Raw genomic sequence first — 51,822 nt, 5'->3', positions numbered from 1 at the left:
TTTTTTTTTTTTTTAAGTTGTCCGTCACCACCAGGGTCTACACTCTCTCCGTCGGCGGCAGCGTCAGATTTGTATAAGAGACAGGCGGTGGCGGCCGACGCGGCGTTCGCGGGGTGCTGCGACGGATGCTGCGGATGCTCGTCCACTGTGACCAGGCCGCGCTCGACAAGGTCCGCGAGGGCGTAGCCGGCCGCGGAACGGCCGCAGTCGAGGTCGGCGGTCAGCTCGGCGCGCGTGGCCGCCCCGCCGCGCCGGTGCAGCGCGGTGAGCAGCCGGGTGGCGTTGTTCGCCGAATCGTTGCCCGGCGGACCAGGCGCCGCGGTGGACAGAACCGGGGTCATTCCATGATTATGTATTTGTACAGCGTCTGCACAAAATCCGGCCCCGATGGCCGGCGAGCCGGGCGGACGCGGAAGGGGGAGGGGACTGATGACCACCGCGACGGTGATCGGCCTGGTCGCCGGGACGCTGACCACGCTGGCCTGGCTGCCGCAGGTGGTGAAGGCGTTCCGCACCCGCTCGACCAAGGACTTCGCGTGGGAGTGGTTCGCGATGTTCGGCACCGGGGTCGGCACCTGGCTGGTCTACGGCTTCCTGGCCGCGGCTCCCGCGGTGATCGCGGCGAACGCGCTGACGCTGCTCCTGCTGGTCGCGCTCGGCGCGCTCAAGGCGAGCCACTCACAGCGCTCCCGCTGAGCGGATCGGCTGCGCCGCCGGGCGAATTCCGGGGTTTGCATAGGTTCGCCCCATGCCATTAGGCGCATCCCGGAACACCTTGACCGAATCGCAACCGCCGGGACCGTTCGACCGGCCCGACATGGCAATAACCTCCCTGCGGCGTCAATGCCGACGCCTTCGCCAGGAGGTTGAGATGAGTACATCAGATCAGCCGAGTCCCCCCGCCGGGGGCCGGTCGATCCTCTCCCCGCTGCGTGCACTCGCAGCGGTCTGCCTCATCGCGCCGTTCGTCGCGATGCTCTGGATCCCTTCGTTCAACAAGACGAATCCGAAGCTCCTCGGGTTCCCGTTCTTCTACTGGTACCAACTGCTGTGGGTGATCATCACCGCCGTGCTGATGATCGTCGCGTTCGTCGCGATGAACCGCGACCGGACGCAGCGGCGTGGGGCGCAGACCTCGTCCGGAACGGTTGACAGCGACGGACCGGAGGCCGGGCAGTGACACACGCGACCACCCTCGTACACGCGGCCACGACGCCGTTGGCCGCCGCCGGAAAAGCCGTGAACGGCACCGAACTCGGCGTGCTGGTCTTCTTCTTCGTCGCGGTCGCCGCCCTCGGCTTCTTCGCCGCGCGCTGGCGCCGCGCCGCGGACCACCGGCACCTGCACGAGTGGGGCCTGGGCGGCCGGTCCTTCGGCGGCTGGGTCACCTGGTTCCTGCTCGGCGGTGACCTGTACACCGCGTACACCTTCATCGCCGTGCCGGCCGCGATCTTCGCCGGTGGCGCGCTGGGCTTCTTCGCGGTGCCCTACACGATCCTGGTCTGGCCGATGGTGTTCATCTTCCTGCCACGGCTCTGGTCGGTTTCGCGCAAGCACGGCTACGTGACGCCCGCGGACTTCGTCAAGGGACGGCACGACTCGCGCGCGCTGTCCTTGGCGGTCGCGGTGACCGGCATCGTCGCCACAATGCCCTACATCGCCTTGCAACTGGTGGGCATCCAGGCATGCCTTGACGTGATCGGCATCGGCGGTAACGGCTCGACGTGGCAGAAGGACCTGCCGCTGTTCATCGCGTTCGCCGTGCTCGCGGCGTACACGTACACGTCTGGTCTGCGTGCTCCCGCGCTGATCGCGTTCGTGAAGGACACGCTGATCTACCTCACGGTGATCGTCGCGGTCATTTACATCCCGACGCGGATTCCCGGCGGCTGGTCGCACATCTTCGACGCCGCGCAAAGCCACTTGACCACGCCGAACCCGAAGACAGGCAAGCCGGCCGGGTCGATCCTGCTGGCGAAGGGCACCACGATCCCGTACGCCACACTGGCCGTCGGCTCGGCGATGGCGCTGTTCATGTACCCGCACGCGCAGATCGGCGTGCTGGCGACGAAGAGCCGCAACACGGTGCGCCGCAACCTCGCCGCGCTGACCGCGTACTCGCTGATGCTGGGCGTTATCGCGCTGCTCGGCTACATGGCGATCGCCGCGCACTTCACCGCGGCCTCGCTCAACGGCAACGCGCAGCACGCGGTGCCGGCGCTGTTCGACTGGGCGTTCCCGTCCTGGTTCGCCGGCGTGGCGTTCGCCGCGGTCGCCATCGGCGCGCTGGTCCCGGCGGCGATCATGTCGATCGCGGCGGCGAACCTGTTCACCCGCAACGTGTGGGTGGACTTCGTGCGGCCCGGCGCCTCGCCGCAGGAACAGACGCAGGTCTCGCAGCTGGCCTCGCTGGTGGTCAAGTTCGGCGCGCTGATCTTCGTGCTGAGCCTGGACAAGACCACCGCGATCAACTTCCAGCTGCTGGGCGGAGTGCTGATCCTGCAGACCTTCCCGGCGATCGTGTTCGGGCTGTACACCCGGTACTTCCACCGCTGGGCGCTGCTGCTGGGCTGGGCGGCGGGAATCGTGTACGGCACGCTCGTGGCCTGGTGGCAGAGCTCCCCGACCCAGAAGCACTTCGGTTCGCAGGTGGCCACGATCCCGTGGACGCATCAGAAGGCGTACATCGCGGTCACCGCGCTGGTGGTCAACCTGGTGGTGCTGGTCGTGGCGAACTTCGTGCTCAAGGCGGTCAGGGCGCCGGCCGGAACCGACGCGACGGCCGCCGAGGACTACGAGTTCGAGGAGGCCGCGGAGGGCACCACCCCGCAGGTGGCCTCGGCCGTGCTGTAGCACGCCGGCGGCCGGCTCCCGCGCGTACGAGGACTCCATGGCTCCCCGTCCTTCGCTGATGCGAAGATGGGGGGCCATGGACGTCTTGGTGCGGGAAGCCCGCGACAACGAGCTCGGCGAGGTGGGCGCGGTGACCGCCGCCGCCTACGACGGCATCGTCAGCCCCGAGTACCTGGTGGTGCTGCGGGACGCGCGCCCGCGCCGGGATGCTCCGCACACGACGCTGCTGGTGGCGTTGGACGACGGTACCGAGGGACTGCTCGGCACGGTGGTGTACGCGGCCGCCGGTTCGCCGTACCGCAATCTCGGCCGCGACGCGGAAAGCGAGATCCGGATGCTGGGTGTGCTGGCGGCGGCTCGCGGCCGAGGCGTCGGCGAGGCGCTGGTGCAGGCCTGTGTCGCGCGCGCCAAAGCGCAGGGCTGCCCGCGCCTGGTGCTTTCGACCGAGCCCGAAATGCTGGCGGCGCAGCGGCTTTACACGAGGCTCGGCTTCGCGCGCACGCCGCAGCGCGACTGGACGTTCAAGCCGGGTCTCAGCCTACTGACGTACGCTCTGGAGCTCGGGTGATGAGCGGGCCGGGCGCGATGGACACCGCGGCCGGGTACTGCGGTCAGTGCGGCACGCCGGCGGTCGAGGCCGACCACGTCGCCTGCGCGGCGCGGCTGGAACTGGAGCCGCCGCGTTACTGCGGCCGATGCGCGCGCCGGATGGTCGTGCAGGTCCTGCCAACCGGATGGACCGCCCGATGCTCGGTGCACGGGAGCATCGGCACGCGGGCGGGCTGAGACAGCGTCGATTGGTTCTCAGAGCGCTGAACCGCCGACGGCGCGCAGCGCTGAAACCCCGCTACTGGAGGACCGCGATGACGTCGCCCTCCTGAATGACGTCACCCGGCGCCACGTGGATCTCCGTCACGCTGCCGCCGACCTCGCACAGCACGGGGATCTCCATCTTCATCGACTCCAGCAGCACCAGCGCTCCGCCGGCCTCGACCGTGTCGCCGATCTTGACGTTGACCTCGGCGACATTGGCCACCATCTCGGCGCGGACCACCTCTGGCATGCCGGTCCCTTCCCGTCTGTCTTGCGCGAGGGCACCGGAAGACGGTCCGGCTCGCGGCGCGGCTGTCCTGATGGTCGCACAGCGGAGGCGTGCCGCACGGCTTCGTGCGCGCCAATCTTTCGCGGCGCGCTTTGTAGCGGGCAGGTTCGCCGGGCGCCGTCGCTCAGCCGGGATACGGCTGCGTACTCTCCACGATCCGGGTGAGTGACTCGACGACGCGCGGATCGTATTCGGTGGCCATGCCGAGCCTGATCCGGCGCAGCGCGGCCAGCCTGCGGTCGGGGTCGAGCGCCCCGCCGACCAGGTCGTCGTAGGCGTTCGCGGCCCGGATGATCGCCGCGGCGAGCAGGACCGGCTCGTCGGCGCGCTGCGGGCTGAAGGGCCGCCACTGGCACTCCAGGATGTCCGCGACCCGGTCCAGCACTCCGGTCTGGCGCACCACGTCCGCGCCCAGCGAGGCCACCGAGGCGGCCCGTTCCCGGGCGATCAGGACCGTGGCGCCGCCGGGGATCGGGTCGGTCAGCGAGAGCTGGCCGATGTCGTGCAACAGGGCCGCGTATTCCAGGTCCAGCAGCTGCGTGTCGGGCAGCGAGATGTCGCGGCCGATCGCCAGCGCCAGATGGCACACCCGGCGGGCGTGGCCGGGCTCGGTGTAGTCGGCCAGTTCGGTCACCCGCGACAGAGCGCGGATGGTCTGCTGGTAGGTGGCGCTGATCTGCGCGTAGCGGCGCAACGAGCGCTGCACCACCAGGATCGGCGCGGCGGCGATCGGGAGCACCCACAGGCCGAGTGAGCGGGCGGTCAGCGCGATGGCCACGGCGAACAGGATGACCGTCGGACACACCCATGCGGTCGCCATGCAGTCTTCCCGGAACGCGAGCAGCATTCGGCGTGCCGTGGGGCGCGGGCGCGCGGTCAGGCCGACCGGATCCCGCCGCGAAGGACCGGTGTCGACCAGCGGCGCGCGCCCGGGCTCAAGCCGCGCCAGCACCGAGACCAGCAGGTTGTCGACGAACAGCGCCGCGAGCGCCACCGCGGCGAGCAGCGCGCCGGACGCGGGCATGGTGTGGCGGTCCAGCAGACCGCTGGCCGGACCCGGCAGGATCCAGTCGCGGAAGACCACGGCCGCGAATCCGGTGGCCAGGACCCGCCGGGCGAGATATCCGGGCCGCGGGTGGCGTCCCGCGTACGCCTGGACGGCCATGCCGCACAAGACGGCCAGCCCGGTCACCGCGATCACCTCGGCGGCACCGTAGGTCGTGCGCTGGCCGTTCACGGCGACACTCAGCGCGAACGCGAGCGCGGCGGTCGACGACAGCGGCGCGGAGTCCCGGCCGAGCGGCAACGCGATCCGAATCGCCTCACCGAGCGCGATGGTCACGCCGAACGCCGCGGCCACGCCGGGCTGCGCCACCCCGCGCAGGAGCGTTTCCAGCAGTGCCGCGCCGGTCACGACCAGGGCGATCGAGGTCAGCAGCGTCGGGGCGCTCAGTGGCAGGTGCAACCGGGCGTGCTCGCTCGAACCAGTCATGCTCACCGCCCCGGTAACGCCCACCGCGCGGCGTCACCGGGCGCGCAACGCGGCTGTGACGTCCTTCGGCCGGCCGGCTGTCGCGTTATGCCCCGGAAGCGGTCCTGGAGCCCTCCCAGCGGCGTCACCGGCGCCCTCGCAGCGGCGCGTGGGGCGGCGGTTCCTGCCGCTCGCGCTCGGACAGGCTCCGTTCTGACAGGCTCCGTTCTGACAGCGGCGAAGGCACCATGAACGCGGGGTCGTCGTGGTCGAAGCCGTCCGCGGCGCATTTATCGCCGTGAGGGCACGGCAAGGCCGTGTCGGCACACACGGCGCCCGATCGTGCTCTCACCCGGAGGGGACAAGCGCCGCTCGATGCTGCGCCGTCCGTAGGGCCGCCGGCGCTGACACCACTGACACCGGCCGCCCGCACGGCTTCGAGGGCCCCGGCGTCCGCGAGGGCCGCCCGCCGCGGCGCGCTGCGCGCGAAAACCGGCAGCGTACCGTCGCCCAGCCACGGCTTGCCCTCCCGTTCGGCGTGAGCCAGCGCTTGGTGCATCGCCTCCACTATCACCGGGTCGAACTGGCTGCCCGCGCAGCCGCGCAACTCGGCGAGCGCGTCCGGGACCGAGCGCGCCGGACGGTAGGAGCGGGTCGAGGTCATCGAGTCGAATGCGTCGGCGACCGCGATGATCCGTGCGAAGCGCGGGATGCGCTCCCCGGCCAGGCCGGTGGGGTAGCCGCGACCGTCCATCCGCTCGTGGTGATGCAGGATCGCCGTGTACGCCTCGTTCAGGAAAGCGATGTCGCGCACCACATCGACCCCGCGGACGGGGTGGACCCGTATGGTTTCCAGTTCGGCCTCGTCGAACTTTCCGTCCTTCTGCAGCAGCCGCGTCGGTACGCCGAGCTTGCCGACGTCGTGCAGGATCGCCGCGTACCGCAGGATGGAGATGCGTTCCTCCTCCATGCCGAGCCATCGCGCGATCATCTCGCTGCCTTTGGCGACCCGCTCGCTGTGCCCCCGCGTGTAGAGATCCTTGATCTCAACCGCCTGCACCAGGGCTCGCACCGTGGCGTCGTGCGCGGCGCGCTGTTCGGCGTACTGCTCGTACGCCCAGCGCGTCACCAGCAGCGGACCGATCATCACCAGGGTCGCCAGGACGGGCGCCTGGTGCCGCCACAGCACCGCGGCGAGCAGTCCGGCGAAGCTGTAGGCGACGTTGCGCGGCATGATGCGCCGCATCGCCTCGCGCAGCGCGGCCTTCGCCCGGACCCGGCCGCCGACCACGGTCATCGTGCCGACCAGCAGCGCGGGCACGGCGGTCAGAGCCAGTGCGGCGAACACCATCGGCATCAGAGCCGCCGGCATCTCGGGCCGCATCAGCGTCCGCGATCCATGCAGGGCACCGTAGACGACCTCGCCGGCGACGGGCGTGAGGAAGACGCCCGAGACCACGAAGACCATCCGGTCGATCGGGGTGCCGGGGCGAAGCGCGATGCACAGTCCGCCGACGGCCATGCTGGCCGAGGCGACGCCCTGGGGCAGCAGCACGACTGCGGCGAGTTGTACCGCGACCGAGGCGGGCACGCCCGGGCTCTCCGCGAACTTCGGGAACGTGGAGGTGACCAGGATCACGCCCTGCAGCGCCGCGAGGACGAAGAAGAGCACCAGATCGACCCGGCCCCAGCGGGCCCCGGGCAGGATGACGGCCGCGGCCAGCACGGCGGCGCTCGCCACGCCCGCGACGTACACCCTCGCGGTCCTCGGCATCGGCCCGTCGTCGACCCGCTCGTCCGCTTGAACCGGACGGGAGTCGCGGGCGGCGGCCGTGCCGGCGGATGATCCGCCCACGCCCGACTGCGGCCCGCGAGTCATATCACGAAGTCGCTGCGCCCAACGCGCAGCCGTCCCTGAGTGAGCTTTTTGAAACTCGAACACCGTCATCGTTGCCACCCCTCCGCACCGGGGTACTCGCCACCCCGAGCCGGCTCCGCACTGCCGACCCGATTTAGTCCAACGACACGATGGTGCCACCTGTCACGCCATACCGGGCACAATTCCACCGAGAGAGAGCAAGTCCACGGCCACATTGTGTCAAGTATCGATCCAGTTCAGACAGCCCGTGACGGCCGCACTACGGACAGTCAGCGAAATGCATCCGCTTTCGGTGCATTACATCCTCATTGAACATCCGGACCACACCGGAAAACGGCGACCCGCAGCGACAGCGCGAATGCGCTCGGTGAAACGCGCGTTTCAGTGTTCTGTGAGGCCGTTGTCTCAGGCCGATTCCGCGCTGGCCGCGGCCGCCTGCCGGTCAGCCCGACTGGACCGCCTCGGCGGCGTCGGACGCGAGGCCCTGCTGAACCTGACGGATCTTGGAGAGTACCTTCACGCGCAGTTGTTCCGGCGCGGTGTCGCAGCCGCAACTGCGGTGGACCAGAGCCTTGACCGCCTGTTCCAGGCCGAACTCGGCCAGACAGGGAGCGCACTCGTCCAGGTGCCGCTGGACCGTCGCGCAGTCGTCCTCGGCCATCTCCTGGTCGATGTACTCGTAGACCCGGTCGAGCACGGACGCGCAGTCGATCTCGTGCGGGTGCCCGCAGCTCATGCCGTCGCCGCCTTTCCAGCGTCCCCGCGGTGACCGTTGGTCCCGTTCTGGCCGTCCGCACCGGCCGCCGCCCCGGCGAACCCGCGCTGCTCGGCGTAGTCGGCCAGCAGTTCCCGCAACTGCCGGCGTCCGCGGTGCAATCGGGACATCACGGTGCCGATGGGCGTGCCCATGATGTCCGCGATCTCCTTGTAGGGGAAGCCCTCGACGTCCGCGAGGTACACCGCCATGCGGAAATCCTCGCCGATCGCCTGCAGGGCCGCCTTCACATCGGAGTCCGGCAGGTGGTCGAGCGCCTCGACCTCGGCCGACCGCAGCCCCGTGGAGCTGTGCGACTCGGCCCGGTGCAACTGCCAGTCCTCGATCTCGTCGCTTCCGGACGCGAGAGGTTCCCGCTGCTTCTTGCGGTAACCGTTGATGAACGTGTTGGTGAGGATGCGATACATCCACGCCTTGAGGTTCGTCCCCGGCTTGAACTGGTGGAACGACGCGTACGCCTTGGCGTAGGTCTCCTGGACCAGGTCCTCCGCGTCGGCCGGGTTGCGGGTCATCCGCAACGCGGCGGAGTAGAGCGCGTCCAGGAAGGGCATGGCGTCGCGCTCGAACCGCGCGTCACGCTGCTCTGTCGTCTCCTGCGCGCTCGAGTCCTGGCCGGCCACGGCCCCTGCTTCGGCCAGTTGTCGCGCAGCCTGCGCAGCCGCCGAGTCGGTCGTCTCCGCCTCGTGCGCGGGCTGCGCTCCGGCGGCAGTGCCCACCGTGATACCCACCTCCGTGATCGGATCCGGTTCGAGAACCAACCGGACTTCCCCCGAGAATAGCCGCCGGGGGACCTGATCAACGATTCGGGATGCGCGGCGGTCCGCCGCGGTCTCGGGCAGCGTGAAGCCGAGGTCGGCGAACTCGCGACCGGAAGTTACAGGGATTGTGGCCATCACAATGCGTCAGAACAGCGACGGCGCCTGCGGCATTCCCGGCTTGGGCGCATCAACCGCCGCGACTCATCCACGCACGACACCGCCGAGACCACGAGGTCACCCATCAAGATCAACCACGAGGGCCGCTGCGGTACCGGGCCTGCCGCGCAGACTCTCTTGCGGGGCGGTGCCCGCCGCCGGGGCACTACGCTTGAGTCATGACGACTTCGGAGCTCTGGACCGCGCCCACCAGCACCGGGCCGGTCACCGCCCGGGTCACGGTGCCCGGCTCGAAGTCCGCGACCAACCGGGCGCTGCTGCTCGCCACGCTGGCCGACGGCCCGTCCGCGCTGCGCCGCCCGCTGCGCAGCCGCGACAGCCTGCTGATGGCCGCGGCGCTGCGCTCGCTCGGAGTCGGCATCGGGGACCTGGCCGACGGTTCGTGGCAGGTCGACCCGCCGTCGGCGCTGCGCGGCGACGTGAGTGTGGACGTCGGCAACGCGGGCACCGTGATGCGCTTCGCGCTTCCCATCGCGGCGCTCGCCGACGGCCCCGTGCATTTCGACGGCGATCCGCGCTCGCACGAGCGCCCGGTCGGCGCGCTGATCGAGGCGCTGCGATCGCTGGGCGCCGACATCGACGACTCGGCGCGCCCCGGTCATTTCCCGCTCACGGTGCGCGGAACCGGCGCCGTGCCCGGCGGCCTGGTGGAGATCGACTCCTCGGCCTCCTCGCAGTTCGTCTCGGCGCTGCTGCTGGCCGGCGCGCGGTTCGAGCGCGGGGTCGAGGTGCGGCACGTCGGCGAGCGGCTGCCGAGCCTGCCGCACATCCGGATGACGGTCGACATGCTGCGTCAGGCCGGGGTCGCGGTGGACGACACCGAGCCGGAGCGCTGGGCGGTGGCACCGGGCCGGATCCGGGGCCGGGAGACGACGATCGAACCGGACCTGTCGAACGCGGCCCCGTTCCTGGCCGCCGCCCTGGTCACCGGCGGGCGGGTGACGGTCGCCGACTGGCCGGAGCACACCGCGCAACCCGGCGACCGGCTGCGCGAGATCCTCACGCTGATGGGCGCGCGCTGCGAACTCGGGCCGGACGGGCTCACGGTGACCGGGGACGGCGGGGTGCACGGGGTGGACCTCGACCTGTCCGGAGAGTCGGAGCTGACTCCGACGATCGCGGCGGTCGCCGCGCTGGCCGACGAGCCCTCGCGGCTGCACGGCATCGGCCACATCCGGCTGCACGAGACGGACCGGGTGGCAGCGCTGGCCAAGGAACTCAACAACCTCGGCGGCGAGGTGATCGAGGGCGAGGACGAGCTGGTGATCAAGCCGCGGCCGCTGCACGGCGGCGAGTTCGCCACCTACGACGACCACCGCCTGGCCACCGCCGCCGCGGTGATCGGGCTGCGCGTGCCCGGGATCCACGTGGAGAACGTGGGCACTACGGGCAAGACGCTGCCCGACTTCACCGGCCGCTGGACCGCGCTGCTCGCCGGAACGGAGTACCAGGGGTGACAGCGGCGGCGCAACGGTCGTCGGCGGTGTGTGCCGTTCCCGCTCGTGCTGAAACGTCAGCCGGTCGGGCCTTCACGCCCCGGCCCGCGCCGGTGCGGCGCGGGCCGCTGAAGGTGGTCGCCGCATGGTGAGGCAAGGGCGCGACTTCGACGAGGACGACGTCAGGATCCGGGCGAACCCCCGCGGATCGCGTCCTCGCTCCCGGCTGCGGCCCGGCCACCTGGACGCCGCGGAGGCCATGGTCCTCGCGGTCGACCGCGGCCGCTACACCTGCCTGATCGACCTCGACACGGTGCACGAAACCGATTCCGAAGGCGCGAACCCGGACGGCTCGCCGCGCGGCCACCGCGAGCGGACGCGCCGGTCCCGCCGGGATCCCGGCCGCGTTTCGCAGGCGGGAACGCGCGAAGTGGTCGCGATGAAAGCCCGGGAGCTGGGCCGCAAGGGCGTCGTGGTCGGCGATCGCGTCTCGCTCGTCGGCGAGCTGCGCGGCGGCCCGGACGCGCTGGCCCGGGTGGTCCGAGTGCACCCGCGCGAACACGTGCTGCGGCGCACCGCCGACGACACCGACCCGGTCGAGCGGATCATCGTCGCCAACGCGGACCAACTCGTCATCGTCACCGCGCTCGCCGATCCCGAACCGCGGCCGCGCATGATCGACCGCTGTCTCGTCGCGGCCTACGACGCCGGCTTGTCGCCGCTGCTGTGCCTTACCAAGGCCGACCTCGCGGACCCCGCGCCGCTGCTGGCGGCGTATTCGGCGCTCGGCGTGCCGGCCATAGTGACCCAGCACGGCGGGAGCCTGCGGCCGCTGCACGAGGCGCTGGCGGGTCGGGTCAGTGTCCTGGTCGGACACTCGGGTGTCGGCAAATCGACGCTCGTCAACGCGCTCGTGCCGGATGCCGACCGGGCCATCGGGCACGTCAACGACGTCACCGGACGCGGTCGGCACACCTCCACCTCGGCGGTGGCGCTGCGGCTGCCCGAGTACTCGCCGACGCGAACCGAGCCGGCGCCGCGGGACGACGCCGGGTCCGACGGCCCGTCGCGCCGCGCCCGCAGTGCGTCAGCGGGCGAGCACGGACCGTGGACGCAACCCATACTGTTCGACGACGAGGAGCTGGAAGAGCTTCGCGAACACCGGCCGCACGCGCCGTACGGCGGCTGGGTGGTCGACACGCCCGGGGTGCGCTCGTTCGGCCTGGCGCACGTGAGCCCGGACCGGGTCATGCAGGCTTTCCCGGATCTGGCCGCGGTGATCGCGCAGTGCCCGCGCGGCTGCACCCATGCCGCGGACGCTCCGGACTGCGCGCTGGACGAGTGGCTTTCCGGGCTGCCGCAGGGCTCGACGGAACACACCGGGGCGACGGCGCGGGTGGATTCGGTCCGCCGGCTGCTGATCGCGCTGACCGACCGTTCCGACGGCGCTTACTGACCAGCCGCGCCGACACGCGGCGCTGGACGTGCCCCCTGGCGCCACGTCATCCGATCGGGCGACGGACTTCCACCGGACATCCACCTTAGGTGACTTTTCCGTGGCATAGCGTGAGGTTCCCGCCGGTCGATCGCGACCGCGGTCCCGATTGCGAGCCGAGGAGCCAGTGGGCATGAACCTCGATGCGCGGCTTATCCAGCAGTCCTTCGCCCTGGTCGACGGTCAGGCGCAGGAGGTCACCGGCCACTTCTACGCACTGCTGTTCCTGGAGAACCCGGCGCTGCGGGACATGTTCCCGCCGATGATGGACGGCCATCGCGACCGGTTGTTCGCGGCGCTGGCCCAGGCCGTGCGCGAGGCCGACCGGCCGCAGGAACTCGTGGAACACCTGCGACTGCTCGGCCGGGACCACCGCAGGTTCGGGGTTCGGCCGGAGCACTACGAACTGCTCACCCGGTGCCTGCTGGCCGCGATGAAGCGCTTCGCCGGCCCGGCCTGGACCCCGCGGATGGATGCCGCGTGGCTGGCCGCCTTCGAGTTCGCCGTGCGGACGATGATCGGCGCGGCTCAGGAGGCCGCCAAGAGTACCCCCGCCTTCTGGACCGGCCGCGTGGTGGCGCACCGCAGGGTCGGCGCCTCGCTGGCGCTGGTGACGCTGGAGACCGACCATCCCTATCCGTTCCGTCCCGGCCAGGCGGCCACGATCGAGACGCTGCGCTGGCCGCGCGTGTGGCGCCCGTATTCGATCGCGAACGCGCCGCGCCCCGACGGTCGGCTGATTTTTCACGTGCGCGCGGTGGACGGCGGCTGGGTCTCGTCCGCGCTGGTGAACCACACGCGCGTCGGCGACACGATGCGGCTGGGCGCAGCGGTCGGCGCGATGGTCTGCGACCCGGTCTCGTATCGGGACATAGTGCTGGCCGGCGGCGGTACCGGGATCGCGCCGATCCTGGCTATGGCGGAGGATCTGACGCGCTGGAACACGAAGCGGCGGGTCACCGTCTACTACGGCGTGCGCAAGGCCGACGAACTGTACGCGCTGGAGATGCTGGAGGCGCTGCGATCGAATGCTCCGTGGTTGACTATCGTGCCCTGCGTTTCGCACGATCCCGGTTTTCCGGGCGAGCACGGGCTGTTGCCGGACGTGCTCGCGAGACACGGCACGCAGCGGTTCGACTGGGCTGAGCACGATGTCTACGTGTCGGGCCCGGCGATGATGGTGCGCGCCACTCTCGCGCGACTGGCCTGCCTGAACGTACCGGAAGAGCGCATCCTCTTCGATGCCTGTGATGGCGCCGACCGGACCGGGGAGATCCGGAGCTGTCGCACTCAGCGCCGCACGACGAATCAGGGTTCACTGCTTCAAGGCACGGCCGCTCAGGGTTCGACGCTTCAAAGCACGGCCGCTCAGGGTTCGACGCTCCAGAGCACGGCCGATCAGGGCTCGACGGCCCAGAGCGCTGCGGCCCGGAGCCTCGGGCCCGGGCCGAAGATCCGCAAGGTGCCGTCGTCCGCGCAGGCGCCGGTACTCCCCGCGCTTCCCATCCTCCCGGACGGCGAGCCCCCGCCGCAGCCCCAGCCGCTGCCGCAGCGCCAGCCGAACCCGCAGCGTGCGGCCCAGAACCGGCGTCAGGCGTCGAAGTCGAGCTCGACCTGCGCCGAGGTGGGCAGCGACTGGCAGGTCAGCACGAAGCCGCCGCTCTTCTCCTCCGGTTCCAGGGCGTAGTCGCGGGCCGTCTCGACGCTGCCGGAGCGCAGTTTCGCGCGGCAGGTCCCGCACACGCCGTCAGTGCACGCATACGGCACGTCCGGCCGCTCGCGCATGATCGCGGCGAGCAGGCTTTCGTCGCCGACGCGCAGTTCACAGCGTGTCGTGCGGCCACCCAGCGTCACCGTGATCCCGGTGACCGCCGGCCCCTCGCCGCGATCGGCCGCCACAGTCAGCGCCGTGTGTTTGTGGGCCGTGCCGCTGTCGAAAAGCTCGAATCTGACATGGGCGGCGCCGCGTTCGGACAACACCGCGCGGCAGTCGTCGACCATGCCGATCGGCCCGCACAGGTAGTACGCGTCCCCGGGCTCGGCGTCGATCGCGTCGAGCAGCAGCGGCAGCTTCTCGCGGTCTATCCGGCCGGTCAGCAGCGGCGAGCCGTGGTCCTCGCGGGAGAGCACGTGCAGCACCTCGAAGCGCGGCCCGTAACGGTCTTTCAGGTCCGCCAGCTCGTCGAGGAACATCACGTCCGCGCCGGTGCGGTTGCCGTAGAGCAAGGCGGCGCTGCTGTCCGGGTTCGTACGCAACGCCTCCTGCAGGATCGCGAGCACCGGGGTGATTCCGCTGCCGGCGGCGATCGCGATGACGCGCACGCGACCGGACTGCAACTCGCCGGGCTGGGCGTGGAAACCGCCGACCGGCGTCAGCACGTCGAGCTGCTCCCCCGGCCCCAGCTTGCGCACGGCATAGTCGGCGAATCCGCCGGGCCCGTGCCGCTTGACCGCGATGGCGAGCCGGGAGGGCGGTCCGTCCGGCGGCGGAGGCGCGCAGATCGAGTAAGACCGGCGCAGCTGTTCGCCGCCGCCGTCGGTGCGATAGCGGATGGTCAGGTGCTGGCCCGCGGTGTACCGGTAATCCTCGCGCAACGGCTCGGGGATCGCGAGCACGATGCACACGGCGTCCGCGGTCAGCTGTTCGACGGCCTCGACGGGGAGCCGGTGGAACTGCACGGTCATCGGCGCGCCCTCATCCGCTTGCTCTCGTCATCAGCGCAGCCTCACCGGAGAGGACTTGATCGCGGGGAACGGCTCCAGGCACGCGGTGCAGCGGCGCAGTTCCTGGCAGGGCGCGGGGCCGAAGGCGCTGAGTCGTTCGGTCTGCGCCGCGCCGCAGCGCGGACACGGCACCTCGGCGCGCACGCCTCCCAACTCGACGAAGACCGGAACCGGCGTGTGGCCGGCCGGTCGCATCCGCGGCGGCGGCGCGACGCCCTCCGCGGCGAGCTTGGCCCGGCCGGTGGCCGAGATCCGCTCCGGTGTCCACGGCGGGTCGAAGCGCAGCACGACGGCGACCGAGCGCCAGCCGGCGTCCAGGAGCGCGTTCTCGACGTCCCGCTGGATCACCTCGGTCGCCGGGCAGCCGAGGTAGGTCGGTGTCAGCTCGACGCGAACCGACCGGGTGTATCCGTCCTCGTGTACCGCGGCGACGACGCCGAGGTCGCCGAGCGTGACGTACGGCAGCTCGGGATCGGGGACGGCGCAGACGACGGCGCGCGCGTCGAGCTGTTGCGCGCTGCGCGCGTCTCCGCCTCGGCCTTCGAGTCCGTGTTCGTCTTCGTGCATGGCGATCACCAGGCGGCGCCCGGATGCGCGCGGTGAACCGACTGCATCTCGGCGAGCAGGTAGCCGAGAGCCTCGGTGTGCAGACCGCGGCGGCCTCCCCCCGGCCGCCAGGTGGTCGTGGGCGCTACGCCGAGTGTCGCGCGGGCCAGGACCGATTCGACCTGCTCGCTCCATTCGGCGTGCAGCACGGCCGGATCGGCTGCCACGCCTTCCGCCGCCAGAGCACCGACCAGTTCGTCGGACGAGAAGAGCTCGGCGGTGTAGGGCCAAAGCTGCGCGACGGCCGCCGCGGCGCGGTCGTGGCTCTCCTCGGTGCCGTCGCCGAGCCGGACGGCCCAGCCGGCCGCGTACTCGACGTGGTATTCGACCTCGGTCAGCGCCTTGCCGGCGAACGCGGCCAGAGCCGTGTCGGCGCTGCCGGCCAGTGCCCGGTAGAGCGCCCGCTGGTACACCGAGAAGAACAGCAGCCTGATGACGGTGTGCCCGAAATCGCCGTTGGGAAGCTCGGTGATCAGGGCATTGCGGTAGTCGCGCTCGCCACGGCGGAACGCGAGCAGGTTCTCGTCCTGCGCGGTGGACTGCCCGGCGAAGCCGAGCAGGAAGCGCGCCTGGCCCAGCAGGTCCAGCGCGATGTTGGCGAGCGCGACCTCCTCCTCCAGGTCGGGGGCGCGGGTCAGCCACTCGGTGAGCCGGTGCGAGAGCACCAGCGCGTCGTCGCCGAGCCGCAGCGCGTACTCCTCCACCGGTTTCTCCACCGGGCGGAAACCCTGTGTGTGCGTGTCCTGGGCCAGGCCGCGGTTCACAGGTTCTTCACCCCTTCGGGCAGCTGGTAGAAGGTGGGGTGCCGGTATGTCTTGTCCGCGGCCGGGGCGAAGTAAGGGTCCTTCTCATCGGGGCTGGTGGCGCTGATCGCGCCGCCGGGAACGACCCAGATGGAGACGCCCTCGCCGCGCCGGGTGTAAAGATCGCGGGCGCGGCGCAGCGCGAGCTGCGCGTCCGCGGCGTGCACCGAGCCGACGTGCTGGTGCGAAAGACCGCGGCGGGGGCGCACGAAGACCTCCCACACGGTGCCGGCCGGCGCAGCGCTTGTCCGCGCGGCGCCGCTCGCCGCCGGAGTCGGGTCGGCCGCACTCATTCGATCTCCCTGCCGTCCTCACCGCGGTGCCCGTGCTTTTCCGCGTACGCGGCGGCCGCGGCGCGTACCCATGCCCCGTCCTCGTGGGCGGATACCCGCCGGGCGATGCGCTGCCGGTTGCACGGGCCGTTTCCGGCGAGCACAGCCTCGAATTCGGACCAGTCGATCGGCCCGCAGTCGTAATGCCCGGTTTCAGCATTCCACGCCAGCCGCGGGTCCGGAAGCGTGAGACCGAGCACTTCGGCCTGCGGCACGGTGAGATCCACGAAACGCTGGCGTAGTTCGTCGTTGCCGTGCCGCTTGATCTTCCAGTGCGTCGAGCGGGCGGTGTGCGCGGAGGCGCTGTCGGGCGGCCCGAACATCATCAGCGAGGGCCACCACCAGCGGTCGACCGCGTCCTGGGCCATCGCGTGTTGCTCCGGGGTGCCGTGCGCCAGGGTGTACAGCGACTCGTAGCCCTGACGCTGGTGGAACGACTCCTCCTTGCAGATGCGCACCATGGCGCGGGCGTAGGGCCCGTACGAGCAGCGGGTCAGCGGGATCTGGTTCACGATGGCGGCGCCGTCCACGAGCCATCCGATCGCGCCGACGTCGGCCCAGGTCAGCGTCGGGTAGTTGAAGATCGACGAGTACCGTTGCCGGCCGTTGTGCAGCGCGTCGAGCAGTTCCTCGCGCGTGACACCGAGGGTCTCGGCAGCGGAGTAGAGGTAGAGCCCATGGCCGGCCTCGTCCTGCACCTTCGCCAGCAGGATCGCCTTGCGCCGCAGCGAGGGCGCGCGCGTCAGCCAGTTGCCCTCCGGCTGCATGCCGATGATCTCGGAGTGCGCGTGCTGCGCGATCTGCCGGATCAGCGTCGCGCGGTACGCCTCCGGCATCCAGTCGCGCGGCTCGATCCGCTCGTCGGCGGCCAGCAGCGCCTCGAAGCCTGCCTCCAGGTCGAGCGGGACGTCCGTCCGTCCCTGAGCAACGCGCTCCTGCATCACGGCCACTATGGCGCACCTCCCGACCGAACGTTCGGTTTCAGTCTTGCCGCTGCGCCCATGCCCGTCAACAGCGCCCGCGTTCGAGTAGCCGCGCGCCGGCGGGCCGTCCGGCTCCGGCGCGTCCATCGACGGCGCGCCCGGCGACAACCCACGGCCCGCCCGGCGGCAGCGCGTCCGGCAACCGCCGCGGGGCGGACCCGGCGCCCGCGACAGCCGCTCGGGCCACCGAACCGGTAGGTTGGGTGCGTGACGGGCTACGACGACGACCTGAGGCTGGCGCACGTCCTCGCGGACCAAGCCGACTCGCTGACCATGCAGCGGTTCAAGGCGCTGGACCTCAAGGTCGAGACCAAGCCGGACCTCACCCCGGTCAGCGACGCGGACAAGGCGACCGAGGAGTTGCTGCGCACGACGCTGAGCCGGTCTCGCCCGCGCGACGCGGTGCTCGGGGAAGAATACGGCGACACCCCCGGCAACAGCGGCAGCAGCCGGCGGCGGTGGGTGATCGACCCGATCGACGGAACGAAGAACTACGTGCGCGGCGTGCCGGTGTGGGCCACCCTGATCGCGCTCATGGAGGGGCCGGCGCCCGTGGTCGGCGTCGTGTCCGCGCCCGCGCTGGGCCGGCGCTGGTGGGCGTCGCAGTCCGGGGGCGCCTACAGCGGCCGCTCGCTGTCCTCGGCCACACGCCTGGCCGTGTCGAAGGTCAAGGCCCTTGAGGACGCCTCGTTCGCCTACTCCTCGGTGATCTCGTGGGAGGAGGACGGCAAGCTCGACGACTTCCTGACGCTGTCGCGTGCCTGCTGGCGCACCCGCGCCTACGGGGACTTCTGGTCGCACATGATGGTCGCCGAGGGCTGCGTGGACCTGGCCGCCGAACCCGAGGTCTCGCTGTGGGACATGGCGGCCGTCGCGATCATCGTCACCGAGGCCGGGGGCCGCTTCACCTCCACCGACGGCGACCCCTCGCCCGCCGCCGGCTCCGCCTGCACCTCCAACGGCCTGCTGCACGACGCGCTGCTGGCGCACCTGGGGGACTGACGGATGGTCAGCTGGCTGGTCGATCAGCTTCTCAAGCTCAACCCGTGGATAGCGCTCAGCCTGGTGTTCCTGCTGCCGGCGCTGGAGGCTTCGGTCTTCCTCGGCTTCGTGCTGCCCGGCGAGACCGCGGTGGTCGTCGGGGGGTTCCTCGCCTACGAGGGCAAGGTCCCGCTGTGGGCGGTGTTCGTGGCCGCGATCGCCGGGGCGATCATCGGCGACTCGGTCGGGTACGAGGTCGGCCGGAAGTGGGGAGACGCGCTGCTGAACAAAGCGCCGAAGCGCTTCGTCAAGCCGGCGCACATCCAGCAGAGCAAAGACCTGATCAACCGGCTCGGCGGACGCGCCGTGTTCACCGGCCGCTGGACCGCGGTGCTGCGCGCGCTGGTGCCGAGCCTGTGCGGCACGGCGCGCATGCGTTACCGCACCTTCCTGCACTGGAACGCGCTCGGCGGTATGACGTGGGCAACCGCGTTCATCCTTATCGGCTATCTTGCGGGCACGGCCTGGCAACGCATCGAGCACTACACCAACGTGGTCAGCTACGCGTTGTTCGGCGTGGTGATCGTCGCAGTCGCAGGGTTCGTCTTCTGGAGCAAGCGCCGGCAGAAGCAGCGGGACGCCGAGACCGAGGCCAAGATCGCTGCCGGGAGCGGCGGCGCCGCGTCCGCCGCGACGAACGGACCTGACGGCCCTTCGACGCGCGGCGGGAACGGCGCCGCCCGGCGCGAGGGCGAGGACGGCGAAGGCCGCGAATCAACCGCCGACCAGCAGCAGGACCGCTCGGTCACCGGTTCGAGCGATCGGCGTTAGGCCGGCATTCGGCCGGCGTTCGGCCCTGTTTGAGATGTATCGCCGGGGCCGCGGAGCCTGACCCCCGGCTACGCCCCGGGACGTTCGGCCGCTTCGTTGGACGTCTGCGGGAACACGTGCGTCGCGTGGTCCGCGGACTTGGCCTCGACCAGTTCGCCGTACTTGGACAGCGCGAGCGCGCCGCCGACGGCCAGCACGAAGCCGGCCACCCCGAGCGGCGCGAAGCCGCGGCGGGCGGTGTCGCCGAGCGCGATCAGGCCCACCAGCGCGGGAATCGTCGTCTCGCCGACCACCAGCGCCGCGGTGGTGGCGGTCACCGAGCCGCGTTGCAGCGCCCCGGCGAAGAACATGAACCCGGTCACCGAGGCGATCACGGCCGCGTAGGCCGCCGGGTCGGTCACCAGCCGGTGCAGGGCGAGCGACGGAATCACCCGCACCGCGATCCCGAAGCAGCCGAACAGAAAACCGGCCAGCGCGCCGAGGACCGCGGGATGCACCTGCTTGAACACGTTCGCCACCACGATCGCCGACGCGGCCAGCGCCGCCGCCGCGATCAGCAGGCCGTAGCGCGCGCCGAGGTCGAACCCGCGCCTGCCCTCCGGCCCCGAGGCCAGGCACAGCAGCACCAACCCGAAGATCACGGCGGTCACCGCGAGCTTGTCCCGGCGCTCCATCCGGGCGTGCAACAGCAGGACCGCGGCCACGGCGGTCACCGCGAGGTTCGTGTTGACCAGGGCCTGCACGGTGAACAGGGTCAGATTCCGCAGCGCGATCAGGTTGAAGCACAGACCGATGCCGTCCAGTCCGGTGCCGACGAGGAAGGGCAGCGAACCGAGGACGCGCACCAGCAGCCGCGGGTCGATCTGCTCGCTGCGTTCGACCCGCCGGGCCCCGACGGCCTGGAGCACGGAGGCGATGCCGTAACACAGCGATGCCGCCAGCGCAGCCGCCAGGTCCCACCCCACCGGAACCCTCCTTAACTCACGCCTGTATCCGGGCCTTGCCGTCGCGGCGGGCAGCCGCGTCGGCGAACATGAAGATCACCTGAACCGTCTATCCACCCTAGGGGAGAGCGGGCCGCGAACATACCGCCCACGCAGGGCCTCTTGGGCCGCCACGTCGTTCCCCACGATGCCCCGGTGAACGACGAGACGGAAGTCACGTGGCGTTCAGCGCCTGTTGGCCTCAAGCTTTAAGGAATACCGGTTGGAAGGCATGCTCGGCGCCCGCCGGGGGGACAACCAGCCTTACCACCCTTTCGCGCCGAAACCCGGCCCAGTGCGGGGCCACAGTAAGCAGAACCGTCGACGATGCCGTGCGAGGGCGTCGCCGTACCCGCGTCACCCAGCACGAATGATCCAAAGGAGCCTCCGGTGCCCACCCTCGCCCCGTCGCCCCGCCGTCGGACCATCCGCAACGAGACCGCGATCGAACTGCTGGACGGCGAGATCCGGCGCATCGCAGAGCTGATCGCCGACACCTCACCCGCCGCCCCCATCCCGGGCTGCGACCGGGACCTGGCCGACCTCACCGAGCACGTGGCGCTCGTCCACAAGTGGGCGGCCACGATCGTCGAGAGCCTCACCCCGCGGCGCATCGAACAGCGCAGCATCGAGGTCCAAGTGCCGGCCGACTGGTCCGCCGTGCCGGCGTGGTTCTCCCGCAACGGCGCCGAACTGGTCGCCGTGCTGCGCGCCGCCGACCCCGACGCGCCCGTGTACTCGTGGGGCGCGGACCAGCACGTGGGCTTCTGGATTCGCCGGATGCTGCACGAGACGACGATCCACCGCACGGACGTTGAGGCGTGCACCGGTGTCGCCGGCCGGATCGAACCCGCGGTGGCCGTGGACGCGGTCGACGAACTGCTCGACATCCTGCCGTTCGCCGATTTCTTCCGCCCCAACGTACGCGACCTGCACGGCGACGGTGAGACGATCCACCTGCACGCCACCGACCTCGACGGCACCGACCTGCGCGGCGAGTGGCTGATCACGCTGGAGCCGGAGGGCTTCCGCTACTCGCACGCGCATGTCAAGGGCGCGGCGGCCGTACGCGGCACGGCGCAGGACCTGGCCCTGTTCGCCTACGGGCGGCGCAAGGTCGGCGATCCGCAACTCGACGTGATCGGCGACCTGTCGCTGCTCGCGCACTGGTCCTCCAAGTCCGCGATCTAGGCGAAGGTCTCTGGTGTCCCGCGCGGTTTGAGAAGCAGCGCCGGACAGGGCCGCGGCGTCTGGCGCTCCAGTGACCCCCTCCGGCGCTCCAGGCCCACACGCGACCGCGCACAGCTGGTCTCAGGCCTCTGACAGTATACGCCGACGTGCGTTCCGGCGGGCGGCTGTTTCCGCCCGCCGGCCACCGCGGCCGGTCACCGCGCAGCCCGCGGGCGAATCCGGCCGGCCCGGCGAAGGGTGCGAGCGGCCGCCCCCGGCTCTCGCGCCGCGGTAGACCCGCGGGACCTTATGCTGAGCTGACACGGCCCAAGCGACCCGTGCGGACACCGCCGCGGGCACACCGCGGCGCGGTCGGCCGACGGGCAGGCGGGCCTCAGCGACCTTTGGAAGGGGGATCCGGGTGGCGAACTCGGCACACACGGCCACCGCCGGCACGACCGCGACCGAGACAGGCCAGGCCGCGAGAGCCGGCGGGTTCGGCTGGCCGGTAGAGCAGTTCTCCCTCGACAACGGGCTGCGCGTCGTCGTGTGCCCGGACCGTTCCGCGCCGATCGCCGCGGTGAACCTCTGGTACGACGTGGGATCCCGGCACGAGCCGCCCGGCAAGCACGGCTTCGCGCACTTGTTCGAGCACCTGATGTTCGAGGGTTCCGCGCAGGTCGGCAAGGGCGAGCACTTCGGCGTGCTGCAGGCGGTAGGCGGCTCCGCGATCAATGCGACGACCAGCTCCGACCGCACCAACTACTTCCAGACCGTGCCGTCCGTGGCCCTGGCCACCGCGCTGTGGCTGGAGGCGGACCGGATGGGCGCGCTCGCGCTTACCCAGGAGACGCTGGACAACCAGCGCGAGGTGGTCAAGAACGAGCGCAGGCAGCGTTACGACAACGTGCCCTACGGCCGCTGGTACGAAATGCTGGGCGAGCTGGCATACCCGCAGGGCCACCCGTATCACCACTCGACCATCGGTTCGATGGCGGAGCTGGACGGCGCGCAGCTGTGCGATTTCACGGCCTTCTACGAGTCCTACTACTCCCCCGACAACGCGGTGCTCACCGTCGTCGGCGACACTTCGGCGCGGGAGGTGCGCGAGCTGGCCGAGCGGTACTTCGGCGCGCTGGCGCCCCGGCCGCGTCCGCAGCTGCCGCCGGTCGAGCCGCTGCCCGCCGCCCTGGGCGTCTCGCAGCGGGTCGAGACCGCCGAGCCGGTCCCGCTGCCGCGGGTCTTCTTCGCGTTCCGCTCGACCCGCTTCGCCGAGCCGGGATCGGCGGCCGAGGACGTGCTCAGCGTGGTGCTCGGCCGGGGCCGCGGCAGCAGGCTGTTTCGCGAACTGGTCACCGAGCGGCGGCTGGCCCAGGCCGAGGGCGGTTACCTCGGCAGCTGGCAGCGGGCCTGGCACGCGTCGCTGATCACCGGCATGGCCACGCCGCGCGAAGGGGTGCCGCTCGCGAGGCTGGAGGCTGCATTCTTCGAGGTCTGCGAACAGGTCGCGCAGGACGGGGTCACCGAGGACGAACTCGCCCGCGCCCGCTCGATGCTGACCGCGGACTGGTCGCGGGACCTGGCCACCGTCGGTTCGCGGGCCGACCAGTTGGGAAAGCACGCCACGCTCTTCGGCGACGCGCTCAAGATCGCCGACCGGCTGCCGGAACTGCTCGCGGTGGACGCGGCGCAGGTGCGGCAGGCCGCGGCGCGGGTGTTCGCCCCGGACAACCGGATCACGCTGGCCTACTTGCCCGCTGATTCAGGGCACGATGATGGAGTGGACGGTGCCGCGGCCGGCGGCGCCGTGGCCGGCACGACGAACGTGGAGGGCTGAGAGCCGTGACGAAGACCTCGACGACGCCGGCCGGCAACGCGGTCTCTGCCTCGCTCGCGCCGCGTCCCGACATAGTGCCCCCGCGTCCGTATGTCTTCCCCGAGGTACGTACCGGCACCGTGGGTTCGGGCCGAATCCTCGCCGCGCATCTGCCCGGCCAGCCGATCGCCTGGCTGTCCGTGCTGCTCGACGGCGGCGCGCTGCGGGAGCCCGCCGGGCTGGAAGGGCTGGCCAGGGCCACCGCGGGGCTGCTGGACGAGGGCACGCTCAAGCGCAGCGCGGACGAGTTCGGCACGGCTGTCGAATCGCTGGGCGGCAACTGGTCGGTGGACACGGGCTGGGAGACGGTGCGGCTCTCGCTCGACCTGCCGGTGCGTGAGGCGGCCGCGGGCGCGGACCTGCTGGCCGAGGCGGTGCGCACGCCCGCGTTCGGCGACACGGACGTCGAGCGGTACCTCGCCGACCTGGTGGCGTCCAAGCGCGAGTCCTTCGCCAGGCCCGGTCCGCGCGCCCAGGCGGCGCTGCGCTCGGCGCTGTACGGCAGCGAGACCCGCTTCGGCCTGCTGGCCGGAGGCGACCCGGAGTCGGTCGCGGCGCTCGACGCGGAAGCGGTGCGCGCGTTCCACGCGACCTGGTTGCGGCACGCCGGGACGCTGCTGATCGCGGGCGACCTCGACCGGCTCGACGTGGAGGCGCTGGGGCGCGCGGTGTTCGGCGACTTCCCGGCCTCCGGCGCGGCCCGGCCCGAGGCACCGGTCCCGCTTTCCTCGCCACGGCGGCTGGCGGTCGCGGACCGGGCCGGCGCGGTGCAGTCCACGCTGCGCATCGGCCACCCGACGGTGACCCGGTCGAAGGCGGCGGAGCACGGCATCGACGTGGTGGCGCTGCGACTCGGGTCGACGATCCTCGGCGGGTCGTTCACCTCGCGGCTCAACCACGAACTGCGCGAGGTGAAGGGGTATACCTACGGCGCGCACGCGGGCTTCGACTTCGGGCGGCCGGTCGGCCTGTTCTCGTTCGCCGCCGAGGTGCGCACGGACGCGACCGCCGACGCGGTCGCGGACACGCTGCGCGTCATCGGCGAGTACGTCGACGGCGGCGCGACGGCTCAGGAGATTGAGAAGACCAGGGCATACCTCGCGGGCGCGACCCCGATCGGCCTGCAGACCGTGGGCGCGGTCGGCGCGCGACTGGTGGAGATGGTGCGTCACGGCCTGCCCGCGGACTATGTGACGACCGAGCACGCGCGGCTGCTTGACGTCACGCCGGACGAGGTCAACGCGGCGGTGCGCGCGGCGCTGCACCCGGATCGCCTCGTGGTCGCCGTGGAGGGAGACTTCGAAGTCGTCGGCGCGAGCCTGGAGGCGCTCGGGTTGTAACCGCTCGGGTTGTGACGGCGAAGCCCGGCCGGGCTGCCGGCCGCCGGCGCCCCTGCGCTGCCTGGCCGAAGCGGACCTTTTGACGGCGACCGCATCGCCGTGGCGTGGCGTGGCGCGCTGCGGCGGGTCGCGCGTCAGGTCAGATGCCCAGTCAGCTCGGTCACGATGGCGTCGAATGCGCCGAGCATCAGTGACAGGTGGCCTTCGCCGGGTTCGAGGTGGGCGGTCGCGCCGGGTATGCGGCGCGCCAGCCAGCCGCCGTGGCCGGGTGGCGCCATCCGGTCCTCAGAGGATGTCCGCTCGACCGGCCACGAGGTAGTCCAGCACCCGTCCCTCGGCCAGCTCCAGGAGGGTCATGCCGGAAAGACCATCCAGGCAGCGCTCCGCCGGCTGTCAGCCTTCTTCCACGTCCTCATCCACGTCCACGTTCGCCTCGTCCTCATCCATGTCCCCGTCGCCCTCCGCGTCCACACCCCAGAGCGTGTCAAGGTACTGGTTGACCGCGGCCACCGCGACCGCGCCCTGGCCGACCGCGGAGGCGATGCGCTTGACCGATCCGGCGCGCACGTCGCCCGCCGCGAAGACCCCCGGGACCGAGGTCTCGGACAGCAGCGGCAGGCGCTCCAGCGGCCAGGACATCGGCAGCCGCTCCGGCCGCAGGGTGACCTCCGTGTCCGTGAGCACGAACCCGAACTCGTCGCGGGCGACCACGCCCGCCGCCCACTCCGAGAGCGGCACCATCCCGATCAGGACGTAGAGGCTGCTGGCCGGGCGGACCTCGGACGCGCCGCTGTGGGTGTCCAGGAGAACCACCTTCTCCAGCCGGCCGTAACCGCGCAGCTCGCCGACCTCGGCCCCGCAGCGCACGCTGACGCGCTCGTGCGCCTCGATCGCGCGCGCGTACTTCCGGGACAGCGCCGCCTGCCGGAGGCTGGACTCGCGCACGACGAGGGTGACCCGGCGGGCGCACTCGGCGAATCTGAGCGCTGCGACGGCGGCCGAATTCCCGGATCCGACCACGATCACGTCCTCGTCCGCGGCCGCCCTGGCCTCCGACGCCGAAGCTCCGTAGTAGACCCCTGCGTTAAGCAGTTCCTTCGCGCCGGGCACCTCCAGTCGCTTCCAGGACATGCCGGTCGCGATCAGGACCGCCCGGCCGACCACCGCCTTGCCGTCGTCCAGCAGGACCCGGTGCGCGCCGCGCAGCGGCAACAGCCCGGTGGCGACCTTCGCGCTGCACCACTCCACGCCCAGTCGCTTGGCCTGCGCCAGCGCCCGGTGCGCGAAGTCGGCGCCGCTGAGCCCGGCCGGAAAGCCCAGATAGTCCTCCACCCGGCTGGTCACCCCGGCCTGGCCGCCCGGGCAGTCGTCCTCGACCACCACCACCGACATGCCTTCGCAGGCCCCGTACACGGCCGCGGCCAGCCCGGCCGGGCCGCCCCCGACCACCACCAGGTCGTAGCGGTCCCGGGCGGCCTCCTGGGTCAGCCCGAGCGCCGAGGCCAGCTCCGCGACGGTCGGGTCGTAGAGCGCCCGTCCGTCGTCGAAGAGCACTGTGGTGGGCGCGGGGTTCGGCAGATTCAGATCGCGGGCCAGCGCGTGCGCCTCGGGGTTGTCGGACAGGTCGAACCAGGCGAACGGCACCAGGCTGCGCGCCAGGTAGTCGCGCACCACGTGCGACTTGGGCGCGAAGCGGTGCCCGAGCACGGTGACCCCGACCTGGGCCGCGCAGTGCTGGGCGAACCAGTCGGTCAGCAGATCGTCGACGATCGGCAGCAGCCGATCCCACGCCGGCTCGGCGGCCAGCACCAGGTAGCGGTCCAGCTGCGACTGGTTGATCGCCTGGAGCGCAGAGTCGGCCTGGTCCATCGTGGTCAACAGCACGCGGCGGGTCGACGGGGAGGCCAGCCCGAGATGCCCGAACAACTCGGTGGCGGAACCGTCCGGCAGGCGGTGCGCGCTGATCACCAGGCTGATCGCGGTGCCCTCCGCGGTGAGGTAGTTCAGCACGTCGGACGCCTCGCGCACGCTGCCCGCCCCGATCACCCGGCTGTTGACGCCCAGGTGCCGACGCAGCGTCTCCACGAGCTCGTCGCGCTGCACCGGGTCCGGACCCACCAGCAGCACCGTCGCCGTGCGGGCAGTGGAGCCGTGCGTGGTTTCGGTCATCGTCACCAGCCTCCCTAGGCTCCCGCGCCGGATTTCCGCCGCGGGACACTCGTGCGTGGGACGAACTACCGCGAACCTAACGCCGACGGTGGCGTGGCGCACTCCGAATGACGCCAACGGGCTACACGTGTGCGGCCCGGTGGCGTGGGCACCATCCGGGTACGGCGGTCGCGCCGGCGGAACTCGCACGCTGAGAAGAGGGCACCGATGAGCGACCTGAGCACGCAGGTTCAGGCCCTGTCCGACGGAGCGGCCACCAGCCTTATCATCGCCTTCGGCGCGGGCGGCTCGTTCGTACTCGTACTCGCTCTCACGCTGCTGACCATCCGCCGGTCTGAACGCAAGGCGGCCCACGAACGAGAGCTGGCGACGGTCGGCGGCGGCAACGGCCGGGACGCTTACCCGCCGCAGCCTTACTCGCCGAACGAGCCGCGCAGCCATCGTCCTTACTCGCGGCCGTACCGGATCCCGCGTCAGGACACCGGCCACGCCCCCACCAACGGATCGAGGCCGACCGGCTCGACGGGCACCGGTATCCCGACGACGCCCTGGCCGCCGCAGGAGGACGACTGAGGCGAGATGAGCCGAGCCGTCCTACCGGTGACCGCTCAAGGAGCGCCCAAGGAACACTCAATGATCAAGGAGCGATGCGGTCACTCGGCCGCGAGCGCCGTCAATGCCTCGGCGTTGTGCGGAATGAGAAGCACGTCGTCGACGCCCACCGCGCGGTACTCCCCCAACGCCGCCAGTACCGTCGCGACCGAGCCGACCGCTGCCACCGAGTCCAGCATCTCCGGAGGCGCCGCCGCGACGACCGAACGCACATGCGCTCCGGAGCGGGCGAGACGGACCACCTCGCCGAAGCCGGCCTCGGTGAACATTCCCGCGAAACCCGCCGCCCGCACATAAGGCATCAGGGCGCGCAGCATGTCGCGACGTGTGTCTTCCTCCGGATCGACCGCGACGGGCACCCACACGGCGAGACGAGGCGCCTGCCGGCCGGCGCGCTCCGCCGCCAGCTGGATGCGTCCGCGCAGCCGCGCCAGATGCTCGACCGTCCCTATCGGCACGACGAGCCGATCGGCGCGCGCGACCGCCACCTCGGTCAGCTCCGCTCCGAAAGCCAGGACGCTGAGATCCGCGTTCGAGGGCGGCAGCGCGCAGACGAATCCGCGGGTGCGCACCAGCGCGCCGGTGAAGTCCACCGGCATGCCCGCCAGCAGCCCGCTGTCCCGGCGCGGACCGCGCAGCACGGAGGCGGACTCCGCGACGACCGTCGCCGGCACCCCACGCGCGCGCCCGTGCCACTCCTCCACCACCGCGGAGGTGGAGGCGGCCAGTGCCACGCCCACCGAGCGGCCGGTGAGCGCCGCGACCGAAGCCGCGCCGCGCGCGATGGTCACCGGGTCGCGCACACCGGCCGGCAGCGGCCCGAGGCAGAGCGCGGCGGGCCCGCTGCCGAGCGCCGCGCCCAGGGCGAACGCGTCGTGGCCCGTGGCCTCGCCGACCATGACCTCGCCGAACCCGAGTTCGTCGGCCAGGCGGGCGATGCGCAACTCCTGCGCCGGGTCGCCGTCCGCGCGGGCCCCGACCAGGACGCCGAGCTGCGCGGGAGTGGGGGCGGGAGACGGCGCCGGGCGTTCGGCCACCCGGGCCGGCCGGGCACGCCGCGGCGGCACGGGGGCGACGACCGCCGGGCCGGGGGCCGCGCCGCGCCGCGCCGCCTCCTGCGGGGCGCCGCTCACCGATCCGCCGTCCTCCCCAGCGACATAGCACTTGCGACTGCCAAGGTTCAAGATCCGAAAATCGCGGCGCGTACTCGTGACCGGCCACGTGTGATCCAGCTGCGCAAACCGTAGCGGTTCCGCGGCCGATGGCGGAAGGTCGCCGGGTCCGTGTCGGCCGCTTCACCTCCGGTCGGATAGGTTAGACGGGTCGCGCGGGCCGCGCTCGCGCACTACGAGCCATGACGCGGACACGAGGAGTTCCAGCCCGTGCGTATCACCTCGATCGGCCACGCCGGCCTGCTGCTGGAGACTGCTGCCGGGCGGATCGTGTGCGACCCCTGGTTCACCCCGGCCTACTTCGGCTCGTGGGTGCCGTTCCCCGACAACACCGGGATCGATCCGCAGCTGCTCGGCTCAGCCGATTACCTGTACGTCTCGCACCTGCACCGCGACCACTTCGATCCGGACTGGCTGCGCCGGCACATGTCGAAGGACACCACCGTACTGCTGCCGGACTTCCCGGTGCCGGACCTGCGCGACGCGCTGGAGGACCTGGGTTTCAAGCACTTCGTGCAGACCCGCAACAACCAGGTCACCGAGCTCGACGGGCTGCGGATCCTGATCAACGCGCTGGTCTCGCCGACCGACGGGCCGCTCGGGGACTCCGGCCTCGCCGTCGACGACGGCAGCGTGCGCATCTACAACCAGAACGACTCGCGCCCCGTCGAGGCCGGGCCGATCGAGCAGTTCGGGCCGCTGCACGGCCACTTCCTCCAGTACTCCGGCGCGATCTGGTACCCGATGGTGTACGACTTCCCCGACCGGATGCGGGAGACGGTCGGCAGGCGCAAGCGGCGCAACGGGATGGCGCGCGCGCTGAAGTACATGGAGCAGTACCGCGCCGCCCACGCGTTCCCGTTCGCGGGTCCGCCGTGCTTCCTGGACGACGATCTGTTCCACCTCAACGACCTGGACCGGGACGAGACGAACGTCTTCCCGGACCAGTTCGTGTTCCTGGAGTACCTGGCCGAGCAGGGCCGGGACAACGCGCACCTGTTCCTGACCGGCACGACGGTGGAACTGACCGAGGACGGCGGCTGCGCCGTGGAGCAGATCCCCGACAGCGAGATCGCGCGGATCCGCGACGACCGGCAGGCGTATCTGCTCTCTTACAAGGCCGAGGTGCAGCCGGTGATCGACGAGATCAAGGCGGCGCTGCCGACGGACCGCTCGGACCTGGTCGGGCAGCTCAAGGCGTGGGTGCAGCCGCTGATCGAGACCGCCGAGCACACCTGCGCCGGACTCAACGGCCGCATCCTGCTGGAGGTGGCGGCGGTCGACGGCGCGGCGGACGAGCTGATCGTCTTCGACTTCCTGGACCGGCGGATCGACCCGTACGCCGGCGAGGAGTGCCGCTACCGCTTCCGGGTGGCGCGGCCGCTGATCGAGCACCTGGTGCGCCGCCGCGAACAGGACTGGGTCAATGAACTGTTCCTCTCCTGCCGCTTCGAGGCATCGCGTAAGGGTCCGTACAACGAGTACGTGTACACCTTCTTCAAGTGCCTTTCCGTGGAGCGGATGACCTACGTCGAGGGCTACTACGCCGAGACCTCCGGGGTCGAGGATTACGCGCGGGTGGACGGATACGTGGTGCAGCGGCACTGCCCGCACCTGAAGGCCGACCTGGTGCGCTTCGGCACGGTGCGAGACGGCGTGCTGACCTGCCACCTGCACGGCTGGGAGTTCGATCTGGCCACCGGCCGCTGCCTGAACAGCGACGACCGCAAGCTGCTCAGTCGTCCGTGCCGTCAGGGCGAGGACGCCGACGCCGCCCAGGACGCCGGATACCCGCAGATCACGGCGCCGACGCTGGACTGACGCCGGGTGCAGGCCCCCTGCCGCGACGCCCCGAATCTTCCCTCCGCGTATCCCCCGGTTCAGGTCGCACAGCCCTGCGGTGCTGTGCCATCCTGACAAGGTGTCGTCAAACCCCACAAGGGCCTGGCGGTGCATCAGGGGGCGGTGACGAACTCGACCGCGGCGGTCAAAAAAGGGGAGGCGCGCGTTGGCTGTGTCCGAGGCGTCCCAGAACTCTGGTACAGCGGCGCCACTGCCGCCGCACCGGGCACAGCGGCAACAGCGGCCCGAGCCGCCGCGGCTGCCGGCGCGAGGCCGCCGGCGTCCGGGAGCGCGGCTGCGGGAGCTGTGGACGCGCCGGCCGAACCTGTTCGCCTTCCTGCTGCTCGGCTCGCTCGTGCTGGGGCTCGCGGTCAGTTCGTGGAGCACCGGCTTCCACAGCGGCTTCTGGCCCAACTTCCTGCTCAACTCCGCCGGGGACCTGATCGGCGGCATGATCGTGCTCTTCCTCATCGAGCCGATCGTGCGGCAGGCGGCGGCCCAGCAGATCCGCCAGCACCCGCGGCTGGACTACGCCTGGTTCCTGCGCCGGGTCGGCGAGGCGCGCAAGCAGATCCGGATCCTGGACACCTTCTCCGGGCTCTTCTCCGGCGACCGTGACGCGGCCATCAGAGCGCTGCGCGACGCGGCGATCCAGGGCGCGGACATCAGAGTGCTGTTGATGAGCCCGAACACCGACGCCTCGGCGCTGCGGGAGTTCCAGCTGCGGCAGACCATACCGGGGCTGTGGATCAACGATCTGATCCAGGCGAACATCTCGGATTTCCGGCTGCTGGACGCGGCGATCCTCGCGGTCGGCAACGGGCTGCCGCACGGCCGGCTGGAGCTGCGCCTCTACACGGTCGCCGCGCCCTTCGCCCTCTACGGGTGGGACGACCGGGCGATGTTCGCGTTCCTGCCGCCGCACGCCTATTCGGACCACTCCACCCAGCTGGAGATCACCGACCAGTCGCAGCTGGGCCGGGAGGCGCTGGACCAGTTCGAGGCGATCTGGGCGGACGCCGCGCCGATCCCGCAACTGCTGCCGGTGCGGGTGGTGGACGAGCAGGCGACCCGGGACCTGCTGGTGCGCTTCGTGCACATCGACAACGCGACCTACCTGGTCTCCAAGCGCATCGACGCGGCGATCCACGCGAACCCGGCGCTGCGGGTGCGCTTCGGCGACCAGAGCACCGCGTTCCAGCCGGAGGCGATCTCGGCGGACGACCCGGTGGCGCGGGTGCTCGACCGCGAGTTCTACGCCAAGTACGCCCGCAGGCCCGACGCCGGCTTCCACCTGCTGCGGCCCGAAGCGGACATGAACGCCCCGACGGACCGCCCGCGCGAGTACGACACGCTGCCGGTCAGGACCCTGATGGACCTGATCGGGGACGCGGAGCGGGTCATCCGCATCCTGGACACCAGCTCCACCCTGATCGCCGAGGGCGGGACGCCGTTCGTGCGCACCGTGGAGCAGGCGCTGGAACGCGGGGTCAAGGTGCAGGTGCTGCTACTGGCCCCGACCACCCAGGCGGCGCAGGACCGGGCCGCGGAGATCCAGGACCCCGCCTTCGAGGCGCGGATCGAGGAGAACATCAGGCAACTGCGCCGGCTGGCCCGCAAGGCCCTCGCGGACGGCGTCGCGGCGGACCGGTTGGAGGTGCGGCTCTACGACCGGCTGCCGGAGTGCAGCGTGCACCAGGTGGACGACCGGATCATGGTCGCGTTCCTGCCCTACCAGCGGCGCACCTCGCGGGTGAAACACCTGGAGATCGGGCACGACGCCTCGCTGGGCCAGTTCGCGCAGCTTCAGTTCGAGTCCAAGTGGGCGGCCGCTCGGCCGCTGGAGGGCATGAAATACGCGGACCTGCGCAACGGTCAGGACGTCAAGCGGCTGCTGCTGCGCATATGGGAGGCCGCCGGCCCCGTGGTCGCGCCGGACGGCGGCGGCGCGCGGGGCGAGCGCAGCGGGTCCGCCTCGCTCTACCTGGCCTCCAACCGGATCGAGGGCATCCTGGCCGCCGCCGGGGTCGGCCCGGGGCCGGGCGAGGACTCGCACGTGCCTCAGGTGCGGCTCATCGTGGAGGGCCTGCCGGGGCAGGAGTACTGCCTGTCCGAACCGATCTTCCCGGACGCGCCCGAAGGCATTCTCGCGGCCGAGGCGTTCGCCGCCGTGTTCGGCGCCGCTCCCGACGCGCCGATCCGCCGGTTGGACCCGGTGGACGGGCAGGACGCGCAACGCCCGCGACGCGACGGCTACGAGGCGACCACGACCGTGTACTTCGCGCCTCTCCCGAGCCCCCGGCAGTGGATGCAAGGCCGGGTTCCGGCCGATGCGTCGGGTTCCCCGCGCTCCGACGCCGCCGAACCGACGGCCGCGCAGAGCGCCTCGGTCAGCATCTATCTGTGCGAGGAAGCGGCGCACGAGCAGGTCGAGCGCGCCGTCGACGAGGCTCTCAAGCACGCGGGGCTCGACGTCGTGGAACGCTCGGATCCGGTCATCGGATCGTGGTTTCGCCGGATGACGGCGGGCCGCGCCGCCGAGACGGCCGTCCACGCGCTGGAGAACCGCGTCGTCACCGCGCAGGACGCGCAGATCACCGCGCTGCTCCTGCAGAGCCTTCCGGCGGTGATCGCCTCGCTCCAGCCGTACAAGGACGCCGTGGTCCGGATCCAGGCGGTGCTCATCGTCAAGATCGACTGGGTCGTGGCGGTGCACCAGCTGTCCGCGGCGCAGCAGTACGCCCTCGATCACAAGCCCCAGCTCGCCACCTCGCCGCACGAGATCGTCTCGGCGCTGGCGCTGGCGGCCGACGGCCCGCTGCGGGACGAGCCGTCGACCCAGGAGATCGACTGATCCCCTCATCGCCTCGGAGGGCATTGCCGCCCGCGCGCCGGCGGTGGCGCGCGGGCGAGGTCACCTCACGCGGCCATGGCGCGTTCCACCGCGTCGAGCACGCGGTCGACGCTCGGCAGATGCCAGTGTTCGAGCTTCGGCGGCGGATAGGGGATGTCCAGGCCGGTGACGCGCAGAACCGGCGCCTCCAGCCGGTAGAAGCAGCGTTCGGACACCCGGGCCGCGATCTCGGCGCCGAAGCCCGCGAACCCGGCCGCCTCGTGCACCACGATCGCGCGGCCGGTGCGCTCGACGCTCGCCATGACCGTCGCGTCGTCGAACGGGACCAGGCTGCGCAGGTCGAGCACCTCGAGGTCATAGCCGAACCCGCGGGCGTGCTCGGCGCTCTCCAGCGCGATCGGCACGCTCTGCCCGTAAGCGATCAGCGTCAGGTCCCGGCCGGGCCTGCGGACCGCGGCGGTGCCGATCGGCCCGGTGGTCACCGGCAGCCGCACCCGGGACTTGGACCAGTACAACCGCTTCGGCTCGAAGAAGACCACCGGGTCCGGCGAGGCGATCGCGCTGCGCAACAGCCAGTAGGCGTCCTCGACGCTCGCCGGGGTCAGCACGTGGACGCCCGGGGTGTGCGCGATGTAGCCCTCTGAGGAGTCGCTGTGGTGCTCGACCCCGCCGATGCCGCCGCCATAAGGGATGCGAATCACCACGGGCGTCGGCAGCGCGCCGCGGGTACGGTTGCGCATCTTCGCCAGATGACTGACGAGCTGCTCGAAGGCCGGATAGGCGAAGGCGTCGAACTGCATCTCGACCACCGGCCGATAGCCGTACATGGCCATCCCGATCGCGGTACCCAGGATCGATGCCTCGGCCAGCGGGGTGTCGAAGCAGCGGCTCTCGCCGAAGCGCGCCGCCAAGCCGTCGGTGACGCGGAAGACGCCGCCGAGTTCCGCGACGTCCTCGCCGAAGACGACGACCCGCTCGTCGGCCGCCATCGCATCGGCCAGCGCCTGGTTGAGCGCCTTGGCCAGGGTCACCGCCGCGGGCGGGGTGGGCCCGGCCTGCGCGGCGCCGTCACGGCGGGCCGAAGACGCCGGCGGCCGTGCCGGCGCGGCGGCGGGGTGCGCGGTCGCCACGGACATCACGCCTCCCCGTGCGTCGGCGCGGACGAATCAGCGCTCTGCGCGGCGATCTCGGCCTCGACCATGGCCCGCTGGGCGCGCAGCTGCGGGGTCGGACCGGCGAATACGTGCTCGAACATATCGCCCGGATCGACGTGCGGCTCCTCGGCCAGCCGCTCGCGCATCGCGGCGGCGTATTTCGCGCCCTCCTCGCCGATGGCCGCGTCGAGACCCGCGTCGAGGCGGCCGGTCGCGGTCAGGTACCGGGCGAGCCGGTCGACCGGGTCCCGGGAAAGCCAGAGCTCTACCTCGCCCTGGTCGCGGTAGCGCGCCGCGTCGTCCGCGTTGGTGTGCGGCCGGATCCGGTAGGTCACCGCCTCGATCAGCGTAGGTCCGCCGCCGGCACGGGCGCGCTCCAGCGCCTCGTCGAGGACGTGCATCAGGGCTATGACGTCGTTGCCGTCGACGCGGACGCCCGGCATGCCGTACCCGGCGCCCTTGCCGGCCAGCGAGAGCGCGCGGGTCTGCTTGCGCAGCGGAACCGAGATCGCGTACTGGTTGTTCTGCACCAGGAACACCACCGGGGCCTGATACACGCCGGCGCTGTTGCACGCCTCGTGGAAGTCGCCCTCGCTGGTGGCCCCGTCGCCGAGCAGGCACAGCGCGACGACAGGGTCGCCGGCCATCTTGGCCGCCAGCGCCAGCCCGACCGCGTGCGGGGCCTGCGTCGCCAGCGGGGTGCACTGCGGGGCGGTGCGCCAGCGCTTCGGGTCGTACCCGCAGTGCCAGGAGCCGCGCAGCAGCGTCAGCGCCTCGACCGGGTCGATCCCGCGCACCGCGAGCGCGGCGGTGTCACGGTAGGTCGGGAAGAGCCAGTCCTGCGGCTGAAGGCACAGGGCCGCGGCGGCCTGGCACGCCTCCTGCCCGCGCGAGGAGGGGTAGACGGCCAGGTGGCCCTGCATCACCAGCGCGGTGGCCTCGGTGTCGAAGGCACGGGCCAGACGTAAGGACCGGTAGACGGCGAGCAGACGATCGGCGGCGAGCATCTCCGGGGCGGGGCGCAGTCCCCCCTCGACCGGCGCGCCGTGCTCGTCGAGGTAGCGCAGCGGGTCGGTGTCCCAGTACGAGGCGGCGGCCGCGGGGTTGCCGCGGGTTGCCGCCAGGGGAAGGTCGAGCAGCGTCATGGGTTCTCCACGGGGCCGGCACTCGGTTCCCGACCGAAGGTTCGGTTGGGTATACGGCCCCAGTCTGCGCGACACGCGCAATCGTGTCCACAGTGTGGGATGAAACCCCTCCAGAGGGGCGTTCAGGTGCGCGGCCGTGCGCGCAGGCCGTCGAAGACCAGGGCGGTTACCGCGTCCGCCAGCCCGGCTGCCTCGCCTCCGGCCGCGGCGCCGTTCGACTCGGCGGCGTCGCCGTGCGGCCGGTACCACTCGCAGATCGAGTTGACCATGCCGAAGACCAGCCGCGCGGTCAGCCGCGGGTCGAGGCCGGCGCGCAGATCGCCCTCCGCGACCGCCTCGGCGGCCAACTGGGCGACCCGGCGGTCGAACTCGCGGCGGCGCTCCAGCGCGTCGCGCTCCGCGTCGGTGTTGCCGCGCACCCGTAGCAGCAGGGTGACGTGCGGAAGCTTCTCGACCAGTTCCAGGCAGGTGCGCCGCACGACGTATTCGAGCCGGTCGGCCGCCCTGCCCTGGCGCGCGCCGCTCTCGCCGAGGATCGCGAACAGCCCGTCGAGCGCGCGGGTGACAGACAGCCGCAGCAACTCCTCCTTGCCGGAGACGTGGTGGTAGATGGAGGACTTGGTGATCCCGGCGGCCCTGGCCAGATCCTCCATCGACGTGCCGTCGTATCCGCGCACGTTGAACACGGAAACCGCCACGGACAGCAGCGACTCGACGCTGTGACTGTCCCGGCGGCCCGCCGCGGGAAGGGGGGACGCGCTCACCACGTGTGGCCTCCAGCCTTCGAAGGGGCGGGGCGCGCCCGGTCACCGCCGCAGTGCGCGCCCCTGCCAGACTACCGAACGTTCGGTTACTCTGGTCGGGAACGTCCGCGGACGCTGACGGCGAACGAGCCGCGATCCGGCCGGCGCCACGTGCCCGCGCAAGCCCGCATCCTCGCAAGGAGCCACCATGACCGGCAACGCCGCCGACCTGGTCGCCCGCCATCGTCCGACCCTGGACGCCGCGCTGGCCGCGATCCGCACCCGCACGTTCTTCAGCCACTTCCCGGAACAGGTCAAGGCGTACCCGCCGGAGCGCTCCGCGGCCGCGAAGTCCTGGTTCGACGCCGCGCTCGGCGGGCGTTTCCCGTTGGAGCAGCCGGGCACGGACGGCGAGGTGGGCGGTGAGCGTTCGCCGTACGGGTTCGAACTCGGGATCACGTATCCTCACGCTGACATCGATGCACTGCTTCCGGCGATGGCGGCCGGGATCCCCGCTTGGCAGGACGCGGGAGCCGAGGTCAGAGCCGCCGTGTGCACGGAGATCCTGACGCAGCTCAATGAGCTGTCGTTCGAGGTTTCATACGCGGCCATGCACACCACCGGACAGGCGTTCGGGATGGCGTTCCAGGCCGCCGGGCCGCACGCGCAGGACCGCGGCCTCGAAGCCGTCGCCTATGGGTATTCGGCGTTGAGCACCCATGTCTCGCAGGCGGTCTGGGAGAAGCCGCAGGGCTCGCGGCCGCCGGTGCGGCTGGTGAAGAAGTGGGTCGCGGCCCCGCGCGGCATCGCCCTGGTCGTCGGCTGCAACACGTTCCCGACCTGGAACGGCTACCCCGGCCTGTTCGCCTCGCTGGTGACCGGCAATCCGGTACTGGTCAAGCCGCACCCGAGCGCGATCCTGCCGCTGGCGCTGACCGTGCGGGCGGCGCGGCGGGTGCTCGCGCAGGCCGGCTTCGACCCGAACCTGGTCGCGCTGGCCGCCGAGGACCCGCACGAGCACCTGGCCAGGACCCTGGCGCTGCGGCCGGAGGTGCGCCTCATCGACTTCACCGGTTCCAACGAGTTCGGCGACTGGCTGGAGCGCAACGCCGTGCAGGCGCAGGTCTTCACGGAGAAGGCCGGGGTCAACACCATCGTCGTGGACTCATTCGAGCCGGATCAGTACACTGCCGCGCTGGACCATCTGGCCTTCTCCCTCTCGCTGTACACCGCGCAGATGTGCACCTCGCCGCAGAACCTGCTGGTGCCGCGCGGGGGCGTGCCGGTCGGCGGGGAGCTGAAGTCCTTCGAGCAGTTCGGCGCCGATCTCGCGGCGGCGGTGGAAAAGCTGCTGGGCGACGACGCACGGGCCGCCGCCGTGCTCGGCGCGGTCGTCAATCCGTTCATCGTCGAGCGGCTGGCCCTGGCGCAGGGCGTGGGCAAGACGGTGCTGGCCTCGCGCCCGGTCAGACATCCCGAGTTCCCGGAGGCGACCGTGCGCACGCCGCTGATCGCGGCCGTGGACGCGGCGGACGGGTCCGTATACGAGCACGAATGGTTCGGTCCGGTCTCCTTCCTGATCGCCACCGACGACACGGCGCACTCGATCGAGCTGTACCGGCGCACGGTCTCGCAGCACGGCGCGCTGACCTCAGCGGTGTACTCGACCGACGAAGCCGTCATCGCGGCCGCCGAGGAGGCGACCTGGCAGGCGGGTGCGAACCTGTCGATCAATCTGACCGGCCCGGTGTACATGAACCAGTCGGCCGGCTTCTCCGACTACCACGGCACCGGCCTGAACCCGGCGGCGAACGCCACGTACACCGACCACGCCTTCGTGGCCTCGCGCTTCCGCTTCGTGCAGTCGCGCCGACCCGCGTAGTCCTGACCCGCCGGCCCGGTCTCGACCGGCCGAAATCGGGCCTGCCGCGGCGAATCCGCCGCAGCAGGCCCTTTCCTCGCTTTCCAGCCGCGTCCGGTAACGGAGCAGTAACGTTCCCGGGCTGCGTCATCCGGGGGGTTGTGAGAGCGCTCTCAACGATGTACGTTTCCGGCATCCCGCAGGGGTAAGCGCTTACGCAAGCGCTTACCTGGCCGGTTTTACGTGCTTTTGCTGGATTTGTACCACTGCCGTGGGAACACGGCGGAACCGTCCGCTTGCCGGTTGTGTCCCGGCCGGCGAACTTTCTGAAACACGCGTAGGCGCTCCCGCATGCAACGCCGCATCCCGAAGGGAGGGGACCTGTGGTGCCCGACGACACGACACCCGATCGCACTGTGCTGTCAACCGGTGACACCACGTTCGATTCTTCCCTCCTGCCCGCGGACGCGGCCGCCACCGACGTGCTGACCGCGGATCGCTTCGGGTCCGCCGCGCCCGCTGACCCGCTGGGCGCCGACCCGCTCTCGCAGGGCGCCGGCCGCAAGGGCGCCGCCCCGCTGACGATCTACGACGTGGCGCGGCACGCGGGGGTCTCCATCGCCTCGGTCTCCCGGGTGCTCAACGGGCATGCCACCCCGCGCCCGGAGACCCGCGACCGGGTGCTGCGCGCGGTCGCGGAGCTCGGCTTCGTGCCGGACGGGGCGGCCCGCGCCCTGTCCAGCCGGCTCAAGGAGATCATCGCGGTGGTCTACCGGCGCGCGCCGCTCGGGCCGGTGGACGATCCGGTGTTCGAGGACGAATCCGAGAACCTGGCCTTCGTCGACGTGATCAACCGGGGTGTGCAGATCACCGCCCAGCACCGCGGTTTCGACCTGCTGCTCAGCTCGGTCGACGTGGACGACCACGCGCCGGGCCCGCGCATCGCGAACCTCGCCGGCAAGAGCGACGGCATGCTGCTGCACGACCGGGTGCTCACCCCCTCCGGGATCGTGCGGCTGGCCGACCGGGTGCCGGTGGTGACCCTGGCCGGCACGCCGACTCGGGCCAGCGTGAACATCAGCGGCGACAACATCCGCGGCATGCGGGATCTCATCACGCACCTGATCGAGGCGCACGACTGCGCGAGCATCGCGTTCCTGTCCGGCCACATCGACAGCCCCGACAGCGTCGCGCGTGCCCGGGTGGTGCGCGAGACCGCTGCCGAGTACGGTGTGCGCGTCATCACCGGCCCGCACTGGACCGGCGAGTACAGCGCGGCCGGCGGTGCCCGGGTCATCAGGACTCTGCTGGACGCGGGAACGGCGCTGCCGGACGCGATCGCCTGTGCGAACGACCAGACCGCGCTCGGCGTGCTGTACGCACTGCACGAGCGCGGCTACCAGGTGCCCGGCGACGTGAAGATCACAGGCTTCGACGACATCCCGGTCGCCCGGCACCTGATGCCGCCGCTGACCACGGTGCGCCAGCCGATCCAGGATCTCGGGGCGATGGCTTTCGACGTGCTCTACTCGATGATCAGCGGGGAGCGGCCGGCGGAACGCCAGCTGGTCCTGCCGGTCCAGGTCGTGGTGCGCGGCAGCTGCGGCTGTCCCACCGAACCGCTGCCCTCTTACACCAGAACCGCCTGAAGGGTGCCGTAGGAAGACAATGCCTACCCTGATACGCAGACTCATGTTCTATGCGGTGACCGCATTCGTGGCCATCAGCATGAACTTCTTCCTGCCGCACATGATGCCGGGCAACCCGGTTCAGGCGATGCTGGCGGCGGCCGGACCGAGCCTGGACCACCGCGCGGTGGCCGCGCTCCAAGCGCAGTTCGGCGTCGGCACCGGCCAGTCGCTTATGTCGCAGTACTGGAGTTACTGGATCAACCTGCTGCACGGAGACCTGGGCATCTCGATCTCGCACTCGCCGGACACGGTGACCACGGTCATCGGCTCCAGCCTGTGGTGGACCGTGGTCCTGGTCGGCACCGCCACGGTGCTCAGCTTCATCATCGGCACCCTGGTCGGCACGATCGTCGGCTGGCGGCGCGGCTCGGTACTCGACCAGGTGCTGCCGACGGCCACCTTCTTCCAGGCGATCCCGTACTTCTTCCTGGCCACGGTGTTCCTGTACTTCTTCGCCGAGCAGCTGCACTGGTTCCCGGCGGACTTCAAGGGCTACGACACCAACAACTACGTGATCGGCTGGAACCCCGGGTTCATCGGCAGCGCCGTCCAGCACGCGATCCTGCCGGCGCTGACCATCGTGGTCAGCTCGGTGGCCGGCTGGATCGTCGGCATGCGCAACATGATGGTGACCACCATGGACGAGGACTACGTCCTGGTGGCGCAGGCCAAGGGGCTGCCGAACCGCCGGGTGATCTACTACGCGGCGCGCAACGCGGTGCTGCCCAGCATCTCGGGCTTCGCCAACGCGCTCAGCTTCGTGGTGGCCGGATCGCTGCTGACCGAGCTGGTGTTCTCCTACCCCGGCCTCGGCAACCTGCTGCTGAGCGCGGTGACCAACGTCGACTACCCGCTCATCCAGGGCATCTTCCTGATCATCACCTTCGCCGTGCTCGCGGCCAACCTCCTGGCCGACACCGTGTACGTGCTGCTCGACCCGCGCACCCGGCAGGAGGCATGAGCATGCTGCGCGTCCTGAAGTCGCCCAAGATCGCGCTCGGTCTGGGACTGTTCCTCTTCTTCACGCTCATCGCGATCATCGGGCCGTCCATCGCGCCCTACTCGGACCCGCTCAAGCTGGTGGGCACCCCGTGGCAGCACCCGAGCGGAAAGTTCCTGCTCGGCACCACGCAGCAGGGTCAGGACGTCTACTCGCAACTGCTGATCGGCACCCGGCCCACCCTGGTCATCTCGCTGATCTCCGGCGTGATCGCGACCGTCCTGTCGGTGGTCATCGGAGTGTCCGCCGGCTTCTTCGGCGGGATCGGCGACAACCTGCTCTCGATGCTGGCGAACGTCTTCCTGGTGCTGCCGGCGCTGCCCTTCCTGATCGTGATCAACAGCTACCTGCCCGCCGGCGGCAAGTCGAACTCGACGCTGCTGGCCGTGATCATCAGCCTGACCGGCTGGGCCTGGGGCGCGCGGGTGCTGCGGGCGCAGACGCTCTCGATGCGCAAGCGCGACTTCGTCGACGCGGCCCGCATCAGCGGCGAGCGCTCCTGGCGGATCATCATCTTCGAGGTCGTGCCGAACCTGGTGCCGGTGATCGCCTCGTCCTTCGTGTTCACCGTCCTGTACGCGATGGGCACCTACGTGGCGCTGGCCTTCATCGGCGCGATCGACCCGAACGCGCCGTGGAGCTGGGGCTCGATGCTCTTCTGGGCCCAGTCCAACACCGCGGCGCAGGTCGGCGGCTGGTACTGGTTCGCCGCCCCCGGCATCTGCGTGGCGCTGCTGGGCACCTCGCTGGTTCTGCTCAACTTCGGCATCGACGAGTTCATCAACCCGCGGCTGCGCGCGGCCGGCCTCTCCCGCAAGGGCCTGAAGGCCGCCGGAGTGCGCAGCAGCAACACGCTGGGCCTGACCCCGGTGGTGCGAAAGACCCCGGTCCCGGCGGCGACGATCCTCGAGGAGACGGTGTGAGCGGCGTAGTCGGAAACAAGCGCCCGGCCGGGCGGCCGGGGGTCCGCGGCGACGTGGTGCTCGAAGTCACAGGGCTCTGCGTGGACTACGGGTTCTCCGAGGACGCGGTGCACGGCGTGGTCGACGCCACGCTGACGCTGCGCCGCGGCGAAGTGCTCGGCCTGGCCGGCGAGAGCGGCAGCGGCAAGTCCACGCTGGCTTACGCGATCACCCGGCTGCTGCGCGCGCCCGGCGTCATCACCGCCGGCGACGTGCGGTTCCACGGCCAGGACGGCGACTACGACCTGCTGGCCGCGGACGGCGAGACGATGCGGCAGCTGCGCTGGTCGCAGCTGGCGGTGGTGTTCCAGAGCGCGATGAACGCGCTGAACCCGGTGCTGACCGTCGGCAGCCAGCTGACCGACGTGCTCAAGGCGCACCGCCCGGACCTTGACCGCCACGCCCGCCGGGACCGCGCGGCCGAACTGCTCGGCCTGGTCGGCATCACCTCGGACCGGCTCAGCAGCTTCCCGCACGAGCTGTCCGGCGGTATGCGCCAGCGCGTGATGATCGCGATGGCGCTGGCGCTGGAGCCGGAAGTGCTCATCATGGACGAGCCGACCACCGCGCTCGACGTGGTGACGCAGCGCGAGATCCTGGAGGAGCTGGTCGGGCTGCGCGACCGGCTCGGTTTCGCCGTGCTGTTCATCACGCACGACCTGTCGCTGCTGATCGAGCTGGCCGACACGATCGCCGTGATGTACGCCGGCCGGGTCGTCGAGTACGCGCCGGCGACCGCGCTGTTCCGCTCGCCGCGGCACCCCTACACCGCGGGCCTGCTCAACTCCTTCCCGTCCCTGCACGGCAAGCGCGTCGCGATGACCGGCATCCCCGGCTCTCCGCCGGACCTGCGGCACGTGCCCGCGGGCTGCCCGTTCAACCCGCGCTGCCGCCACGCGCTCGACGTGTGCCGGCGCGAGGCGCCGACCCTGCTTGAGCTGCCCTCGGCCGGCCGGCGGGCCGCCTCCTGCTGGCTGCAGACCGAGGGCTACATCCCCCCGGAGGCGTTGGCCCTGCCCGAGCCGACCCACGCGGGCGCCCGCATCGTGGCCCGCACCGGCGCGCTGGCGGCCGACCTTCGCAACTCCGACCCGCAGGACCCCCAGATCGAAGCCGCCGGGAGCGCGCTGTGACCGACCCGACCAACTCCGCACGCCGCCACGGCGCCGCACCCGGCGGACGGGTGCCCGCGCTCGAGGCCAGGTCGCTGACCAAGCACTTCCCGGTCCGCGGCGGCTGGGGCATGCGCAAGGCCGTGGTGCACGCGGTCGAGGACGTGAACCTGGTGCTGCACCGCGGCACGGTGACCTCCGTGGTCGGCGAGTCCGGCTCCGGCAAGTCCACCCTGGCCCGGATGCTGGCCCGGCTGATCGAGCCGACCGCCGGGCAGGTGCTGCTGGACGGCAAGCCGGCCCCGGCGGGCGGGCGCGAGTACTCGCGCCTGGTGCAGCTCGTCCTGCAGGACCCGTTCGCCTCGCTGAACCCGGTCCACGGAATGCGTTACATCCTGGGCCGGCCCCTGAAGATCCACGGTATGGCGGAGGGCGTCGCTACCGACGACGCCATCAAGGACTTGCTCCGCCGGGTGGCGTTGACCCCGGCGGAGCAATTTATCGAGAAGATGCCGCACGAGCTGTCCGGCGGACAGCGCCAGCGCGTGGCGATCGCCCGCGCGCTGGCGGTGCAGCCGGAGGTGCTGCTCGCGGACGAGCCGGTCTCGATGCTCGACGTGTCCATCCGGCTCGGCGTGCTGAACCTGCTCGCGGACCTGCGTGACCGCGAGCAGCTGGCGATCCTGTACGTCACCCACGACATCGCCTCCGCGCGGTACCTGGCCGACACCATCGCGGTCATGTACGCCGGGCGGGTCGTGGAGGCCGGGCCGGCCGTACAGCTGACCGACCGGCCGCAGCACCCCTACACCCAGCTGCTGCTGTCCGCCGCGCCGGACCCGGACCGCGCCGAGTCGCCGTCCCTGGCCGGGGCCGGTTCGCCGCCGAGCCTGGTCAATCCGCCCTCGGGCTGCCGGTTCCACCCGCGTTGCCCGTTCGCCATGCCGAAGTGCGCCGAGCAGAACCCGCCGGCCTTCCAGGTCGGTCCCGGCCAGACCAGCGCCTGCTGGCTGCACGAGGGCCACACCCCAAAGACCTCTTCCACAGTGTCCGCAACCGCAGTGGAGGAACGCACCACCCGCTCAATCCGCGACACCTCGGAGGGATGACCTCCGCATGAACTCAGGAAGGAGAGCGACCCGCGCCTCGCCCGGCCCGGCCGGCCGCACCGGCCGAGCGGCGCAGCAGCGCGCAGACGCATAACACTGATACAAATCTGCACGGCACGGACGGTGCGGGGCTCAGGCCCAGCCGACCGCGCCGGGCACCCCGGACAGATCCCACCACGGTCTTCCCCAAGATGGTCGGCCACGGCCGACTGGACACAACGGAGTGTAAGCAATGTTCCGGAAATCGGTACATCCCCGGGCACTGGCAGGGGCGGCGGCGATAACCGCGCTCGCGCTGACCGCCAGCGCCTGCGGCAGCTCGCCCAAGCCGTCGAGCACGAACGCCGGTGGCGCGAAGTCCTCGACGCTGACGATCGAGTCGGCGCCGGTCTCGCCGTTCACCGACAACTTCAACCCCTTCGTGCAGACCAGCATCGCGAACCAGGTGAACGCGACCTCGCTGCTGTACGAACCTCTCCTGCAGTGGAACATCACCAAGGCGAACTCGTACTACCCGTGGCTGGCCGACTCCTTCACGTGGAACAGCACGGGCACCGCGATCACCATCAAGCTGCACGCCGGCGTGAAGTGGTCCGACGGCCAGCCGCTGACCGCCAAGGACGTGGCCTTCACGTTCAACCTGATGAAGGCCACCAGCGCGCTCAACGCCAACGGCCTGCCGATCGTCAGCGCGACCGCGGCCGACGACACGACCGCCACGATCACCTTCAGCTCGTCGCAGTACACGAACCTGTACGCGATCACCGGGCAGACCTTCATCGTGCCGGAGCACATCTGGACCTCGCAGACCGACCCGGCGCACTGGACGGACCCGAGCCCGGTCGGCTCCGGCCCGTTCACCCTGGACAAGTTCTCCGCGCAGGGCTTCACCCTGAAGGCCAACGCGAACTACTGGCAGGGCGCTCCCAAGGTCTCCGAGATCAGCTTCCCGTCGTACGTGTCGAACACCACCGCCAACCAGGCGCTGGACAACGGCCAGATCGACTGGGCGGGCAACTACGTCACGAACATCGACCAGACGTACGTGGCGAAGGACCCGAAGAACAACCACTACTACTTCCCCGCCACCAACACCGTGGTGCTGATCCTGAACGTCACCAAGGCGCCGTTCAACGACGTCAAGGTGCGCCAGGCGGTCTCCGCGGCGGTCAACCGCACCGAGCTGTCCCAGGTCGGTGAGACCAACTACGAGCCGCCGGCCACCTCCTCCAGCGGCCTGCTGCTGCCGGAGTTCTCCGACCAGGTCCCCTCCGACCTGGCCAACGACCTGCCGGCCGCCTCGGACGCGAACAAGGTCACCTCGATCATGACCGCGGCCGGCTACGCCAAGGACGGCAGCGGCATCTGGGCCAAGAACAACAAGGAAGTCTCGTTCGCGATCGAGGACCCGTCCTCGTACACGGACTACTACACCTGCGCGACCCTGATCTCGCAGGAGCTCAAGCCGCTCGGCTTCAAGGTCTCCGTCAACGGCGTCACGCCGGACAAGTGGACCGCGGACCTGAACGCCGGCTCCTTCGACGCGGCGATCCACTGGGGCGGCGGCGGCCCGAGCCCGTACCAGCAGTACGACAACTGGCTCGACTACGGCACCAGCGCCGCGATCGGCCAGACCGCCAACGGCGACTACGGCCGCTACAACAACCCGGCCGTGCAGTCCGCGCTCAAGGCGTGGGCCGGCACCAACGACCCGAACGAGATCACGAAGCAGCTGGGCATCGTGGCGCACGCCATGTCCACCGATGTGCCGGACGTGGTCCTGATGTACGGCGCGGGCTGGAACGAGTACAGCACCAAGCACTTCACCGGCTGGCCGACGAAGGACAACTCCTACATCGACCCGCGGCCCAACAACCCGTGGCTTGAGTACACCGTCCTGCACCTGACGCCTGTCTCGTAGCCACTGACGGCCCCGGATTCGCGCAGCCGCACTCTGCGCGGATCCGGGGCCCTTTTTTTCCTGATCAAGCTGATTTATCACTATTTTTTAGGAGTCTCGGTGGACCTGGGGCACACCGACATGAGGAACCCGCAGGCCGCGCGGGACGGGCAGGGACAGTTCCCCGCCCGCGACGCGGGACCGTCACGGGAGGCGGGGACCGGGCGCGAACTGCTGGCCGCGCTGTCTCTGGAGCAGAAGATCGCGATGCTGACCGGCGCCGACAACTTCACCCTGCCCGGCGAGCCGGGCATCGGCCTGCGCGGCCTGGTGATGTCGGACGGCCCGGCCGGCGTGCGCGGGGCCTTCCTGGACCCGGCGGACCGCTCCTCCAGCCTGCCGGCCCCGATCGCGCTCGCCGCGTCCTGGGATCCGCAGTTGGTCGAGCAGGTGGCCGCGCAACTGGGCCGGGAGGCCCGGGCCAAGGGCATCGACGTGGTGCTCGGCCCGACGGTGAACCTGGTGCGCACGCCTTTCGGCGGCCGGGGCTTCGAGTGCTTCGGCGAGGACCCGGTGCTGGCCGCGCGCACCGCCGCCGCCTGGGTCAGGGGTCTGCAATCGGAGGGCGTGGCCGCGACCGCGAAGCACTTCGTGGGCAACGACGCCGAGACCGAGCGCTGGACGGCCGATTCGCTGATCGACGAGACGACCTTGCGCGAGCTGTACCTGGTTCCCTTCGAAGCCTGCGTCACCGAGGCCGAATGCGCGCTGGTGATGGCGGGATACAACAAGGTCAACGGCGCGACCATGACCGAGCACGAACACCTGCTGCGCACAGTGCTCAAGCAGGATTGGGGCTTCGGCGGCGCGGTGGTCTCCGACTGGTTCGCGGCGCGCTCGACCGAGCCGACCGCGCTGGCCGGGCTGGACCTGGTGATGCCGGGTCCGGACGGGCCGTGGGGCGAGCAGCTGGCCGAGGCCGTGGCGCGCGGCGCGGTCTCGGAGGCCGAGATCGACGAGAAGGTGCTGCGGCTGCTGCGGGTGGCCCGGATGGTCGGGGCGCTCGGCGGCGAGCCGAGCGCGTCGCGGCCGGGCCCGCACGCCGACCGACGGGTGCTGCGCACGGCCGCGGCCGGTTCGTTCACGCTGCTGCGCAACAGCACCGGCACGCTTCCCCTGGGCCGCGACGCGCACTCGATCGCGCTGCTGGGGCCGAACGCGATGTTCCCGCAGTACCAGGGCCTGGGCAGCGCGCAGGTCGGAGCGGCGATCGCAGTCTCCCCCGCCGAGGGACTGCGCGCGGCGCTCGGCCAGGACGCGCAGCTGACGGTGCGCCAGGGCTGCCGCACCTGGCTGACCACTCCGACGCCGGAGCCGGGAACGCTGACCGACCCGGCGACCAACGGCCCGGGGGCGCGGCTGGAGATCCGCGGCAAGGACGGCGCCCTGCAGCACACGGATGTGCTCGGGCGACCCGAGGTGACCTGGTGGGACCCGATGCCGCCGCAGGTGGTGCGCACCGATATCGCCGAACTGACGTTCCGCACGCTCTTCCGGGCCGCGGCCGCGGGCCCGCACCGGTTCGCCGTGACGGGGCTCGGCGCGCTGCGGCTGGAGCTGTCCGGCCCCTTCGACGATCCGTCCCCGATAGTGGTCGCCGACACCGCTCCCCCGGCCGCCGACCCGGTCGAGCCGCTCTCGCGCCCGTTCGAGATCGGTACGGTGCTCGACCTGGACGAGGGCGACTCGGTACAGGTGTTCGCGTCCTGCGACCCGACCGGGCACGACGGGGAGTTCACCCGCTTCCAGCTGGGCGTGGTGCCGCTGCCGCAGGAGGACACGCTGCTCAAGGAGGCGGTCTCCGCGGCGCAGTCCAGTGACGTGGCCGTGGTCGTGGTGGGCGCCGCCGCGGGCACCGAGAGCGAGGGCTACGACCGGCAGACGCTGGCGCTGCCCGGCCGCCAGGACGAGCTGATCGCGGCGGTCGCGGCGGTCAACTCGCGCACGGTGGTGGTGGTCAACTGCGGAATGCCGGTGCTGATGCCGTGGGCGGATCAGGTCGCCGCGATCCTTCAGGTGTGGTTCCCGGGCCAGGAGTTCGGCCACGCGCTGGCGGACGTGCTGCTCGGCGAGCTCGAGCCGGGTGGCCGGCTGCCGGTGACGATCCCGCGCAGCGAGGCCGGCTGCCCGGTCGGCCCGGCCCGGCCGGTGGACGGAGCGCTCGAATACAGCGAGGGCCTGCTGGTCGGCTACCGCGCCTATGACAAGGGGGGAACGGAGCCGCTGTTCCCGTTCGGTCACGGTCTGGGCTACACGAGCTGGATGTTCGAGGGCTTGGACGTCCCGGTCGGGCCGGTGCGCGCCGGAGCGGACGTCGAGGTGACCGTGACGGTGCGCAACACCGGCCGGCGGCCGGGTCGCGAGGTCGTGCAGTTGTACCTGTCCGAGCCCGTGGACAACGCGGACTCGGACGGCTCCGGTACCGCGGCGCTGCCCGAGCGGCACCGTCCCGTGCGCGTGCTCGCCGCGCTCGGGGCCGCACAGGCCGAGCCGGGCGAGGCGGTGCACGTGCGGCTGCGGGTACCGGGCCGCGCGTTCGCGCGGTGGGACGCGCAGAAGCAGGACTGGGTGTATCCACGCGGCCGGTACCTCTTACAGGTGGGTCACTCCTCGCGGGATCTGCGGCTGTCCGCGCCGGTTCAGATCGGCTGATCGGCCCGCGCGGGCCGGGGCGGCCAAACCCGTGGGCGCCCCGGCAGCGCATATGACTAACATCGAGGCCATGACGGCTCGCGATAACCGAGAGCAGATTCCCGATCCGCGCAGGCTGGTCGCACTGCTGGCCGATCCGGCTCGCCTGCGGGTCTTCGCTGCCCTGGTGCTGGCCGCGAACCGGGGCGCGTCGCCGCGGGAGCTGGCGCGGGCCAGCGGCGTGCCGGTGCGCGATGTCGTCAAGGCACTGATTCGTTTGGACGAGGCCCGGCTCGCCGCCCGGCTCACCCCGCAGCGCTCGAGCGGCGGTGAGCCGGGCGGCGTCGCCGAGCCGGCGCGGGGCGAGGACGAGGCCGAGGCCGAGGCCGCCGACCGGTGGCGGGCCGTTCCCGAGACGATGCGCGCCGCCACGGACGCGAACGTCCGCAAGGCCGACACCGCGCTGCCGGCGCAGCCCGTCGTGCAGGACCCGGGCACGGCGTCGCTGTTGCGTGGTTTCTTCGCTCAGGGCCGGCTGACCCACGTGCCCGCGGCGCACGGCAAGCGCATGGTGGTGCTCGATTATCTGGCGCAGTGCTTCGAGCCGGGGGTGCGCTACGAGGAGGCGAAGGTCAACCGGATCCTCGGCGATTTCCACGACGACTACGCCGCCTTGCGCCGCTACCTGGTCGACGCGGGGTTCCTCAGCCGCTCGGAGAACATGTATTGGCGATCCGGGGGTTCCGTAGGACTCTGAACCCCGGTATGAACGTTTACGTTTGGCGTGTGCCTGCCCGTGTGAGCGTGCCGGAGACCAGAACCCGTCAGGACGATCAGGAGAGAACTCGATGCCCGTCAAGGTCTTCGGTCTGCCGACCCACATTCTGCTGCTGCACGTGGCTGTGGCCGGCGTTCCACTGGTGTGCCTCACCACCATCGCCGTGGCGGCGCGGCCGAAGTGGCGTGCCCGGTTCGGCATCGCCAACGCGGTTTTCGCGATGGTCATGGTCGGCGTGACGTACGCGACGCAGGTGGCGGGTCAGCAGTTGTACAACCACGCGCCTTACCTGCAGAAGTTGGCGGCGCAGCACCGCGGCCTGGGCCTGACGCTGGTGTGGTTCGTCGCCGCGGTCGCGGTATTCGCCATCGCGCTGGTCGTGGTCAGCCGCGCCGGTTACGCCGAGCACCATGCGGCGACGGTGACTGTGGCGGCGCTCGCGATCGCCGCCAGCGCGATCTGTGTCGTCCAGTGCATCCGTGTCGGCGACTCGGGCGCGCGGGCCGTGTGGGGCAACATCAACGTCTCCGGCAGCGCACGGCTCGGTGCTGATCCGGTCGGCGCCGGTGCCGGCGTCCCGGCCGCCTTGAACGTACTCTGAGGCACCGTGCGCGGGTCCGAGTCCGGCCGGGCGGGTGTCTTCAGCCGAAGTGCGCCTGCACGCCCACTTCGAGCGTCTCCTCGGCGTACTCGGAAACCTCTGCGCGCGGGACGGTGGTTCGCCATACCCGATAGCCGACTTCCGTCAAGCCGAGCGACCCGGCTTCCAGATGGTTCTCGCCGAGATAGTTCAGCGTGACCGAGTCCGGAGCCGCGTCGATCGCCTCGAAGCGCGCCCCGTGCCATGTGCAGAGTAACCGCACATACCTGACAGCGTCGCAATGCGCGTCCAACACTGCACGGGACTGCACGGCTTCGCCCGCTGTGCCGCTGCGGTACAGCGTGATCCGGCCGGGCTCGGGCCCGAAGTCCGCGTCGAAGTCGCCGCCTTGGTAGACGGCGCGCAACCCGCGTCGTACGGCGGTGCGCAACGCTTGGGGTGTGCTTTGCCAGGGCTGCGGCCCGAACGGTTCGACGCCTGGTTGCGGCTGCCATCCCGTGTACCGGCCCAGGTATGCCGCCACCGGTTGCTGCGATCCGTCCGCGCCGATCCGCCACAGTTCGGTGCCGAGCGGTAGTTCGGTCAGGGGCAGCCAGTATTGCGGCACGGCCCGGGGTGCGAACGCCGTGTAGCCGGTTCCGAGGAACGGCTCCGGATACACGCGGCTGGTTCCCATCCGCTCGGCGCCTTCGGGTGTGGAGCCGCCGAACGGCACGACGAACGCGCCGGGCCACGATGCGTAGAACCGCAGCACATGGAATGCGTCCGCGCTGTTGTGTTGTGGCGTCCAGGCGGGATCGCCCGTCAGGCCGTGCTGCGCGCGGACCGCCGCCGCGTCGCCTGAGGCGATGTCTCCCGCCCGGACGCAGAACCCTGCGGCGCGATGCGCCTCGAATATGCGTGGCACCGAGAGGTTGCCCGCATAGGCGGACACGAGTGGTGGCGGGACGGGCAGTTCCATGACGGTTGTCGGAGCCAGGCCGGCCGCGCCGGTGCCTGGCGCGCGCGTTCCCGATGCGCCCGCCGCTGGAACCTCACTCACCGTGCCTCTCCTTCCACTGCGCGAGCAGGTCCGTGCGCTCCTCGTGCAGATCGGTCACCTCGTCCAATGCGAACCGGCCTCCTGCGACGTACTGTTCATAGACGGTCAGTCCGTTCTTCCGGATGAAATCCATCGAGAGTGGGCTGACCAGGTTCCCGCTGACGAAACCGGTACCCTGCCCGCCGGTCGCCTCGAACCGGCCGCCGTGCCATTCGAAGAACCAGCGCGACTCGTATGCGGCGTCTAACCGATCTGAGCCCACGAGATACATGGGTGCACCCGCCGGGTTGGATCCTCGCGGCAAGTCGTCCGGAGCGGGGCAGCCCGGTTCCGGATAGAGGCCGACGAGCGACGCGTCCGCCGGGTCCTTCCAGAAGCGGTACTTCCGGCCCTGGTACACCGCGAGTCGGTGCACCCGCCACTCGTCGCGCTCGGACGCATTCACAGCCGTGTCCACCTCTGGCTCGCATGGTCGAATATGCCGGCCAATTCTTCCGTACCGTCTGATCTCATGCGCCAGATCTCGGCCCCAATGCCACTGAATGATGTGTGATCACGCTGCGAGGCCGTGGGTTTCCGCTGGTGAGTGTCTTCGCACCGGACAGGGCTCTTGTGTCAGAACTTTAAGATTCTGGATGTCGAGGGTCGGGGGGCCCTGGTGCCTCACGCCGGTATCGGTGGCGCGTTTGACCCGCCAGGAGTTGCGCCTGGCGCGTTTCACCACGCGCGGGAAGCTGCGGTGCCTGCGCTTGGGGTTCAGCGACCGCTTGCGGGTCAGCCTCCCGAGCGTGTGGGCGATCAGGAGCCGC

General features: G+C 71.1%; 45 protein-coding genes and 1 pseudogene. 26 read left to right on the top strand and 20 right to left on the bottom strand.

The genetic code is table 11. The features are described from left to right. A pseudogene (locus KGA66_RS12610) lies at positions 1–341 on the bottom strand (winged helix DNA-binding protein); the annotation flags it as partial. A gap of 88 nt (positions 342–429) precedes the next feature. Here KGA66_RS12610 and KGA66_RS12605 point away from each other — a divergent pair. The 5 genes from KGA66_RS12605 to bsaP all read left to right on the top strand — a co-directional run bounded on the left by KGA66_RS12605 (position 430) and on the right by bsaP (position 3,639). After that, positions 430–696, top strand: coding sequence for a SemiSWEET family sugar transporter (locus tag KGA66_RS12605; RefSeq protein WP_211467992.1), 267 nt, complete (start codon positions 430–432; stop codon positions 694–696). A 175-nt stretch (positions 697–871) separates the two neighbouring features. After that, positions 872–1,180, top strand: a complete 309-nt coding sequence (locus tag KGA66_RS12600) for a DUF3311 domain-containing protein (protein ID WP_211467990.1) — start codon at positions 872–874, stop codon at positions 1,178–1,180. A gap of 59 nt (positions 1,181–1,239) precedes the next feature. Continuing rightward, positions 1,240–2,853 (top strand): monocarboxylate uptake permease MctP, encoded by a 1,614-nt coding sequence (gene mctP, locus KGA66_RS12595; RefSeq protein WP_211468006.1) that lies wholly within the window; start codon positions 1,240–1,242, stop codon positions 2,851–2,853. A gap of 76 nt (positions 2,854–2,929) precedes the next feature. Further along, entirely contained in the window at positions 2,930–3,421 is a 492-nt protein-coding gene (locus KGA66_RS12590; protein ID WP_211467988.1) for a GNAT family N-acetyltransferase, read from the top strand. Further along, positions 3,421–3,639, top strand: coding sequence for a biotin synthase auxiliary protein BsaP (gene bsaP / locus KGA66_RS12585; RefSeq protein ID WP_246507626.1), 219 nt, complete (start codon positions 3,421–3,423; stop codon positions 3,637–3,639). Before KGA66_RS12590 ends, bsaP begins: the two co-directional genes overlap by 1 nt. 61 nt (positions 3,640–3,700) lie before the next feature. Here the strand turns inward: bsaP and KGA66_RS12580 are convergent, their stop codons facing one another. The 5 genes from KGA66_RS12580 to KGA66_RS12560 all read right to left on the bottom strand — a co-directional run bounded on the left by KGA66_RS12580 (position 3,701) and on the right by KGA66_RS12560 (position 8,718). Next, entirely contained in the window at positions 3,701–3,916 is a 216-nt protein-coding gene (locus KGA66_RS12580; protein WP_211467986.1) for a biotin/lipoyl-binding carrier protein, read from the bottom strand. Positions 3,917–4,079: 163 nt separating this feature from the next. Next, positions 4,080–5,447 carry an HD domain-containing protein gene (locus tag KGA66_RS12575; protein WP_211467984.1) on the bottom strand — a complete coding sequence of 456 codons (1,368 nt, stop codon included), beginning with the start codon at positions 5,445–5,447 and terminating at the stop codon, positions 4,080–4,082. Positions 5,448–5,571: 124 nt separating this feature from the next. Beyond that, the gene (locus KGA66_RS31570; RefSeq protein ID WP_211467982.1) at positions 5,572–7,281 is read right to left on the bottom strand and encodes an HD-GYP domain-containing protein; all 1,710 of its coding nucleotides are present in this window, start codon (positions 7,279–7,281) and stop codon (positions 5,572–5,574) included. Between the two features lie 466 nt (positions 7,282–7,747). Next, complete coding sequence (gene rsrA, locus KGA66_RS12565) at positions 7,748–8,041, bottom strand: mycothiol system anti-sigma-R factor (RefSeq protein WP_211467980.1); 294 nt, start codon at positions 8,039–8,041, stop codon at positions 7,748–7,750. After that, positions 8,038–8,718 carry a sigma-70 family RNA polymerase sigma factor gene (locus tag KGA66_RS12560; protein WP_211468002.1) on the bottom strand — a complete coding sequence of 227 codons (681 nt, stop codon included), beginning with the start codon at positions 8,716–8,718 and terminating at the stop codon, positions 8,038–8,040. Before KGA66_RS12560 ends, rsrA begins: the two co-directional genes overlap by 4 nt. A 455-nt stretch (positions 8,719–9,173) precedes the next feature. Here KGA66_RS12560 and aroA point away from each other — a divergent pair, with 455 nt between their 5' ends. From aroA to KGA66_RS12545, 3 genes are all read left to right on the top strand, one after another. Further along, positions 9,174–10,472, top strand: coding sequence for a 3-phosphoshikimate 1-carboxyvinyltransferase (gene aroA, locus KGA66_RS12555; RefSeq protein ID WP_211467978.1), 1,299 nt, complete (start codon positions 9,174–9,176; stop codon positions 10,470–10,472). 124 nt (positions 10,473–10,596) lie between these two features. Further along, a complete protein-coding gene (gene rsgA, locus KGA66_RS12550; RefSeq protein WP_211467976.1) occupies positions 10,597–11,907 on the top strand; it encodes a ribosome small subunit-dependent GTPase A in 1,311 nt (436 codons plus the stop codon). Positions 11,908–12,079: 172 nt separating this feature from the next. Next, the gene (locus tag KGA66_RS12545; RefSeq protein WP_211467974.1) at positions 12,080–13,633 is read left to right on the top strand and encodes a globin domain-containing protein; all 1,554 of its coding nucleotides are present in this window, start codon (positions 12,080–12,082) and stop codon (positions 13,631–13,633) included. On the opposite strand, the gene KGA66_RS12540 is transcribed toward KGA66_RS12545, so the two are convergent. The 5 genes from KGA66_RS12540 to paaA are packed head-to-tail and all read right to left on the bottom strand — an operon-like array spanning position 13,537 to position 17,352. After that, entirely contained in the window at positions 13,537–14,631 is a 1,095-nt protein-coding gene (locus KGA66_RS12540; RefSeq protein ID WP_211467972.1) for a 2Fe-2S iron-sulfur cluster-binding protein, read from the bottom strand. The two genes, KGA66_RS12545 and KGA66_RS12540, sit on opposite strands and share 97 nt — an antisense overlap. 30 nt (positions 14,632–14,661) lie before the next feature. Next, positions 14,662–15,237 carry a 1,2-phenylacetyl-CoA epoxidase subunit PaaD gene (gene paaD, locus KGA66_RS12535; RefSeq protein ID WP_211467970.1) on the bottom strand — a complete coding sequence of 192 codons (576 nt, stop codon included), beginning with the start codon at positions 15,235–15,237 and terminating at the stop codon, positions 14,662–14,664. Between the two features lie 5 nt (positions 15,238–15,242). Further along, positions 15,243–16,040 (bottom strand): 1,2-phenylacetyl-CoA epoxidase subunit PaaC, encoded by a 798-nt coding sequence (gene paaC / locus KGA66_RS12530; RefSeq protein WP_312886883.1) that lies wholly within the window; start codon positions 16,038–16,040, stop codon positions 15,243–15,245. Next, positions 16,037–16,372: a 1,2-phenylacetyl-CoA epoxidase subunit PaaB gene (gene paaB / locus KGA66_RS12525; protein ID WP_211467968.1), complete on the bottom strand. Its 336-nt coding sequence runs from the start codon at positions 16,370–16,372 to the stop codon at positions 16,037–16,039. Before paaB ends, paaC begins: the two co-directional genes overlap by 4 nt. Beyond that, positions 16,369–17,352, bottom strand: a complete 984-nt coding sequence (paaA, locus tag KGA66_RS12520; protein WP_211467966.1) for a 1,2-phenylacetyl-CoA epoxidase subunit PaaA — start codon at positions 17,350–17,352, stop codon at positions 16,369–16,371. Before paaA ends, paaB begins: the two co-directional genes overlap by 4 nt. 249 nt (positions 17,353–17,601) lie before the next feature. On the opposite strand from paaA, the gene hisN reads away from it, so the two are divergent. Further along, the gene (gene hisN, locus KGA66_RS12515; protein ID WP_211467964.1) at positions 17,602–18,396 is read left to right on the top strand and encodes a histidinol-phosphatase; all 795 of its coding nucleotides are present in this window, start codon (positions 17,602–17,604) and stop codon (positions 18,394–18,396) included. A 3-nt stretch (positions 18,397–18,399) separates the two neighbouring features. Continuing rightward, entirely contained in the window at positions 18,400–19,206 is an 807-nt protein-coding gene (locus KGA66_RS12510) for a DedA family protein (RefSeq protein ID WP_211467962.1), read from the top strand. Positions 19,207–19,274: 68 nt separating this feature from the next. On the opposite strand, the gene KGA66_RS12505 is transcribed toward KGA66_RS12510, so the two are convergent. Beyond that, the gene (locus tag KGA66_RS12505) at positions 19,275–20,171 is read right to left on the bottom strand and encodes a hypothetical protein (RefSeq protein WP_211467960.1); all 897 of its coding nucleotides are present in this window, start codon (positions 20,169–20,171) and stop codon (positions 19,275–19,277) included. 408 nt (positions 20,172–20,579) lie between these two features. On the opposite strand from KGA66_RS12505, the gene KGA66_RS12500 reads away from it, so the two are divergent. The 3 genes from KGA66_RS12500 to KGA66_RS12490 all read left to right on the top strand — a co-directional run bounded on the left by KGA66_RS12500 (position 20,580) and on the right by KGA66_RS12490 (position 24,575). After that, entirely contained in the window at positions 20,580–21,380 is an 801-nt protein-coding gene (locus KGA66_RS12500; protein WP_211467958.1) for a maleylpyruvate isomerase family mycothiol-dependent enzyme, read from the top strand. 514 nt (positions 21,381–21,894) lie between these two features. After that, on the top strand, positions 21,895–23,196 hold the full coding sequence (locus KGA66_RS12495) for a M16 family metallopeptidase (protein WP_246507642.1): 1,302 nt from the start codon (positions 21,895–21,897) through the stop codon (positions 23,194–23,196). A 5-nt stretch (positions 23,197–23,201) separates the two neighbouring features. Then, entirely contained in the window at positions 23,202–24,575 is a 1,374-nt protein-coding gene (locus KGA66_RS12490) for a M16 family metallopeptidase (protein WP_211467954.1), read from the top strand. 134 nt (positions 24,576–24,709) lie between these two features. On the opposite strand, the gene KGA66_RS12485 is transcribed toward KGA66_RS12490, so the two are convergent. Both KGA66_RS12485 and KGA66_RS12480 read right to left on the bottom strand, forming a co-directional pair. Further along, entirely contained in the window at positions 24,710–24,853 is a 144-nt protein-coding gene (locus KGA66_RS12485) for a hypothetical protein (RefSeq protein WP_211467952.1), read from the bottom strand. A gap of 115 nt (positions 24,854–24,968) precedes the next feature. Next, on the bottom strand, positions 24,969–26,744 hold the full coding sequence (locus KGA66_RS12480; protein ID WP_211467950.1) for an NAD(P)/FAD-dependent oxidoreductase: 1,776 nt from the start codon (positions 26,742–26,744) through the stop codon (positions 24,969–24,971). A gap of 207 nt (positions 26,745–26,951) precedes the next feature. Here KGA66_RS12480 and KGA66_RS12475 point away from each other — a divergent pair, with 207 nt between their 5' ends. Next, positions 26,952–27,317, top strand: coding sequence for a hypothetical protein (locus tag KGA66_RS12475; RefSeq protein WP_211467947.1), 366 nt, complete (start codon positions 26,952–26,954; stop codon positions 27,315–27,317). An 80-nt stretch (positions 27,318–27,397) separates the two neighbouring features. On the opposite strand, the gene KGA66_RS12470 is transcribed toward KGA66_RS12475, so the two are convergent. Beyond that, complete coding sequence (locus tag KGA66_RS12470) at positions 27,398–28,489, bottom strand: LLM class F420-dependent oxidoreductase (protein WP_211467945.1); 1,092 nt, start codon at positions 28,487–28,489, stop codon at positions 27,398–27,400. Between the two features lie 249 nt (positions 28,490–28,738). Here KGA66_RS12470 and KGA66_RS31565 point away from each other — a divergent pair, with 249 nt between their 5' ends. After that, positions 28,739–30,349 (top strand): Rieske 2Fe-2S domain-containing protein, encoded by a 1,611-nt coding sequence (locus tag KGA66_RS31565; protein ID WP_211467943.1) that lies wholly within the window; start codon positions 28,739–28,741, stop codon positions 30,347–30,349. 187 nt (positions 30,350–30,536) lie between these two features. Next, positions 30,537–33,224: a hypothetical protein gene (locus tag KGA66_RS12460; RefSeq protein ID WP_211467941.1), complete on the top strand. Its 2,688-nt coding sequence runs from the start codon at positions 30,537–30,539 to the stop codon at positions 33,222–33,224. A gap of 65 nt (positions 33,225–33,289) precedes the next feature. Here KGA66_RS12460 and KGA66_RS12455 read toward each other — a convergent pair whose 3' ends face one another. From KGA66_RS12455 to KGA66_RS12445, 3 genes are all read right to left on the bottom strand, one after another. Next, positions 33,290–34,360 (bottom strand): alpha-ketoacid dehydrogenase subunit beta, encoded by a 1,071-nt coding sequence (locus KGA66_RS12455; RefSeq protein WP_211467939.1) that lies wholly within the window; start codon positions 34,358–34,360, stop codon positions 33,290–33,292. After that, positions 34,360–35,523: a thiamine pyrophosphate-dependent enzyme gene (locus tag KGA66_RS12450; RefSeq protein WP_211467937.1), complete on the bottom strand. Its 1,164-nt coding sequence runs from the start codon at positions 35,521–35,523 to the stop codon at positions 34,360–34,362. The genes KGA66_RS12455 and KGA66_RS12450 overlap by 1 nt, the downstream gene beginning before the upstream one ends. A 122-nt stretch (positions 35,524–35,645) precedes the next feature. Beyond that, positions 35,646–36,287, bottom strand: coding sequence for a TetR/AcrR family transcriptional regulator (locus KGA66_RS12445; protein ID WP_312886882.1), 642 nt, complete (start codon positions 36,285–36,287; stop codon positions 35,646–35,648). 187 nt (positions 36,288–36,474) lie between these two features. Here KGA66_RS12445 and paaN point away from each other — a divergent pair, with 187 nt between their 5' ends. The 10 genes from paaN (at position 36,475) to KGA66_RS12395 (ending at position 49,971) form a co-directional block, all read left to right on the top strand. Continuing rightward, complete coding sequence (gene paaN / locus KGA66_RS12440; RefSeq protein ID WP_211467935.1) at positions 36,475–38,148, top strand: phenylacetic acid degradation protein PaaN; 1,674 nt, start codon at positions 36,475–36,477, stop codon at positions 38,146–38,148. A gap of 365 nt (positions 38,149–38,513) precedes the next feature. Next, positions 38,514–39,776 carry a LacI family DNA-binding transcriptional regulator gene (locus KGA66_RS12435; protein WP_211467933.1) on the top strand — a complete coding sequence of 421 codons (1,263 nt, stop codon included), beginning with the start codon at positions 38,514–38,516 and terminating at the stop codon, positions 39,774–39,776. 19 nt (positions 39,777–39,795) lie between these two features. Beyond that, positions 39,796–40,779 carry an ABC transporter permease gene (locus KGA66_RS12430; RefSeq protein ID WP_211467931.1) on the top strand — a complete coding sequence of 328 codons (984 nt, stop codon included), beginning with the start codon at positions 39,796–39,798 and terminating at the stop codon, positions 40,777–40,779. After that, positions 40,776–41,741, top strand: coding sequence for an ABC transporter permease (locus tag KGA66_RS12425; protein ID WP_438822036.1), 966 nt, complete (start codon positions 40,776–40,778; stop codon positions 41,739–41,741). The genes KGA66_RS12430 and KGA66_RS12425 overlap by 4 nt, the downstream gene beginning before the upstream one ends. Further along, positions 41,738–42,913 (top strand): ABC transporter ATP-binding protein, encoded by a 1,176-nt coding sequence (locus KGA66_RS12420; protein WP_312886881.1) that lies wholly within the window; start codon positions 41,738–41,740, stop codon positions 42,911–42,913. Before KGA66_RS12425 ends, KGA66_RS12420 begins: the two co-directional genes overlap by 4 nt. After that, the gene (locus tag KGA66_RS12415; protein ID WP_312886880.1) at positions 42,910–44,001 is read left to right on the top strand and encodes an oligopeptide/dipeptide ABC transporter ATP-binding protein; all 1,092 of its coding nucleotides are present in this window, start codon (positions 42,910–42,912) and stop codon (positions 43,999–44,001) included. Before KGA66_RS12420 ends, KGA66_RS12415 begins: the two co-directional genes overlap by 4 nt. A 232-nt stretch (positions 44,002–44,233) precedes the next feature. After that, positions 44,234–45,922, top strand: a complete 1,689-nt coding sequence (locus KGA66_RS12410; protein ID WP_211467927.1) for an ABC transporter substrate-binding protein — start codon at positions 44,234–44,236, stop codon at positions 45,920–45,922. Between the two features lie 99 nt (positions 45,923–46,021). After that, complete coding sequence (locus tag KGA66_RS12405; protein WP_211467925.1) at positions 46,022–48,613, top strand: beta-glucosidase family protein; 2,592 nt, start codon at positions 46,022–46,024, stop codon at positions 48,611–48,613. Positions 48,614–48,683: 70 nt separating this feature from the next. Then, positions 48,684–49,349 carry a DUF2087 domain-containing protein gene (locus KGA66_RS12400; RefSeq protein ID WP_211467923.1) on the top strand — a complete coding sequence of 222 codons (666 nt, stop codon included), beginning with the start codon at positions 48,684–48,686 and terminating at the stop codon, positions 49,347–49,349. A 91-nt stretch (positions 49,350–49,440) separates the two neighbouring features. Further along, on the top strand, positions 49,441–49,971 hold the full coding sequence (locus KGA66_RS12395) for a DUF2231 domain-containing protein (protein ID WP_211467921.1): 531 nt from the start codon (positions 49,441–49,443) through the stop codon (positions 49,969–49,971). Between the two features lie 40 nt (positions 49,972–50,011). Here the strand turns inward: KGA66_RS12395 and KGA66_RS12390 are convergent, their stop codons facing one another. Together KGA66_RS12390 and KGA66_RS12385 are read right to left on the bottom strand one after the other, a co-directional pair. Further along, positions 50,012–51,013: a hypothetical protein gene (locus tag KGA66_RS12390; RefSeq protein WP_211467919.1), complete on the bottom strand. Its 1,002-nt coding sequence runs from the start codon at positions 51,011–51,013 to the stop codon at positions 50,012–50,014. Further along, on the bottom strand, positions 51,006–51,458 hold the full coding sequence (locus tag KGA66_RS12385) for a hypothetical protein (RefSeq protein WP_211467917.1): 453 nt from the start codon (positions 51,456–51,458) through the stop codon (positions 51,006–51,008). Before KGA66_RS12385 ends, KGA66_RS12390 begins: the two co-directional genes overlap by 8 nt. Positions 51,459–51,822: the final 364 nt, after the last annotated feature.

The organism is Actinocrinis puniceicyclus (genome assembly GCF_018283645.1).
Classification (GTDB): domain Bacteria; phylum Actinomycetota; class Actinomycetes; order Streptomycetales; family Catenulisporaceae; genus Actinocrinis; species Actinocrinis puniceicyclus.
The sequence above is the reverse complement of the archived record's forward strand: the minus strand, read 5'-3'. Positions and strand labels throughout refer to the sequence as shown.

Bases quoted from the DNA above. Each gene is read 5' to 3' on its own strand.
- KGA66_RS12450 (WP_211467937.1), bottom strand. From the start codon at position 35,523: ATGACGCTGCTCGACCTTCCCCTGGCGGCAACCCGCGGCAACCCCGCG.
- KGA66_RS12395 (WP_211467921.1), top strand. From the start codon at position 49,441: ATGCCCGTCAAGGTCTTCGGTCTGCCGACCCACATTCTGCTGCTGCAC.
- KGA66_RS12475 (WP_211467947.1), top strand. From the start codon at position 26,952: ATGAGCGACCTGAGCACGCAGGTTCAGGCCCTGTCCGACGGAGCGGCC.
- KGA66_RS12410 (WP_211467927.1), top strand. From the start codon at position 44,234: ATGTTCCGGAAATCGGTACATCCCCGGGCACTGGCAGGGGCGGCGGCG.
- KGA66_RS12455 (WP_211467939.1), bottom strand. From the start codon at position 34,360: ATGTCCGTGGCGACCGCGCACCCCGCCGCCGCGCCGGCACGGCCGCCG.
- KGA66_RS12590 (WP_211467988.1), top strand. From the start codon at position 2,930: ATGGACGTCTTGGTGCGGGAAGCCCGCGACAACGAGCTCGGCGAGGTG.
- paaB (WP_211467968.1), bottom strand. From the start codon at position 16,372: ATGAGTGCGGCCGACCCGACTCCGGCGGCGAGCGGCGCCGCGCGGACA.
- KGA66_RS12485 (WP_211467952.1), bottom strand. From the start codon at position 24,853: ATGGCGCCACCCGGCCACGGCGGCTGGCTGGCGCGCCGCATACCCGGC.
- rsgA (WP_211467976.1), top strand. From the start codon at position 10,597: ATGGTGAGGCAAGGGCGCGACTTCGACGAGGACGACGTCAGGATCCGG.
- aroA (WP_211467978.1), top strand. From the start codon at position 9,174: ATGACGACTTCGGAGCTCTGGACCGCGCCCACCAGCACCGGGCCGGTC.
- rsrA (WP_211467980.1), bottom strand. From the start codon at position 8,041: ATGAGCTGCGGGCACCCGCACGAGATCGACTGCGCGTCCGTGCTCGAC.
- KGA66_RS12545 (WP_211467974.1), top strand. From the start codon at position 12,080: ATGAACCTCGATGCGCGGCTTATCCAGCAGTCCTTCGCCCTGGTCGAC.
- paaD (WP_211467970.1), bottom strand. From the start codon at position 15,237: ATGCACGAAGACGAACACGGACTCGAAGGCCGAGGCGGAGACGCGCGC.
- KGA66_RS12605 (WP_211467992.1), top strand. From the start codon at position 430: ATGACCACCGCGACGGTGATCGGCCTGGTCGCCGGGACGCTGACCACG.
- bsaP (WP_246507626.1), top strand. From the start codon at position 3,421: ATGAGCGGGCCGGGCGCGATGGACACCGCGGCCGGGTACTGCGGTCAG.
- KGA66_RS12430 (WP_211467931.1), top strand. From the start codon at position 39,796: ATGCCTACCCTGATACGCAGACTCATGTTCTATGCGGTGACCGCATTC.
- KGA66_RS12580 (WP_211467986.1), bottom strand. From the start codon at position 3,916: ATGCCAGAGGTGGTCCGCGCCGAGATGGTGGCCAATGTCGCCGAGGTC.
- KGA66_RS12575 (WP_211467984.1), bottom strand. From the start codon at position 5,447: ATGACTGGTTCGAGCGAGCACGCCCGGTTGCACCTGCCACTGAGCGCC.
- KGA66_RS12480 (WP_211467950.1), bottom strand. From the start codon at position 26,744: ATGACCGAAACCACGCACGGCTCCACTGCCCGCACGGCGACGGTGCTG.
- paaA (WP_211467966.1), bottom strand. From the start codon at position 17,352: ATGCAGGAGCGCGTTGCTCAGGGACGGACGGACGTCCCGCTCGACCTG.
- KGA66_RS12600 (WP_211467990.1), top strand. From the start codon at position 872: ATGAGTACATCAGATCAGCCGAGTCCCCCCGCCGGGGGCCGGTCGATC.
- KGA66_RS12510 (WP_211467962.1), top strand. From the start codon at position 18,400: ATGGTCAGCTGGCTGGTCGATCAGCTTCTCAAGCTCAACCCGTGGATA.
- KGA66_RS12400 (WP_211467923.1), top strand. From the start codon at position 48,684: ATGACGGCTCGCGATAACCGAGAGCAGATTCCCGATCCGCGCAGGCTG.
- KGA66_RS12425 (WP_438822036.1), top strand. From the start codon at position 40,776: ATGAGCATGCTGCGCGTCCTGAAGTCGCCCAAGATCGCGCTCGGTCTG.
- KGA66_RS12540 (WP_211467972.1), bottom strand. From the start codon at position 14,631: ATGACCGTGCAGTTCCACCGGCTCCCCGTCGAGGCCGTCGAACAGCTG.
- paaN (WP_211467935.1), top strand. From the start codon at position 36,475: ATGACCGGCAACGCCGCCGACCTGGTCGCCCGCCATCGTCCGACCCTG.